General features: G+C 27.0%; 65 protein-coding genes. 35 read left to right on the plus strand and 30 right to left on the minus strand.

What is annotated here, in order from left to right:
• Positions 1-1,412 (plus strand): dihydrolipoyl dehydrogenase (lpdA, locus tag CRV02_RS13180; RefSeq protein ID WP_129090724.1); only part of this gene is annotated, 1,412 nt, incomplete at its 5' end.
• Positions 1,413-1,426: 14 nt separating this feature from the next.
• Complete coding sequence (locus tag CRV02_RS13185) at positions 1,427-2,356, plus strand: D-2-hydroxyacid dehydrogenase (RefSeq protein WP_129090725.1); 930 nt, start codon at positions 1,427-1,429, stop codon at positions 2,354-2,356.
• 134 nt (positions 2,357-2,490) lie between these two features.
• Here the strand turns inward: CRV02_RS13185 and CRV02_RS15065 are convergent, their stop codons facing one another.
• The 6 genes from CRV02_RS15065 to CRV02_RS13215 all read right to left on the minus strand — a co-directional run bounded on the left by CRV02_RS15065 (position 2,491) and on the right by CRV02_RS13215 (position 6,929).
• Positions 2,491-2,613, minus strand: coding sequence for a hypothetical protein (locus CRV02_RS15065; protein ID WP_258239311.1), 123 nt, complete (start codon positions 2,611-2,613; stop codon positions 2,491-2,493).
• Positions 2,614-2,763: 150 nt separating this feature from the next.
• Positions 2,764-3,198 carry a DoxX family protein gene (locus CRV02_RS13190; protein ID WP_129090726.1) on the minus strand — a complete coding sequence of 145 codons (435 nt, stop codon included), beginning with the start codon at positions 3,196-3,198 and terminating at the stop codon, positions 2,764-2,766.
• Between the two features lie 9 nt (positions 3,199-3,207).
• A complete protein-coding gene (locus CRV02_RS13195) occupies positions 3,208-3,867 on the minus strand; it encodes an NAD(P)H-dependent oxidoreductase (RefSeq protein WP_129090727.1) in 660 nt (219 codons plus the stop codon).
• Positions 3,868-4,072: 205 nt separating this feature from the next.
• The gene (locus CRV02_RS13205; protein ID WP_129090728.1) at positions 4,073-5,086 is read right to left on the minus strand and encodes a zinc-binding alcohol dehydrogenase family protein; all 1,014 of its coding nucleotides are present in this window, start codon (positions 5,084-5,086) and stop codon (positions 4,073-4,075) included.
• A gap of 45 nt (positions 5,087-5,131) precedes the next feature.
• Positions 5,132-5,914, minus strand: coding sequence for a glycine betaine ABC transporter substrate-binding protein (locus CRV02_RS13210; RefSeq protein ID WP_129090729.1), 783 nt, complete (start codon positions 5,912-5,914; stop codon positions 5,132-5,134).
• A gap of 10 nt (positions 5,915-5,924) precedes the next feature.
• Positions 5,925-6,929, minus strand: a complete 1,005-nt coding sequence (locus CRV02_RS13215; RefSeq protein ID WP_164969007.1) for an L-dopachrome tautomerase-related protein — start codon at positions 6,927-6,929, stop codon at positions 5,925-5,927.
• 148 nt (positions 6,930-7,077) lie between these two features.
• Between CRV02_RS13215 and CRV02_RS13220 the strand changes: the two genes are divergently transcribed.
• On the plus strand, positions 7,078-7,956 hold the full coding sequence (locus tag CRV02_RS13220) for a GyrI-like domain-containing protein (protein ID WP_129090731.1): 879 nt from the start codon (positions 7,078-7,080) through the stop codon (positions 7,954-7,956).
• A gap of 17 nt (positions 7,957-7,973) precedes the next feature.
• Here the strand turns inward: CRV02_RS13220 and CRV02_RS13225 are convergent, their stop codons facing one another.
• The 4 genes from CRV02_RS13225 to CRV02_RS13235 all read right to left on the minus strand — a co-directional run bounded on the left by CRV02_RS13225 (position 7,974) and on the right by CRV02_RS13235 (position 9,253).
• Positions 7,974-8,240, minus strand: a complete 267-nt coding sequence (locus tag CRV02_RS13225; RefSeq protein WP_129090732.1) for a hypothetical protein — start codon at positions 8,238-8,240, stop codon at positions 7,974-7,976.
• Between the two features lie 93 nt (positions 8,241-8,333).
• Entirely contained in the window at positions 8,334-8,456 is a 123-nt protein-coding gene (locus tag CRV02_RS15070; protein WP_258239312.1) for a hypothetical protein, read from the minus strand.
• Positions 8,457-8,523: 67 nt separating this feature from the next.
• Positions 8,524-8,907, minus strand: a complete 384-nt coding sequence (locus CRV02_RS13230; RefSeq protein WP_129090733.1) for a hypothetical protein — start codon at positions 8,905-8,907, stop codon at positions 8,524-8,526.
• Complete coding sequence (locus tag CRV02_RS13235; RefSeq protein WP_129090734.1) at positions 8,897-9,253, minus strand: hypothetical protein; 357 nt, start codon at positions 9,251-9,253, stop codon at positions 8,897-8,899. Before CRV02_RS13235 ends, CRV02_RS13230 begins: the two co-directional genes overlap by 11 nt.
• Before the next feature lie 176 nt (positions 9,254-9,429).
• On the opposite strand from CRV02_RS13235, the gene CRV02_RS13240 reads away from it, so the two are divergent.
• Positions 9,430-9,885 (plus strand): hypothetical protein, encoded by a 456-nt coding sequence (locus tag CRV02_RS13240; protein ID WP_129090735.1) that lies wholly within the window; start codon positions 9,430-9,432, stop codon positions 9,883-9,885.
• 206 nt (positions 9,886-10,091) lie between these two features.
• Here the strand turns inward: CRV02_RS13240 and CRV02_RS13245 are convergent, their stop codons facing one another.
• Positions 10,092-11,099: an IS1595 family transposase gene (locus tag CRV02_RS13245; protein WP_129090736.1), complete on the minus strand. Its 1,008-nt coding sequence runs from the start codon at positions 11,097-11,099 to the stop codon at positions 10,092-10,094.
• A 172-nt stretch (positions 11,100-11,271) separates the two neighbouring features.
• Here CRV02_RS13245 and CRV02_RS13250 point away from each other — a divergent pair, with 172 nt between their 5' ends.
• Positions 11,272-11,550 (plus strand): XRE family transcriptional regulator, encoded by a 279-nt coding sequence (locus CRV02_RS13250; RefSeq protein WP_129090737.1) that lies wholly within the window; start codon positions 11,272-11,274, stop codon positions 11,548-11,550.
• 78 nt (positions 11,551-11,628) lie between these two features.
• A complete protein-coding gene (locus CRV02_RS13255; protein WP_129090738.1) occupies positions 11,629-12,564 on the plus strand; it encodes a DNA adenine methylase in 936 nt (311 codons plus the stop codon).
• On the opposite strand, the gene CRV02_RS13260 is transcribed toward CRV02_RS13255, so the two are convergent.
• Positions 12,554-14,491 carry an AlwI family type II restriction endonuclease gene (locus tag CRV02_RS13260; protein ID WP_164969008.1) on the minus strand — a complete coding sequence of 646 codons (1,938 nt, stop codon included), beginning with the start codon at positions 14,489-14,491 and terminating at the stop codon, positions 12,554-12,556. The two genes, CRV02_RS13255 and CRV02_RS13260, sit on opposite strands and share 11 nt — an antisense overlap.
• Positions 14,492-14,554: 63 nt before the next feature.
• Here CRV02_RS13260 and CRV02_RS13265 point away from each other — a divergent pair, with 63 nt between their 5' ends.
• The 5 genes from CRV02_RS13265 (at position 14,555) to CRV02_RS13285 (ending at position 16,841) form a co-directional block, all read left to right on the plus strand.
• Positions 14,555-15,733: a DNA adenine methylase gene (locus tag CRV02_RS13265; protein ID WP_258239313.1), complete on the plus strand. Its 1,179-nt coding sequence runs from the start codon at positions 14,555-14,557 to the stop codon at positions 15,731-15,733.
• A complete protein-coding gene (locus CRV02_RS13270; RefSeq protein ID WP_164969009.1) occupies positions 15,711-15,983 on the plus strand; it encodes a hypothetical protein in 273 nt (90 codons plus the stop codon). Before CRV02_RS13265 ends, CRV02_RS13270 begins: the two co-directional genes overlap by 23 nt.
• Positions 15,984-16,050: 67 nt before the next feature.
• Positions 16,051-16,317: a hypothetical protein gene (locus CRV02_RS13275; protein WP_129090741.1), complete on the plus strand. Its 267-nt coding sequence runs from the start codon at positions 16,051-16,053 to the stop codon at positions 16,315-16,317.
• 9 nt (positions 16,318-16,326) lie between these two features.
• The gene (locus CRV02_RS13280; RefSeq protein ID WP_129090742.1) at positions 16,327-16,518 is read left to right on the plus strand and encodes a hypothetical protein; all 192 of its coding nucleotides are present in this window, start codon (positions 16,327-16,329) and stop codon (positions 16,516-16,518) included.
• An 11-nt stretch (positions 16,519-16,529) separates the two neighbouring features.
• The gene (locus CRV02_RS13285) at positions 16,530-16,841 is read left to right on the plus strand and encodes a hypothetical protein (RefSeq protein ID WP_129090743.1); all 312 of its coding nucleotides are present in this window, start codon (positions 16,530-16,532) and stop codon (positions 16,839-16,841) included.
• Between the two features lie 35 nt (positions 16,842-16,876).
• On the opposite strand, the gene CRV02_RS13290 is transcribed toward CRV02_RS13285, so the two are convergent.
• Both CRV02_RS13290 and CRV02_RS14880 read right to left on the minus strand, forming a co-directional pair.
• Positions 16,877-17,107, minus strand: coding sequence for a hypothetical protein (locus tag CRV02_RS13290; RefSeq protein ID WP_129090744.1), 231 nt, complete (start codon positions 17,105-17,107; stop codon positions 16,877-16,879).
• Positions 17,094-17,234 carry a hypothetical protein gene (locus CRV02_RS14880; RefSeq protein ID WP_164969010.1) on the minus strand — a complete coding sequence of 47 codons (141 nt, stop codon included), beginning with the start codon at positions 17,232-17,234 and terminating at the stop codon, positions 17,094-17,096. The genes CRV02_RS13290 and CRV02_RS14880 overlap by 14 nt, the downstream gene beginning before the upstream one ends.
• A gap of 134 nt (positions 17,235-17,368) precedes the next feature.
• On the opposite strand from CRV02_RS14880, the gene CRV02_RS13295 reads away from it, so the two are divergent.
• The 4 genes from CRV02_RS13295 to CRV02_RS13310 all read left to right on the plus strand — a co-directional run bounded on the left by CRV02_RS13295 (position 17,369) and on the right by CRV02_RS13310 (position 20,117).
• Complete coding sequence (locus tag CRV02_RS13295; protein ID WP_129090745.1) at positions 17,369-17,587, plus strand: hypothetical protein; 219 nt, start codon at positions 17,369-17,371, stop codon at positions 17,585-17,587.
• Positions 17,588-17,838: 251 nt separating this feature from the next.
• The gene (locus CRV02_RS13300; RefSeq protein ID WP_129090746.1) at positions 17,839-18,222 is read left to right on the plus strand and encodes a DNA cytosine methyltransferase; all 384 of its coding nucleotides are present in this window, start codon (positions 17,839-17,841) and stop codon (positions 18,220-18,222) included.
• Between the two features lie 161 nt (positions 18,223-18,383).
• Positions 18,384-19,094, plus strand: coding sequence for a hypothetical protein (locus CRV02_RS13305; protein WP_129090747.1), 711 nt, complete (start codon positions 18,384-18,386; stop codon positions 19,092-19,094).
• 303 nt (positions 19,095-19,397) lie between these two features.
• Positions 19,398-20,117 carry a hypothetical protein gene (locus CRV02_RS13310; RefSeq protein WP_129090748.1) on the plus strand — a complete coding sequence of 240 codons (720 nt, stop codon included), beginning with the start codon at positions 19,398-19,400 and terminating at the stop codon, positions 20,115-20,117.
• Positions 20,118-20,190: 73 nt separating this feature from the next.
• Here CRV02_RS13310 and CRV02_RS13315 read toward each other — a convergent pair whose 3' ends face one another.
• The 5 genes from CRV02_RS13315 to CRV02_RS13335 all read right to left on the minus strand — a co-directional run bounded on the left by CRV02_RS13315 (position 20,191) and on the right by CRV02_RS13335 (position 25,712).
• Positions 20,191-20,493 (minus strand): hypothetical protein, encoded by a 303-nt coding sequence (locus CRV02_RS13315; RefSeq protein WP_129090749.1) that lies wholly within the window; start codon positions 20,491-20,493, stop codon positions 20,191-20,193.
• Positions 20,474-21,046: a hypothetical protein gene (locus CRV02_RS13320; RefSeq protein ID WP_129090750.1), complete on the minus strand. Its 573-nt coding sequence runs from the start codon at positions 21,044-21,046 to the stop codon at positions 20,474-20,476. Before CRV02_RS13320 ends, CRV02_RS13315 begins: the two co-directional genes overlap by 20 nt.
• 37 nt (positions 21,047-21,083) lie before the next feature.
• A complete protein-coding gene (locus tag CRV02_RS13325; protein WP_129090751.1) occupies positions 21,084-21,533 on the minus strand; it encodes a hypothetical protein in 450 nt (149 codons plus the stop codon).
• Entirely contained in the window at positions 21,526-21,849 is a 324-nt protein-coding gene (locus CRV02_RS13330; RefSeq protein WP_129090752.1) for a hypothetical protein, read from the minus strand. The genes CRV02_RS13325 and CRV02_RS13330 overlap by 8 nt, the downstream gene beginning before the upstream one ends.
• A 599-nt stretch (positions 21,850-22,448) precedes the next feature.
• Positions 22,449-25,712, minus strand: a complete 3,264-nt coding sequence (locus tag CRV02_RS13335) for a hypothetical protein (RefSeq protein WP_129090753.1) — start codon at positions 25,710-25,712, stop codon at positions 22,449-22,451.
• A gap of 99 nt (positions 25,713-25,811) precedes the next feature.
• Here CRV02_RS13335 and CRV02_RS13340 point away from each other — a divergent pair, with 99 nt between their 5' ends.
• The 4 genes from CRV02_RS13340 to CRV02_RS13350 all read left to right on the plus strand — a co-directional run bounded on the left by CRV02_RS13340 (position 25,812) and on the right by CRV02_RS13350 (position 29,579).
• Complete coding sequence (locus CRV02_RS13340) at positions 25,812-26,963, plus strand: PIN domain-containing protein (RefSeq protein ID WP_129090754.1); 1,152 nt, start codon at positions 25,812-25,814, stop codon at positions 26,961-26,963.
• 440 nt (positions 26,964-27,403) lie between these two features.
• Positions 27,404-27,661, plus strand: a complete 258-nt coding sequence (locus CRV02_RS13345) for a hypothetical protein (protein ID WP_129090755.1) — start codon at positions 27,404-27,406, stop codon at positions 27,659-27,661.
• A 726-nt stretch (positions 27,662-28,387) separates the two neighbouring features.
• Entirely contained in the window at positions 28,388-28,555 is a 168-nt protein-coding gene (locus tag CRV02_RS14885) for a hypothetical protein (RefSeq protein ID WP_164969011.1), read from the plus strand.
• Positions 28,556-28,559: 4 nt separating this feature from the next.
• Positions 28,560-29,579, plus strand: coding sequence for a tetratricopeptide repeat protein (locus CRV02_RS13350; protein ID WP_129090756.1), 1,020 nt, complete (start codon positions 28,560-28,562; stop codon positions 29,577-29,579).
• A 107-nt stretch (positions 29,580-29,686) separates the two neighbouring features.
• On the opposite strand, the gene CRV02_RS13355 is transcribed toward CRV02_RS13350, so the two are convergent.
• The 4 genes from CRV02_RS13355 to CRV02_RS13370 all read right to left on the minus strand — a co-directional run bounded on the left by CRV02_RS13355 (position 29,687) and on the right by CRV02_RS13370 (position 32,429).
• Positions 29,687-30,232, minus strand: a complete 546-nt coding sequence (locus CRV02_RS13355) for a C39 family peptidase (protein WP_129090757.1) — start codon at positions 30,230-30,232, stop codon at positions 29,687-29,689.
• On the minus strand, positions 30,217-31,038 hold the full coding sequence (locus CRV02_RS13360) for a hypothetical protein (RefSeq protein ID WP_129084209.1): 822 nt from the start codon (positions 31,036-31,038) through the stop codon (positions 30,217-30,219). Before CRV02_RS13360 ends, CRV02_RS13355 begins: the two co-directional genes overlap by 16 nt.
• Before the next feature lie 34 nt (positions 31,039-31,072).
• Positions 31,073-31,993 (minus strand): hypothetical protein, encoded by a 921-nt coding sequence (locus CRV02_RS13365; protein WP_129090758.1) that lies wholly within the window; start codon positions 31,991-31,993, stop codon positions 31,073-31,075.
• 85 nt (positions 31,994-32,078) lie between these two features.
• Complete coding sequence (locus tag CRV02_RS13370) at positions 32,079-32,429, minus strand: hypothetical protein (RefSeq protein WP_129084207.1); 351 nt, start codon at positions 32,427-32,429, stop codon at positions 32,079-32,081.
• Between the two features lie 558 nt (positions 32,430-32,987).
• Between CRV02_RS13370 and CRV02_RS13375 the strand changes: the two genes are divergently transcribed.
• The 3 genes from CRV02_RS13375 (at position 32,988) to CRV02_RS13385 (ending at position 35,782) form a co-directional block, all read left to right on the plus strand.
• Positions 32,988-34,052, plus strand: a complete 1,065-nt coding sequence (locus tag CRV02_RS13375) for a DUF6765 family protein (RefSeq protein ID WP_129090759.1) — start codon at positions 32,988-32,990, stop codon at positions 34,050-34,052.
• 63 nt (positions 34,053-34,115) lie between these two features.
• Complete coding sequence (locus tag CRV02_RS15150; protein WP_129090760.1) at positions 34,116-34,517, plus strand: EamA family transporter; 402 nt, start codon at positions 34,116-34,118, stop codon at positions 34,515-34,517.
• Positions 34,463-35,782: a DMT family transporter gene (locus CRV02_RS13385; RefSeq protein WP_129090761.1), complete on the plus strand. Its 1,320-nt coding sequence runs from the start codon at positions 34,463-34,465 to the stop codon at positions 35,780-35,782. Before CRV02_RS15150 ends, CRV02_RS13385 begins: the two co-directional genes overlap by 55 nt.
• Here CRV02_RS13385 and CRV02_RS13390 read toward each other — a convergent pair.
• Positions 35,769-36,491 (minus strand): class I SAM-dependent methyltransferase, encoded by a 723-nt coding sequence (locus CRV02_RS13390; protein WP_129090762.1) that lies wholly within the window; start codon positions 36,489-36,491, stop codon positions 35,769-35,771. The two genes, CRV02_RS13385 and CRV02_RS13390, sit on opposite strands and share 14 nt — an antisense overlap.
• Positions 36,492-36,790: 299 nt before the next feature.
• Between CRV02_RS13390 and CRV02_RS13395 the strand changes: the two genes are divergently transcribed.
• From CRV02_RS13395 to CRV02_RS13405, 3 genes are all read left to right on the plus strand, one after another.
• The gene (locus CRV02_RS13395; RefSeq protein ID WP_129090763.1) at positions 36,791-37,279 is read left to right on the plus strand and encodes a DUF1566 domain-containing protein; all 489 of its coding nucleotides are present in this window, start codon (positions 36,791-36,793) and stop codon (positions 37,277-37,279) included.
• Positions 37,266-37,730 carry a hypothetical protein gene (locus tag CRV02_RS13400; protein WP_129090764.1) on the plus strand — a complete coding sequence of 155 codons (465 nt, stop codon included), beginning with the start codon at positions 37,266-37,268 and terminating at the stop codon, positions 37,728-37,730. The genes CRV02_RS13395 and CRV02_RS13400 overlap by 14 nt, the downstream gene beginning before the upstream one ends.
• An 84-nt stretch (positions 37,731-37,814) precedes the next feature.
• Positions 37,815-38,570, plus strand: a complete 756-nt coding sequence (locus tag CRV02_RS13405; protein ID WP_129090765.1) for a hypothetical protein — start codon at positions 37,815-37,817, stop codon at positions 38,568-38,570.
• Here the strand turns inward: CRV02_RS13405 and CRV02_RS13410 are convergent.
• The 3 genes from CRV02_RS13410 to CRV02_RS15080 all read right to left on the minus strand — a co-directional run bounded on the left by CRV02_RS13410 (position 38,497) and on the right by CRV02_RS15080 (position 41,091).
• The gene (locus CRV02_RS13410; RefSeq protein WP_129090766.1) at positions 38,497-39,036 is read right to left on the minus strand and encodes a tyrosine-type recombinase/integrase; all 540 of its coding nucleotides are present in this window, start codon (positions 39,034-39,036) and stop codon (positions 38,497-38,499) included. The two genes, CRV02_RS13405 and CRV02_RS13410, sit on opposite strands and share 74 nt — an antisense overlap.
• 1,167 nt (positions 39,037-40,203) lie before the next feature.
• Positions 40,204-40,473 carry a hypothetical protein gene (locus CRV02_RS15155; protein WP_375137088.1) on the minus strand — a complete coding sequence of 90 codons (270 nt, stop codon included), beginning with the start codon at positions 40,471-40,473 and terminating at the stop codon, positions 40,204-40,206.
• Positions 40,474-40,644: 171 nt separating this feature from the next.
• Positions 40,645-41,091 (minus strand): EamA family transporter, encoded by a 447-nt coding sequence (locus CRV02_RS15080; RefSeq protein ID WP_258239315.1) that lies wholly within the window; start codon positions 41,089-41,091, stop codon positions 40,645-40,647.
• Positions 41,092-41,198: 107 nt separating this feature from the next.
• Between CRV02_RS15080 and CRV02_RS13420 the strand changes: the two genes are divergently transcribed.
• The 9 genes from CRV02_RS13420 (at position 41,199) to CRV02_RS13460 (ending at position 50,320) form a co-directional block, all read left to right on the plus strand.
• Positions 41,199-41,840: a GntR family transcriptional regulator gene (locus CRV02_RS13420; protein WP_129090767.1), complete on the plus strand. Its 642-nt coding sequence runs from the start codon at positions 41,199-41,201 to the stop codon at positions 41,838-41,840.
• 193 nt (positions 41,841-42,033) lie between these two features.
• A complete protein-coding gene (dctP, locus tag CRV02_RS13425) occupies positions 42,034-43,086 on the plus strand; it encodes a TRAP transporter substrate-binding protein DctP (protein ID WP_129090768.1) in 1,053 nt (350 codons plus the stop codon).
• Positions 43,087-43,119: 33 nt separating this feature from the next.
• The gene (locus CRV02_RS13430; RefSeq protein ID WP_129090769.1) at positions 43,120-43,887 is read left to right on the plus strand and encodes a hypothetical protein; all 768 of its coding nucleotides are present in this window, start codon (positions 43,120-43,122) and stop codon (positions 43,885-43,887) included.
• A gap of 1 nt (position 43,888) precedes the next feature.
• Positions 43,889-44,434 carry a TRAP transporter small permease gene (locus CRV02_RS13435; RefSeq protein WP_129090770.1) on the plus strand — a complete coding sequence of 182 codons (546 nt, stop codon included), beginning with the start codon at positions 43,889-43,891 and terminating at the stop codon, positions 44,432-44,434.
• Positions 44,428-45,765, plus strand: coding sequence for a TRAP transporter large permease (locus tag CRV02_RS13440; protein ID WP_129090771.1), 1,338 nt, complete (start codon positions 44,428-44,430; stop codon positions 45,763-45,765). The genes CRV02_RS13435 and CRV02_RS13440 overlap by 7 nt, the downstream gene beginning before the upstream one ends.
• 32 nt (positions 45,766-45,797) lie before the next feature.
• The gene (locus CRV02_RS13445) at positions 45,798-47,009 is read left to right on the plus strand and encodes a diaminopropionate ammonia-lyase (protein ID WP_129090772.1); all 1,212 of its coding nucleotides are present in this window, start codon (positions 45,798-45,800) and stop codon (positions 47,007-47,009) included.
• A gap of 11 nt (positions 47,010-47,020) precedes the next feature.
• Positions 47,021-48,250 (plus strand): YgeY family selenium metabolism-linked hydrolase, encoded by a 1,230-nt coding sequence (locus CRV02_RS13450; protein ID WP_258239316.1) that lies wholly within the window; start codon positions 47,021-47,023, stop codon positions 48,248-48,250.
• 1 nt (position 48,251) lies between these two features.
• Positions 48,252-49,421: a Xaa-Pro peptidase family protein gene (locus CRV02_RS13455; RefSeq protein WP_129090773.1), complete on the plus strand. Its 1,170-nt coding sequence runs from the start codon at positions 48,252-48,254 to the stop codon at positions 49,419-49,421.
• Positions 49,422-50,053: 632 nt separating this feature from the next.
• Positions 50,054-50,320, plus strand: coding sequence for a hypothetical protein (locus CRV02_RS13460; RefSeq protein ID WP_129090774.1), 267 nt, complete (start codon positions 50,054-50,056; stop codon positions 50,318-50,320).
• 372 nt (positions 50,321-50,692) lie between these two features.
• On the opposite strand, the gene CRV02_RS13470 is transcribed toward CRV02_RS13460, so the two are convergent.
• On the minus strand, positions 50,693-51,262 hold the full coding sequence (locus CRV02_RS13470; RefSeq protein ID WP_129090776.1) for a recombinase family protein: 570 nt from the start codon (positions 51,260-51,262) through the stop codon (positions 50,693-50,695).
• Positions 51,263-51,688: 426 nt separating this feature from the next.
• Here CRV02_RS13470 and CRV02_RS13475 point away from each other — a divergent pair, with 426 nt between their 5' ends.
• Positions 51,689-52,147: a hypothetical protein gene (locus tag CRV02_RS13475; RefSeq protein ID WP_129090777.1), complete on the plus strand. Its 459-nt coding sequence runs from the start codon at positions 51,689-51,691 to the stop codon at positions 52,145-52,147.
• Positions 52,148-52,252: 105 nt separating this feature from the next.
• Here the strand turns inward: CRV02_RS13475 and CRV02_RS13480 are convergent, their stop codons facing one another.
• Together CRV02_RS13480 and CRV02_RS13485 are read right to left on the minus strand one after the other, a co-directional pair.
• Positions 52,253-53,146: a DMT family transporter gene (locus CRV02_RS13480; RefSeq protein WP_129090778.1), complete on the minus strand. Its 894-nt coding sequence runs from the start codon at positions 53,144-53,146 to the stop codon at positions 52,253-52,255.
• Positions 53,147-53,185: 39 nt separating this feature from the next.
• Positions 53,186-53,613: AraC family transcriptional regulator (locus CRV02_RS13485; protein ID WP_164969012.1), on the minus strand; the 428-nt coding region annotated here is incomplete at its 5' end.

Below are 53,613 nucleotides of genomic sequence, written 5' to 3' on the forward strand. Positions count from 1 at the left end.
TTCTTGTAATTGGAGCAGGTCCTGGTGGATATTCTGCTGCATTTAGATGTGCTGACTTAGGTTTAGATACTGTTTTAGTAGAAAGACACCCAACTTTAGGTGGAGTTTGTTTAAATGTTGGTTGTATTCCTTCAAAAGCATTACTTCATGTTGCTAAAGTTATTGATGAAGCAGCACATATTGAGCATGCTGGTATCAAATTCCCTAAACCAGAAATTGATTTACCAGGTGTAGCAGCTTATAAATCAGGAGTTGTTAAAAAACTTACTGATGGTCTATCTGCAATGGCTAAAATGAGAAAAGTAACTGTTGTTCAAGGTGTTGCTAAATTTGTAGATGAGCATACTGTAATTGTTGATCATACAGATAAAGAGGGTGAACAAACTAAAGTTTCTTTTGATAATTGTATTATCGCTGCAGGTTCTCAGTCTTCTAAAATGGGATTCATTCCTCATGAAGATCCAAGAATTTGGGATTCTACAAATGCACTTGAAGTAAAAGAAGTTCCAAAAAGACTACTTGTAATGGGTGGTGGAATTATTGGTCTTGAAATGGCTACAGTATATCAAAGATTAGGTTCTGAGATTGATGTAGTTGTTAGAGGTCCTCAAGTTATGACAGGAACTGACAAAGATATCGTTAAGGTATATACAAAAGCAAATGAGAAGAAGTTTAACTTTATGTTTAAAACTCAAACTCAAGCTATTATTCCTAAGCAAGAGGGTATCTATGTAGAGTTTAAAGGTGAAAATGCACCTGCTGAGCCTCAAACTTATGATGCAGTATTAGTTGCTATGGGTAGAACTCCAAATGGATTAAACATAGGATTAGAAAATACTGGTGTTGAAGTTGATGATAAAGGGTTTATCTCTGTAGATAATCAAATGAGAACAAAAGTTCCTCATATCTTTGCTATTGGTGATATTATTGGTCAACCAATGCTTGCTCATAAAGCAGTACATGAAGGTCATGTTGCAGCAGAAGTTATCGCAGGTCACAAAGTATTCTTTGAACCTAAACAAATTCCTGGTATTGCATATACATTCCCAGAAATTGCAACTGCTGGTATGAGTGAAATTGAAGCAAAAGAAGCTGGAATCAACTATGAAGTTGCATCATTCCCTTGGTCTGCTTCTGGTAGAGCATTAGCTTCAGATGTATCTGAAACTGGTATGACAAAACTAATTTTTGATAAAGATACTCACCAATTAATAGGTGGTTCTTTAGTTGGTGAAAACGCAGGTGAATTACTTGGTGAAATTTCATTAGCTCTTGAAATGGATTGTGATGCTGAAGATATTGGATTAACAATTCATGCTCACCCAACTTTACATGAATCTGTTGGTATGTGTGCAGAAATCTTCCATGGAAGTATTACTGACTTACCAAACAAAAAAGCTGTAAAGAAATAGATAAAGGATTAAAAATGGAAATTGTATTTTTAGATAGAAAAACATTAGGGAATGATATTTCACTTGAAAAATTTAATGAATTGGGAAATGTAACAATTTATGAAACAACAAGTGAAGATGAAACTTTAGAAAGAATAAAAAATTGTGATGTTGTAATTACAAATAAGGTTGTGATTACGAAAGAGATAATGAATAATTCAGATATAAAACTAATTTGTGTTACTGCAACAGGGACAAATAATGTTGATATTGAATATGCAAAGAAGAATGGAATCGAAGTTAAAAATGTTGTAGGTTATGCAAAAGCAACTGTCGCTCAACTTACTATCACTTTAGCATTACACTTCATTCAAAAACTTGATTATTATAAAAACTATGTTGAAAATGGTGGTTGGGGAAAATCAGATATTTTTACCCATTTAGATGAACCTTTTTATGAACTTGAAAATAGAAACTGGGGAATAATTGGTTTAGGAAATATTGGGCAAAGAGTTGCAAATATTGCAAAAGCTTTTGAATGTAATGTAAACTATTATTCAACTTCTGGGAAAAACTCTAATTCTAAATTTAATCAAATGAGCATAGAGAAACTTTTAAAAACTTCAGATATTATCTCGATTCATTCACCATTAAATGATGCTACAGCTAATCTGATAAATAAATCAAATCTATCATTATTAAAAGATGGTGCAATCTTAATTAATGTTGGACGTGGTGGAATTATAAATGAAGAGGATTTAGCAAAACGACTTGATGAAGAAAAAATATTATATTGTGGTCTTGATGTCGTAGAATATGAGCCAATAAAAGAAAATAATCCTTTAAATAAAATTGAGAAGAAGAATAGATTAGTTATTACTCCTCATATTGCATGGGCTTCTATTGAAGCTAGAAATAAAATCATCAATACAACATTTGAAAATATTAAAAGTTTTATAGATTAATATTTTTAATATAGTACCTTTCATTTTCTTTTTGTAAATCAATATTTACTTCAAAAACTTTATAAAGGTTTTCTGAAGTAAATACTTTTTCTTTTGAAAATTTACTAAGAAGATTAATAAACAAACTTTGAGATTTAATTACTATCTGCTTTTACAGCAATAGTTGAGTCTTTTCCAGAAGAATACATTTTATTTGTATATACATTTTTACTTCCAATTGCACTTATTTCAACTAACTTAGTAGTTGGGTTAATCAAAGGATGAATTGATACAAATACTCTACCATCACTTGATACAGTTAAATTTGTGGGCCTTTCATCAAAAGTTGCAACTATTTTTTACAACTTCAGCACTATTTACAAATAGTGCTGAAGCAATTATAAGAGTTGATACAAAAATCTTTTTCATTAATTATTCTCCTCGCAATCACATTTTCCTCTTAATTTATCAATTGAAACTTTATTCAATTCAATAAAATATGAAAGCATAAAAAAGAAAATTGCATAAATCATTTGGAAAGATGCCCATTCCCAATTTTCTTTTAGACAAGCTCCAAATAATAGAACCACAATAAGTAAAGCCCCAACTAATAATGCTTGTCTTGTAAATAAACCTAAAATAAGTAAAGCCCCAACAATTAATTCAACAAATGGAATTGTATATGCCAATAGACTTACTAAAAAATCAGGTAAAAAAGTATCTTGAAAATATCCTACCATCCATGTATTAAATCCTTCAAGTTTTGGTAGTCTTACCATACCATGAACAAACATATTTACACCCATTGCTAATCTTAACAATGCATATGCTAAATCTTTACTATTTTGTTTTGTACTGCACATAAATTATCCTTAGTTATACCATTTTGCTATATCATTAATATCTTGTCTAGCTTTTCCTCTTGAATCCTCTTTTCTATATCCAAAAGCAAGCATACAAGATACACCAAACTCTTTAGTATCAATATTTAAGTCCTCTTCTAAGAAATCTGTCATTTTTTCCATCTCAAAACCTTCAATAGGACATGAATCAATACCAATATAAGCAGCTGCTGTCATCATATTTCCTAAAGCAATATATGTTTGCTTTGTAGCCCAATCAAACATAGCTCTATCATCATTTATTAAATTAAAATCATTTTTTTGAAAGTTTTCATAAAACCCACCTTTTAACTCTATTATCTTTTGTGGTAATTTCTGAACATCTTTCATCATATGTGAAATATAATTACTGTTATAAACCATAGAGTCTTTTTTTCTTGATAGAATAATGACATAATGACTACAAGTAGGAAGTTGACCTTGTCCACCCCAAGTAAACACTTTTAGTTTTGTTCTCAAATTTTTATTTTGAACTACTAAAAATTGCCATGGTTCAAAACCAAATGAACTTGGACTTAATCTTCCTATTTCTAATAAATAATTAAAATCTTCATCTGAGATTTTTTTATTCTTATCAAAAACTTTGCAAGCATGTCTAAACTGCATTGCTTCTAAAAACTTTTCTTTCATTTTTTTACTTTCTAATATTTACTCTTTATAAACTGTGTAGGATTCTCATTATTTTAATGTAAATCATAGTTAACACATCCTTTTTCTGCTCTTGTAATATTAATTATATTCAAAAGCTCTAATTTAACTAGTTCTACTTTGTCTGCTTTTGCAATAATAATTGCAACGATCGTTAATTTAGTCTTTTGTTTTTCCTATGATTACTTTATTTTGTATAGTCAATAGCTATTTTACCTATTGAAGTACCTGTTTCTATTTTTTTATGAGCTTCTTTTAAAGTTTTGACACTAAAACCATTTAACGTTTGAATTAATGTTGTTTTAATTCTTCCACAATCAACTAAATTTGCTATATCAGTTAAAATATGATGTTGTTGTTCAATATCTTCTGTATTAAACATAGATCTAGTAAACATTAACTCCCATACAAAACCAGCTGCTTTATCTTGTAATTTACTCAAATCAACACCACCTTCAAATTCTACAATTGAACAAATTGTACCTTGAGGAGCTATTAACTCTACCATTGAATCCCAATGGCCTTTTGTATCTGCAACGTTAAAAATATAATCAACAGTATCAAACCCAATTTCTTTAACAGAATTTACTAAATCTCTATGATTTACAACATAATCTGCACCCATCTCTCTACACCAAGATGAAGTCTCTTCTCTTGAAGCTGTAGCAATTACCGTTAAATTTGTTAGCTCTTTTGCTATTTGTGTTGTGATAGAACCAACACCTCCTGCTCCACCTATTATAAGTATAGTTTTTTTCTTAGTTGGATTAATTTTTAACCTATCAAATAAAGCTTCATACCCAGTAAGTGCTGTCAAGGGAAGAACTGCAGCTTGTGTGTCATCTAAACTAGATGGGGCAAGAGCAACAATACGTGAGTCAACTGCTTGAAATTGTGCATTTGAACCATTTCTTGTAACATCACCTGAATAATAAACCCTATCTCCTGTTTTAAAATTAGTTACCTTCTCACCAACTTCTTCTACAATTCCAACTGCATCATAACCCAATATTCTAGGACTTTCAAGCTCTTTATCTAGAGCAGTTCTTATTCTAACTTTTGCATCAGCTGGATTTACTGATACAGCATTAACCTTTACTACTATATCAAAACCTATTGCTTTTGGTTTTATTGTTTCAAACTCAATTAAACTTTCTTCATGGTCAATCTCATGCGATGTTTTAAATCCTATTGCTTTCATTTTTTTCCTTTTATTTTATTTCCAATTATTTTATTTCCAATTATTTTATTTCCAATTATTTTTTAACCACTCTTTTGTAGCAACATCAATATCTTTATTTTCTCTACAAACTCTATAATCAAGCTCCGCTATTATTTCATTTGAAAAACGTAATCTATCTAAAGCTTCTAATTCATCTTTTGAAAAAAGTGATTTTCTATCATCTCTTAATAGCATTACTGCTCTATCTACAATTCCTAGAAGTCCTTTAGGCTCTTCTATCTCTCTTATATTATATTTGTAATGTAAAAATTGTGGCTTCCATAATGGAACAACAATCCACTCTTTGTTTTTAACTGCTTCTTCAAATCTTGTAAAACAATTTTCCTCCGTCCCTGTATGAAATTTATAACCAGCATTACTTAATTTATACTCTTCTAACATTTTAATAGAAAATCTAGTGATTCCAGCTCCTGGAGTAATACCTTGAATATCTTTTGTCATATTTTTAAAAACATCAGGTTTTAATAAATCACTTACTGTAGATACTTTTTCTTCAGGAATATAATCAGGAACTCCCCAAAGTGCATATGGCTCATAGTGTAAACCTAATTCAGTTAAAGACATCTCTTCTTCTGTATCTTTTTTATAGATTCCATGACTTGAAGGTAACCAAGCAGAAGTTAATAGATCAACTTCTCCTGATTTTAATTTTTTAAAATTTTCTTGATGAGAAGAGTAAACTCTTTCTAGCTCAAATCCTAAATCTTTAAGTACATTTGTTACTAAAGATGCTGTTACATGATGAAAAGATAAATCTGTTACACCTATTATTAACTTTCTTGACATAAAATATACTTTATTTTACTAATGGTGTTTTTACAATCAAAAATGATCCTTTTGTATCATCTTTACCATTGTTTAGTGCAGGAATTCTATTTAACTGGTTAACAACTGCATATACATATTCATTTTTTATTTCTAAACCATCTGGCCAACTTTGGCCTTTTGGAAGTCTTGCAATAATTTTATAGCCATTTTTATTTGATACACCTATTGCTTGATTTTCAATATCTGTAATATAAACATTTTGATTTTCATCAACTTTAATCCCATCACTAAATGATTTGGGTGCATAAAACTCTATATTTTTGGCAACGGTTTTGACGTCATCAAATTTTGATGCTTTAACTCTATAAACTTTTTTACCATTTAATGCCCCAAAATAAACCCATTCAAAAGAAGGATCAATTGCAATCGGATTTAACGCAAATCCACCTTCAAAATCTGGCATCATTGATGAATGAGATTCCGCAACTCTAGTAGCCTTTCCTGTGTTTATATCAACTACAACAAAAGCTGGAGTTGGTGTACTTTTTAAATCAGCTTGTGTCATATCAGCAATAATTGCTCTTCCTCTTTTTTCATCAAGAACAAAATCTTGTAAAAATGATGTAGATGTCAAGACTTCACTAGGAATTTTAATAATTTTATTTAACTTATTTGTTTTTAAATCCCAAAGAACAAACTGTTTTGCTCCCATATCTAAAACCCAAAGATTATCTTTACTATCAACCCTAATCCCAATAGTAGCTTTAATGATAGAATCATTTACTGAAGAATCAGAATACTTTACATTTGGATAAATATTTTTACTCCCAACTGCACTTATTTCAACGACTTTTTTAGTTGATCCAACAATTGGATGTCCAGTAACAAACATTCTGCCTTTATTTGAAATTGCTATATTTGCAGGTCGTATGTTATCAAACGTTACAACTGTTTCCGTTTGTAAAGCACTACTTGCAGAAGCGAAAGTCGCAACTGCCAATAGTAAACTAGTTAATATGTTTTTTAACTTCACTATTATCTCCTTTTTTGTATAATTTACATAAATGATTGTTACAATAATAAATGTAAGTATTGGAATTATACTTATTTCAAAAAGAAAAAAATAGCATTTTTTTGTTAAAATCATCAATCAATCTTGTTATTTTTTATTGGGAGTATTTATGGCAAAAAAATTAGGAACTAATAAAACTCATTTTGAACAAATAAATTTAACTTTAGTTTATATAGATCAAAACTACAGTACTGATATCACCGTTAAAGAGTTAGCAACAATAAGTGGATATTCACTTTTTCATTTCCATAAAATATTCAAAGAAATAGTTGGAGAAAATGTAAATAGTTATATAAGAAATACGAGATTAGAGAAAGCCTCAAATTTATTATTATACAATCAACATAAAACGATAAAAAATATAGCAATTGACACTGGGTTTACTACTTCAACAGGGTTTACTGCTTCATTCAAAAAAAAGTTTGGACTTACACCTAAAGAATGGAGAAAAAGCGGTTATGAAAATAAATCTTTTTCTGAAGCTTCTATCATTGAAATTAAAGAAAATATAAATGTAGGAACACCTGAAATAGTTAAAGAAGCTAAAATTCCTATATTGTATATGAGAGTATATGGATACGAAAAAGATGTAAGTAAAACTTGGAAAAAAATGGTTGCATGGGCAGATGAATTTGATATGTTAGAGAAACCGCATAGATATATAGGTTTATTTCATAACCATCCTTCATTCACTCCGTATAGTAATGCAAGATATTTAGCTTGTATTCAAAACTTATCTAATGCATTTAGAAGTGGACGTGTGGGAAAATGTACTATAAGTAGTGGACGTTTTGCAAAATTTCAATTTAAATGTAAACATGATAAACTTTATAAAATGATGCACGCAACTTACATAAAATGGTTACAAAATTCTGATTATGAAGTTAGAAATTTTCCTGCATATGTAGAATATAAGAATCCGAAGGAACTAGTGAAAAATGGAGTTTTAGATATTGATTTTTATATGCCTATACAATTGAAAAGTTAAATATTCAGATTTAAACCTCATTTCTTATTATCAATATGATTAAACAATCGATACTTCTGCTCAATTGAAGTACATATATCATTTACAAATTGGCTCATATTTTTTTGTTCATCTTTAATAGAACTGACTACATCTTTAAGCACATTAATATTATTCAGTTCAGTAGACATTGAGAACTGTTTAAATTCATCTGGAAGTTTGATATTATGATCTGCATAATGATCTACAACTTCTCTCTTCATATGTATAATTTGCTTGAGTGTCCACTTTGATATTAAAAACATTAAATACCTTCAATACTATTTTCTTTTTATAAGTTTCTTCATCAGAGTACTTGCTTAGTTCTGATAAATATTTTTCTTTATTTCCCATTGCATTTACATACTCTTTTGAATCATCAGTTTTTCTTGAGGCATCGCAATACCAATTTCTTTAAATGCTTTTTCTAGTTTTTCCAAGGACTCTTTGCTATCTAGTCTAATACCTATGTATAATGACATCATTCTCCTTCAAATTTTCTATTTTTAATCTTATTAATATAAGATTTTACATAAAACACTCTATATTTTATACAAAATTATTAATACTACCATCATACAAGATTTCAAATTCTGTGTTATATTCATATGTTACTTTTATTGTTTGTGCATCTAAATCAATGAAATAGATATATCCCTTGTCTTTATTTACTTCATATAAATCATTATCTACCTCATCAAACTGAATACTATCTCTCTTAATATCTTTTTTGTACTCCAGTTGAAACCTAGAAATATCTGCAGCAATAACTCTATTTACTAATGAACCTTTTTCAGTATTATTAACTGTAGCTTCAATTAGCTCTTTCATTGAATAAACTTTTGCATCATGTAAAATTGATAATTCAATCTTTCTCTCATTTCCTAAACAATCTGTATCTTTAAAAATTATTGTTCCTGTATTAACTTGCATCTTTTACCCCTTCATTAAATTTATTTTCTTCTTTTCTTAATTCATCAGCTCTCAATAATTCAATTATCTTAAGCTCATCTTCTTTACTTACCTCAGTATTAAATGTTGAAATGACAGATATCATCAACCTTTCTGATAATCTAATCTTTTCTACCTTCTCATAAATCTTTTTAAATTCATTAATATATTTTTTATCACTCTTATAATCTTCAGTAAATAAAGAGTTTCTATACTCTTCTCTAATAGCTTTTAACTTCTTAATCACTTTTGTTAAAGAAGCTTTTGCTGCACTTTGTTTTCTTCTAATTATCAAATCTTTATCTTTGATAGTTCTATACTCTAACATTGAATGGCAAATCGAATAACAATTCTCTCCTACTCTTTTAAGAATATAACTTCCTGAATAGCAACAAGAAGGTCCTTTCTTTCTAAGTACCCGATATTATGTAGCAAATGCACAAGACTTTTAGGATGATTTTCGGCTAAAATTTCAGTAATTTATCTTAATTATTGGAGTAAAAAATGGCTGACACTCATGTTATATCTGCACTATCAAAAAAAGGAGGTGAGCTTCTTGGCTCAATTAGACATTACAAAGAACTAATTTCATCTTTAGATAAAGATTTAGCTACTATAGATGCAACTATAAGAATATTTGAACCTGATTTTAAATTTGGTTCTACAAAAATTGTTAATAAACATAAAAGAAATAGATATTTTGAAACTGGTGAAGCAAGAAGACTTATTTTAGAAGCTCTTAAAGAGAAAAATGAACCTACAAGAACTGATGATTTAAGTGATATTATTATGAATAAGAAATCTCTTAGTTTTGACAATGATTATGAACTTAAAAACTTTAGAAAATCAGTTATTAGTGCATTAAGTACTTTGGAGAAAGATAACCTAGTTGAAAGGGTTAATAAAATAGGTCTTGTGATTATTTGGAAGATTAAGGATTTAAACTCCATGCCCGACTAAAAGGAGCATGAACATCGTGAATCCACACTTGCAAAATCCCGCAAGAATGAGGACAAATCTCTCTGAAACTTATCTCACAATGTCTTATATTGCTTTGCTCTTTTGCGACAATACGCTAAAGCTAGTTCACATCAGCCTTTTATTAAAACTCTTAGTTTAAAAATAAAAGTCGTATATCTTTAAAATTGTAAAGCAGTTTACAATTCTTACTCATTAATGAGCCAAGATATACCTTGCCAGTAACCACAAAACTCATTAGATACTAAAGAAGATAAACACTTTTCTAAAATATCATCAAAAATCTCTTTATTAGATTTTCTTCTTGTATCTTCTCTATATGCAATTTCATTAGCATAGTTAGATAAGTATAAATTTCCAATCTTATGTAAGTTACCATATTGCATTCTTCTAAACCTTGTATTAAATGATTCACTTTGATTATTGTTCTCTCCATATACTCCTGAATACTCTACTTGATGATTAACTCTATTCATATCATAATGAGCAGTTAAATCATCATAAGCATTTGATTCATCAGCATGGATTGAAGAACCTACTTTAATATATTTGTGAGCTATCTCTTTTATCTCATTAGAGTTCTCAGATTTTAAGATGAAAGTTTTAGTTTTTATTGCTCCTACGGTTTCATCACTAAGCTCTGCTCTTTGTCTTAAAGAGATAACAACTCTCTTATTAGGCTTATGAACTTTTCTTCTATCAACTCTTTTGTCTATTTGATTTTTTGGTCTTATATAATGACCTACATAAACACCATCCATTTCACAAGTTCCTTCAAACTTTTCATCTTCATTATAATCCATTAATGATTCTCTAATCTTATGGGATAATACCCAAGCAGTTTTATATTGAACATCTAAGTCCCTACTTAATTGTAAAGCTGAAATTGATTTAACTGCATTAGTAAATAAAGCAATTGCTAAAAGATATATTTTTAAAGGTTTTTTATGACTAGCAAAAATAGTTCCACTAGTAACAGAAAATGTATGAAAACACTCTTTACATCTAAACTGCATTCTTGTTTTTAAAAAGTAATGTTTTTTAACTGAACCACAACAAGGACAAACTGGTTCACCATTTGTAGCATTCCATCTAACATTTTTAAATAATTCAAAAGCTTCCATGTCAGACATCATCAGAATTTTTATCATTGATAACTCTCTTGCTTTACTTGATAGTAGAAAATGTTGTGCCATTTTTTGTTCCTTGTGTTTTATTTATACTTAATTATAACACATAATTTTATGTGTTGTCAATAAAAATTGTCAAATATTTTGATTTATTAGATAAATAATTTTATGTGATAAACACATATTGATTAATATAGATTTAAGGCTTTTTTATATATTATAAAGAATAAGGATGCTTATGGATTACGATGAATTAATTAGAAATATTAGAAAATCAGGATTAAGTGTTAAAGAATTTGGGCATCTTATAAAGACAAATCCAAATTCAATAACCAACCTAAGAAGTAAAGGTAAGATTCCAAAAAACTTAGCTATTATTGCAGTTTTGCTTGGAGAATTAGTAGATAAAGATATTCCTTATGAACATTTATTTGAGAAACTTGGATTGGAAGAACAAAAACGGAAATTGAGTGAAGAAACGAAAAAAAATCTTTTTAAAAAGAAAGATGAAAAATAAAAATATTTCAAATTGTAATATAATTACAAATTTTAAAAAGTTTTCATTATAATAAAAGCATAAAAAAAGGGCAACACAATGAATATTTCAGTAGATACATTCTCATATTTAGATTTACTACAAAAAGAATTTATAAAATCACCTCTTAATTATACTGGTGGAAAATTTAAATTATTAAATCAAATTGTTCCTTTCTTCCCAAAAAAGATTGATACTTTTGTAGATTTATTCTCAGGTGGTTGTAATGTAGCAATAAACAGTAATGCCAATAAAATCGTTGCAAATGATATAAACAAAGAAGTAATTGAGCTTTATGAATATTTTAAAAACAATTCTATCAAAAAAATAAAAACTGAAATTAGTAACCTTATTAAAAGATATAATTTAAGTGAATCTTCAAAATTTGGATATGAAAAATATAATACTAATTCAAGAGAAGGGCTTGCTTCTTATAATAAAGAGAATTATTTAAGACTAAGAGAAGATTATAACTCAAATCCTAATCCAATTATGTTCTATACTTTAGTAATCTTCGCATTTAATAATCAAATTAGATTCAATAAAAATGGAAAATTCAACTTACCAGTTAACAAGAGAGATTTTACTTCAAATATGCAGAAAAATTTAGAGCTATTTGTAAATAGATTAAAAAATCTTGACATAGAATTCAAATCAACCGATTTTAGAAAAGTATCAATTCCTGATGATTCTTTTGTATATCTTGACCCACCATACTTGGCTACAACTGCAAGTTATAATGAAAATGGTGGGTGGAATGAAAAATTAGAAGAAGAACTTTTAGACTATCTTGATTCATTAACTAGTAGAGGTATTAAATTTGCTTTATCAAATGTACTTGAAAGTAAAGGTAATAAAAATCAATTACTAATAGACTGGTGCAAAAGCAAAAACTATAAAGTGAACTATTTAAATCACTCATATAGTAATTGCAATTACCAAACTAAAAATAGAGATAAAAACTCAACAATTGAAGTTTTAATTACTAATTACTAAGCCTATTTATTAGAGGTTTTACGGTATTTGTGTACCATTGAGAACCTCTAGTTTCTCTATCGTTTATAACCATGATAAATTTTTCTCTTAAATTGGTATATATCTCATTAGAAGATAAAATTTCAATAATATCATCTGTATTAAGTGGTAGAATATTCATCCCGTTTATATAGTCACCTCTTGAGTTCTCCCAAGGGATTACTCTTCTACTTCTAAAATCATTTAATACATTTCTGTCTAAATACGAAGCAATAAAAATACCGTAGCTTTCTTTTCTTTTATCTCCATCAGGAAGTTTTAAAAGCATATTCCCAAGATGTCTTGATACCGATTCCATTTCAGCTCTTCTTTGATTTGTACCATCTGTTAGTGTAACTTCAATCATTAATTTATGGCTACCATAATCATATTCAAAATCAGAACTTCCTCCTACAGCATGAGATTTAGGCAACATGTTATTATCTAATGATAATCCTGCATTTAATATGAAGTCAATATTTTTATTATCAATATAATACCAAGCTAATGCAATAACATATTCATATATGGTAGGAACAGTTGCACTATCAGTCACTAGATTTTTTATTTTTTTGTCTTGTCTAGTATTGAATAATGGTAATATTTCATTTGCAATTTTTTCTTTTGAAAAATTTTCTTGTATTAATTTTTCAAGCTTTAATTTACTTTGCTTGTATTTATAATCTTTTAATTCATTAGTATTATTACTTAGTCCATATTGAGAAAGTAGTTCAATTATTCGTGGATTATCAAATAAAAAGTTAAGAGAATTTTCATTAATGCTTAAGAATCTTTTGAAATACATATTAATTCTACGCATATAAAATGTTTTTAATATCATAGACATTGTTTCAATAATAGAAGCACCATCAGCATTAAACTCAAATATACCAGTTAAAGATAAATATCTTTTATTTAAATCGGCATAGTCTTTTAGATTATTTTTACATCTACTTATTTCAATAAATTCAAAAAAACATTCAAGAAAAGTCATTTCATCAGATTGATTAAAATAATTTAAAATTGGTTCTAAACTTTCTTCATTTTTATATCTAAGATTGTTAGGAAGTATATATTTCATATATTGAGTTTTTATTTTGTTATCAGTGCTATTTATTCTATTTTTAAATAGTTTTTCTATATCTAAAAGAGTATGAGTTCCTGTTTTTAATCTATGCAGAATATTTAATAACTCAAAAGCTACAATACCTGAATTACCACCATTTGATGATTTTAACAAGCTTACACATTCATCAAAATTGCGATGAGAATAATTATGTATAAATTGAGTTCTTTTTGTATTGAAAAGAAGGTCAGAGTTTATAATTTGTTTTATAAAATCATGATAATTTAAATCTCCATTAGAAAATTCTCTTTTTAAAGTTAATGTAAATTTTTTATAAAGTGGAAGCAGTAAAAATTGTTTAGTAGTCAAACTTCCACCATTACTAATAAAATATAATAGATAATGTGTAAAATCATTAAATCTAATATTATTGTCTGACTTTGAATAAGAAAAAAAAGCTTTTAAAAAAAATAAAGAAACTAAATCAATTTGCAAAAAGTTATTAAATTTTAAATAATCTTTGTTCCTTAGCATTGATAATAGTTCTCTTCCTAAAGGAGTAATTACTTTTTGATTCCTTTTTATTAAGTTCATATTTTCTAATGGAGAAGATTTAGCTCTAGCATCTTTTGTTCCAAGTTTAATACTTGTTTTTGTCTTCAATAAACCACTATCAATTAGCATATAGTAATATTTCTCTTGAAGAATTGTATTTGAACCACTCCATTCTTCACCTTCATGTGCTTCATAAAATAGTTTTTCAAATAAAAATAATTGTTCTTCAATATTATATAATAATGTTTTGGGTCTTAATGTTGTATTTCCAAAATAAGAATAGTTCATATATTTTCTCCTTTTATGCAACATAAAATGAACTAATTAAGTTGCACTTTGATATAATTCATCATGAAAAATGAACTTAAAATCACAATTGATGATTTGTATTTAAAACATTTAGATACAAATATGCAAAAAAATAATTTTGCATCTTATAGTAAAACAGTTGAAAAGCTAATACACGATAGTACTGATGAATTAAAAAAAACTCCATTTGATAAGTTTTCTATTCATAATAGAAGATATATGGGGTCAAAAACAAAACTTTTAGAATTTATTTCTAAAACGATTGATAATGAGATTGGAGAGTACTCTAGTTTTGTTGATATATTTTCAGGGACTGGTGTTGTAGGTAACTATTTTAATAAAAGTAATGTAAAAACCATAACAAATGATTTATTATATTCTAATTATATATCTAACTATGCTTTTCTATCTGATGAAAGTTTTGATTTTAATAAAATAGATTCAATTATTAGTGAATTCAATAGTATTAAAGGAAGAGAAAACTATTTTTCAAAATGTTTTGGAGATAAATTTTTTTCAAATTCAACGGCAAAAAAGATAGGGACAATTAGAGAGTCAATTGAAAAATCTTATAAAAAAGATGAAATAAATTTCAGGGAAAGAGCTATATTAATTACTTCTTTAATTTATGCTTCTGATAAAATTGCAAATACTTGTGGTCACTATGACGCATACAGAGAAAATGCCGAATTTAAAGATGAATTTTTCTTAAAGCATTTAGATATTTTTCATGATAAAAACAAAGCTAATGAGATTTATAATACTGACAGTAATATATTATTTGATAATGAAATAGAGCATTCTGTAGATATAGTTTATGCAGACCCTCCATACAATTCAAGACAATACTCTTCTCTTTATCACTTAGTTGAAAACTTAGCTAGATGGGAAAAACCTGAGGTTGAGGGCAAAGCTTCAAAAATGAAAAATAGAAAAGAAAAAAACTCTAAATATTGTAGTAAAAATGCCATTGATACATTTGATGAATTATTATCCAATGTAAAAGCAAAATATTTTATTTTATCTTATTTTAATATGGGGGATAAAGGAAATGATAGGTCTAATGCAAGAATGAAAGAAGAAGATATAATTAGAGTTATGAACAATAAAGGCAATTTAACTATAAGAGAAATGGAACATCAACCTTTCTCTACTGGTAAGTCTAAAATAGATAACCATAAAGAACTTTTATTTATTTGTGAGCTTAAAAACAATGCCTAACACCCAAACCTTAGAATATAATAAAGGCAAAGGCACTATAAGCCTTTGTACTTATACAGAAGATGGTTTCTTAGATAGCGAAATAAATATCACTGATGAAGCTGTAAATCTTGTATTAGATAAGCTATACGATGATTATAATTTAGATGAAGGAGATGAACTTTTAATTGTAAAAGATAAAAGTAGTTCTAAAACTTCTAAAGACTCCATAAAAAGACTTATATGTAATAATAATCCTAGGAAAAACTAAATAACTTTTACTTACTTATTATATAAATATATATTATTTTTTGTTAAAATAAATCAAAAGGATTTTTTTGAAAACAAAACTACTTTTATTAAATATACTTTTATTGTCTTCTATAAACCTAAATGCTAATCTTGAAGTAAAATCTGCTGATGTAATTCAAAATAAAATTCTTGAAGATGATTTAATTAATACTGCAATTAATCTAGGGAAGTTAGCTAAAAGAAGTATTAAAACAAATGATAAAGCTATTATCAAAAAAGAGTGCATAAAGCTTTCTTCTATGTTAAACAATGAAACCTATAAAAAGCAGTTCTTAGATGAATGCACTAAATAAAGGAATCAAATGGAAAATAAAAAGAGTATAGCCTATAATTTTAAAATAGGTAGTAGAATTTACTTTAATGATGAAGAGCTAGGTAGTATGCCATGTGAAGTACTTGAAGTTAAAGAAGATATTTTAGTTTTAGATAATGGCTATGATAAACCTTTTGAAGCTAAAGTAAGTGATTGTGAACCACAAGATGATTCAAGATAGGTTATACTAATATGGTTACTTACTATATTACTGGGCATACTTTTTATTTAAAAGAAGAGATTAAAGCTATAAAACCTACTAGAAAAGATTTTAAGAACTGGTGGAAGTATAACTATGATTTTAAATGTTGGGAACTTGAAGTTCCTAATAGTACTGATTCAAAAAGATTTAGAAATAAATTACAATCATATTGTGATAAGAATAATCTAAAACTAGAAGTGTATGAGCTTACTAAACCTTTAACTAAGTCTATGAATGACTTTGAAACTATTGAAGCATTTTTTGATTATATGCACAAAATCAACCAAAGACCAAAACTTTAATTTTTAAAATACTATATTTTTATACAAAAAGCATTTCAAAAGCCCTTAAAATAGCTTTGTGCATTTGCTACATAATATCGTAAGTACCTAGCAAGTCTTCTTACTGCTCTTAATCTAAACGTAGAATCTCTTTTCCCAAAACTATAATTCACATAGATATTTTCATTATGTTTATTAAATGCAGAACCTTTATTAAACTTCTCAATCTTTACCCCAATAAACTCAAAATGAAATTCATTTTCATCTTTTCTTTTATAATCTTTCACTTGCTTTTACAGTTCTTAATGCTTTAGTAGTATCTTTTTGTAAATACCATTTAGAAGCAAGTACTTCATAATTTAAGTGTTCTCCATGTGGATGTTTAGTAATAAATACTCTTGAAACTCTTGTCATTACTTACCTTTTAGTAAAAACATATCGAAATTATATATCACTTTTCATAATTTATCAATCTTAATAAATATTATTATTGACAAACATATTATAATTGATATATTAAGCTTACAATTTTTAAAGGATTATATACCATGTGCAAGAACTTAACTTTTTATAAACCATCTAACGCAACAAAAAAATTAAAACTACAAAACTGTTCAAGTGGAAGAAAACTTGTAGTATCAACTAATTGGTTGCCTCTTTTTGGATTTGAAGCAGACTCAAGAGTTAAAGAAGAATTAATATCAAAAGGTAAAGGTATTAGAATTTCTTTAGTAGATAAAGAAGAAGGTATATACAAGACAGTATAAGAGTAGAAAAAACAACCCTATAGAAACTCTTTTAGATATAAGAAGTCAAAGACTAATAAATGATGCATTTCCTGAAGATACTGAAAATGTACATATTCTATTCTCATATGGTGAAATAGTAATTACTCCTATTAGCAATAGAAAAAATAAAGCTACAAAACAATTTAAATCTTCAAAAAACAAATTTAATACTTTTCTTGCTTGTAGTTCTGGAGTAGATGCAGTAAGTTTAGTAAGAAAAGGTTTTTCAATTGAGACTTGTCTTGAATATAGACCTCAAGAAAAAAGATAATACTAATTTAACTGAAACTGGTGCTTTAAATGTACTTGCTAATGTTGAGGTTAACTATCTTATTAATGAAGATATTATGAGTATTGATATTAATAAAATTGCAGCTTTTACAAAGAATTCAATACATACTGTTGCACACTTTTCTCTACAGTGTGAAGAATTTTCAAATGCTAAAGCAAATAGTTTAAAAGAAATGGCCATTGAAGATGGAAGTACATCTATTGATATGGTATATGATGCATTAAGAATTATAGATCAGTTTAATTTCCCTGCAGTATTAATTGAAAATGTTCCTAACTTCTTTACAGGTGATGCAGGAAAAATATTAATTTGTCAATATTGAATCTAAATAATTTAGAATTATTTAAAATTAGATTTTATACCATAAACTTAATAATTATTAAAATTAATTCATATTTTATTACAATACTATATAAACTCAAGGATAGTACTATGCCAATAACTCGAACTGAAATTCATATTGAAACATTTTCAAGAAGGTCTATGCAAGGACCAAAAGGTGATTTAATGTGGAATCGTAAAAAATCTAGTAGTAACTGCTGGGAAGCTATGAAAAGGTATGATGATTTAGTGTCTGAATATAATGCGTTGTTGGAAGAGAGTGCATTAAGAGAAGCTATGCTTTATGGAATTTTAGAAACAAGCCCTATACATAAAAATAAAAAATGCTTAAGAGGTATTAATATAATACTCTATTTTTCTAACGGAAACCATAGAAAGGTAATAATAGATACATTTGATAAAATCTTTAAAGAACTAAATTTATATGTTGATTTAGACATTGAAAAAAGAGGTTCTATATTTAAACGCATAATGGCAGTAACCAAAGATTTAGTTACCCATAAAGAAGTAAAAGATAAAGTAAAAAAAATAGAGAGACATATAGAAAATAAAACAGTTAATAAATCTCAAGTAGAATTAGATGTAAATTTAGCTTCTGCAATTTCACAATTATTAGAATCTACGAAAGAGGAAGAAAGTATTATACAATTTGGCTCTTTTATTATCGTAAGAAAATTTGGAGAAGATGGCAAATTAAAAAATATGATTAGAACCCTTACTACAACTGAAGAGTTAATACTAACAAATAATCAAGAATTATATAAACACCCTAAAGATTTCTTTGACAAATTAGGAGAGGAGGTAAGGAAACACAATGAAGAAGTTCACATAATAATTAAAGAGAATCAATAAACTCAAAACATTTAAAAAGTTAAAAACTAACAATTTCAACTAATATTTAAATACTTCACTAAACTTCTTTTTAATTTTAAAATATAGTGTTCACAGGGGCGAACACTAGAAGCCCAACATTCCGACACTCCTTAGAAAACAATTCCAAAAGTACGATAAATCGTAGCTTTTTAACCATTTTAAATACTATTTAGAGAAAGATAAAGTGTTTTCATTATCAACTTGTATTTTCTTTTAAAATTTAAAGTTAATTAAGCTTTGGTTAATACTTAACACATAAGATATTATAAAAAAAGGAATAGTATGACCTCATCAAAAAATATATATTACAACACAAAAAACCATATCAAGTTTAGCAAAAGCTATAAGGACCCTAAAATAGATCAAAAACATAAAAAACTAATGGATGCCCTAGAGGAAGGTTCAAAACAAAATCATCAGTTTAATCTTTATTCAAGTATTAGTGAAAAATATGCTTCTGAATTAATATTTGATGGAAGAGTAGCAGTAGTTGCTATAAATATTGAGGAACAACATAGAAGTGATACAGAAAAAAAACTTCTCAATAAAATCCAGAAAGGAAAAATGACAGACAAAAATTTTTATGCCAATATGAACAACTATTTAGATTTTAAAACAAGTGTTAAATATTCAAAAGTCCTTGAAGCAAAGTTAAAAGATACAAATATGAATGATAAACAAAAAGAATATCTAAATAATGAGCTTAAAAGAGCTCTTGCAAAAATTGAAATAGTTGCAAAAAAATTTTATTTTCATACTAGCAAACCAGAGGAAACTTTATATTTTTCAAACTCAAAGGAATTTATTGACTTCATTGACTCACAAGAGGGAACTGCACACTCTAAATCATACAGGTTTGATATTTATGACGCAGAAGAACTAAAAGACATCTATAATACTAAACCAAGTAAACTTTTTGAATTAGCAGCAAATACAAGAGACAAGATAGATAGTGTTTCACTTAATAATCTTGATAAAAAAATTTCTTCTATATTAAGATAAAAGAGATAATAAGTCTTTTTTATCTCTCAACTTAACTTTATAAAACATATATTTTAATTTAAAAAAATATAAATTATTTATTATATTTTAAAACTTCTTCTAATAAATTTTTATCCAAATAACTTTCATCAAAATACTTACAATTCCAGTTCTTTAAAAATTCTTTTAATGTATATGCTCTCCTACTACCCTTTAATCCTGCAGTATCATGTCTGAATAGAAATTGATTATATATGACAAGTAATTTTTTAGTTGGAAATCTAACATAAAAGAATTCTTCATTTATTTTTTCAATTTTTCCAATACCATAACCTTTTATTGTTGAATCTGTATTATTTACATCTACTAAAATATCATCAACTTTTAAAAAACTCATATGCATTTACATTAACATACTCCTGTAAAAAAACATATTCTTCTTTTTTTGTATATTTAACTATATTCTCTCTAAACCAATTATCAATATTTTGATTATATTCATTCCAGATATGATTAGAAGAAGCATATCCCTCTAAAATTCCACAAATTGCATATCTTGCACCTATATTATCATTTGGATGCATTTCTATCAATTTTTTAAATAAACTAAGTGCTTCATTCTTTTTATCTAAAATCCATAATATATCTGCATAATTATAAAATACTCTAAATATACTTCTATTATATAGTTCTTGATAATTAAGAGTTAAAGGTAAAACATTATTAAATTCATCATTTAAAATCTTCTTATATGCTTTTTCAATAATTATTGAACCTTCTTTAAAATTTTCTTCTTGAAAATATATATTCATTAATTCTAAATAAATATCATAAATATTTGTATTTAATGATAATAGAAACTTTAGATATAATATCTTTGACTCATTTGAATAATCTTCATTTTCATCTTTATACTTATCATACATTTCTAAAACTTTTTTTCTTTCCATAGAAAACCTTTGTGCAATTTTTAAATAAAGATTGAATTTATTTTGTTGTATAAAATAATACCTCTACAGCTGCTTTATAAACTCTTGTTAATGAGAACCACAACAAAAATAAACAAACTATAAACATTACACTTAAATCATATGTTTGAAAATACTTAAAATAGGTTATATTAAATACATTTTGTAAATACAGTCCTTTTAAAAGAGATAAAGCTGTAGAACCAACTGCTCCATATGTAGTGAAATTTAATGCTGCATCTATTATTGGTATATCTGCATTTAAAACTTTAAAATCAAAAGAGTCATTATTCTTTACAAATAATGCATGTAAAAGAAACACAATTCCTATCAAACTGTTATATGTAAAAATTAAATAAGGACTTTCTAATAAGACCTTTATATAGTCTTTTACTTCATCTTCATAATTAACATAATAAATGATTAGACTTATTAGAACTAATGCTGCAAAAACTACTTTCTTATTCATTTATTGTACTTTCATTAAATCTTTGTACAGCTTGTTTGTCTTTAGCATCACTATTATTTCCTAATAGTCCTCCTATAAGCCCTCCTGCTATAACTCCTACAACTCCTCCAAATAATCCGATTGCTCCTCCTATTACCATAGATGGTGCTGTTGTTTCTGAATTTATTTCTGCTTTAACATCTTCTATACTAAATAAATGATCATGTATTTTTATCTCTTTTGAATCATAAATTTTTATTAAATCTTTTTTTGTATTTGCAACAGTATTTAAATACTCTTTTTTATTTGTTATAGGGTTTACTACATATAATTTCAATTTAATCCTTCTCAAAAAATTATAACATATGTTATTCTAAGGACATCTTAGTAGTAATCTTAGTTTTTTCTGAATTTAAAAGAAAAAGAAATGCTTATTTTTTTTATTTTATAAAATACTTAAATTCAAGTTGTTGGACATAAACTCTATACTAGTAAAACTATAAGAATATATGAAAAATAAATGTTAGCTTAAACTCAAGTTGTCAGACATTAAGCCTAATAGAGCATTGTTAAATTTCATGCTTATAACTTAAATTAACTTTAAAGTATAGTTGTCAGACACTAAGTCTAAAGAGATTACTTATTGAACTCTTTTTTAAAAGTTTATAATTCATATTAGTTTCTTTTGATTCATGTAAAATAAAAGTTAACTTAAACTCAAGTTGTCAGACATTAAGCCTTATATATTAAGTTTTTTTTACTTGTTTAAAATTTATTGATTTTTTTGTTATCTCTTATAAATTACTTAAAAAAGAGTTGTCGGTCATAATGTCTAATATATAAAGAGTTTTTCTTTTTTTCTAAATAAATTAGAACTTAAATATCAGTTGTTAGACATTTAGTCTATAAGGATATTACTTAGTTCTTGTAGGTTAATTAATTAACTCTACAAAAACAAGTTACACCTTTACCTTTAAATTTAATGTCAAAATGTTCTTCTAAATAAGATTTAGATTCATTTCCACCTAAAAATTTTAAATTAGTTTGAGATTCTAACCAATCAACAATAGTTACATTCTCAGCTAAATAAGTACTCTTATATCTTCTAATTTTACGACCACCTGTATCAAATACATCATTTCTCATTTTACTTAAAGTAGAGTACTCTAAAACAGAATCATGAGGATTAGAATTTGACCACTCAATAAGAACATCCCTCATTTCATAAGCTGCATCTGGAAGTTTAGAGTATTGTTCATTATTTTCATTGTTTGCAAATGACCATCTACTAATTTTAGCACCAATAAGCATTTTTTCTAAGGTATTGATAATCTTCTGACAATCACCTGCTAGATTTCTTTTTACAGAAGTTCTAATATAAATATCACATTTAGGAGCATTTTTTGTAATAGGGTCATTTGTTCTCAAATTAGCTCTTAATAAAGCTTGATAAACCTCATCTAAAAGTAAAGATACTCTAAACTTATACACTTCTCTTAAATCTTCAACTTTATTATGCTTATAAGCTTTAGAATAATAGAAATGATTAGGTTTGTAGGGTAGGGTAAGGCAAAATACTTTATTGCACTTCTTTAAGTCATTACGACCTGTTAAATTACCCCAATGCTCACAATAAAAAGTTCTATCTAAAATAAGATGAGTTCTGAAGTACTCATCTAAAGATTTATTTGCAATAATTAATATTTTATCTTCTTTAGTAGTTTTACTTAATATCTCTTCTTGAATGAACTTTTTAAAGTTCTCTATTTCATTTACTTTGTCTTTGTCAATCTTTGCTTTAGAGTTTTTTGCAGTGTCTGGTTTAATCATATATCCTGGAACATCAACTTTTCCAACACCTTCATTTTCTTCAGATGCATATATAGTTACTTCATCATATCTCTTTGCATCCAGGTGAACTCTTAATCTTTGTGCTTTTTGTTTATTAATGTAATGCATATATTCATGATTAATAGCAGCTGATGCATCTAATACTACAAATCCTTTTGAAGAAGGAATTCTATCAACATTAGAACTAATTACAATTCCTTCTCCTCCTGAATCTATATGGAAGAAATTAGACCTTACTAAAATTGATAGGTCCACAAAGTAGCTTTCTAAATTAACATTAGTAATTTGAGCATTTTCACATATTACATCAATGAATTCTCTATCAAAACATATATCAAGATCAGTTCCTTCACCAAATACATTTTGAGAGTTGTGAATCTTTGTTTTATTTTGTTCTTCAGTAGCTCTTTCGCAAAAGTCTGTAAATTTAGTGATTACAGCAATTAATTTTGAAAGTTTTTCTTTCATTTCATTTTGTTTATAGAATGTTTTTAAACTTTGCAATGCACCAATAACAAGATATGATTGAGCTTGTTTAATAAGTGCTTTTTCTTCAAAGTCAATAGCTTCATCCACTGCAAATAAATCTCTATTTTCAGCTAATAAACTTTCTTGAGAGTTATGAGTCATTAAGTGTTCAGTTTGTCCAGAGATAACTGCTTTTCTTAATCTAGCATGAGTAATGATTAAGATTTCTGCTTGATTACAAGTTTTATGATTTACATCACTTGTATACTCTATTTTATTACCTTCTTCATCTTCTAAAACTTCTTTATCCTTTGCAAACATAATTTTAGGTCTAGGAAGTAAATTATCCTTATCATCCTTGTCAATAAGTTCATTTAGAAAGTTTTTAAAATCAATACCATTTTGAATAGTGTTAACTACTACTAAAGAAGTGAATTTTCCTTTTGTCTTAACTAACATAGTTTTTATATAGTGAGCTAATGATGTTGTTTTTGCTGCACCTGCTGATACACTAATAATATGCATTGTGTTAAAGTTTGGTTTTGATGCTTCAATATAAGATTGGAACATAGTTTCCCAGTTCTCATACATTTTTTCAGAGTAACCATATTCAAAAAGACCATTCCATACATCTTTCAAGAAACTTTGAGCTATTTCTTTTGCTTCTTTGCTAATAGGTAACTTAATATCTAAATCAGCAGGAATTATTTCAAATGTTTTACCACCATGTAAAAAAGAGTGAACAGTCTTAGTACCATTGAAACTAATATTAACAACAGCATTAGCTTCATCTGGTTCAACAGGGTCAAGAATATATTGTCCATCATGCTCAATAGTTAAATCTCTTGCAAGTATAGATTCACCATTTGGAAAATATATTAAATCATCTTCATAGATTACTCCAGAACTTCCTGTTTTTGCTTCAATGATTTTTTTAGCTATTTCATAAGAAATATTAGTAGATTTAGATAATTCTTTTGCGTGTTTTTGAACATAAAGCTCTTTTAGTTTTAAAGAAGTAGATTTAGCCTCATGTTTAGCTTCAGCTTCAATTCTAAGACCTTCACCAATGTTAGATTCCATATCATCAACATTTAAGTATGTGCCTTTAGGATTAAAGACTTTGATATCTCTAGGTAAGATAGCAAGATTATTACCTTCAATATTAGGAATTGCTTCAAATACTAATCTTTCTGGAGATAAAACTGCAGCATCGAAAATAGTTCGTAATAATATACTTCCATCAGCTGCATATTTAACAGCTCCATGTCCTTTTACCCAACAACTTCGCCAAAGTAGTTCTTTAAATCTTTCAACACTACCTTTTATAATTAAGTAACAGTGATATCCACCTTTTTTATAAAGTGTTTCTTTTGTTTGTTTATTTACTACTAGTGATGAGGTTGATTTTGATATCATCATTTGAGTATTTTTTAATGAGGGTTCAATCTCTTCAAGTACTGTTTTATACTCTTGAGCGGTATTTATTTCAGTAATACCTTCAAAGTAATCATAATCAAGCATAACAAGGTTAAATTCATCATTCCATTTGAAGTTTTCTTTACTTCTTGCAAGTTCTTTACTTCTTGATTTTGGTGTGATTTCACCTTTTAATTTATCTTTATGTACACCTAATCCAATTGCTTCATATTTTGTTAATTTAAGTAAACTCTTTTTTAATTCTAGGAGGTTTTTAATTTTTATAGTAGAGAAATTTCCATTTGAAAAATATGCATTAGAATACTTTTTACCATCTTCAGTAATGGTTTTATTTAATGCAGATTTACTTTTAAACTTTGTAAATTTTACTTCAAACTTTTTACTTTTTGTTCTTTCTTCATCAAGCTTTGTATCTAATTCAAATAAATCAGTTTGGGGCATAAACCTTCCTCTATGTTAATTAATGTATTTTATCCAAAAGTTTAAAAAATTCATATAAATAAAGATAAAATAGATTTTATAAAAGGCGAAGGAATAAGAATGAAGCACCATGTAGTATTTGATACTAATATTTTAAGGAGTGAAAACTTTAGCTCACCAAGAATGAAAAGATTAAAAAGACTTATTGATGAAGATATAGTTAAGTTATATGTTCCTGAAATAGTGAAAAATGAGTTTTTAACACAAAAGTATGATACTTATAGATCAAAGCTAAGAACAAAAGATATCATTGATGTAGATAGGTACTTCATGTCAAATCAAGATAACATAAAGAAAAAGCTTCAAGATATAGAGTCAACTCTAAAAGAGATATCATCAAATATTGAAAATACAATTGAAAAAGAGTTTAACTATTGGGTTGAACTCTTTAAAGTAGAAGTATTACCTTTTGATAATAGTAAAATGACAGAGGTTATGAATCATTATTTTACAGGTGGAACAGTATTTAAATCAATTAAGAATAGAACAGATATACCAGATGCAATGATATGTACTACTATTGAAGATTTACATAAAGAAATTAGTACTGTACATATATTAAATAATGATAATGTGTTTAAAGAGTATTTAGAAAAAAAAGATGGGATATTTGTATATAGCTCTATTGATAAATTCTTAAGTAAAGAAGAGATATCTAAAATAGAAGAGGAACTTGATAAGAAACATGATAAGTTTGAAGTTCTATCGAATTATATTTCTTCTGATAAGTTTATTGATTTCTTGAAAGAAGAAATTTTAACTAAAAAAATGAATTACTTTTATCTTGAAATGAATGAAGTTAAGTTTGTAAATTTAAGTTATTTAGCAGAAAATATCTATAGCTGTCATACTGAAATATATGATTTTGATACACTTAAGAACATTAAAATCTTAAAAGAAGACATTACTAATGAAAATCAAATTTTAATAGGTTTTAGTTTTGAGGTTGAATCTAATCTTATTTATATGGTGAGCTTTGATGAGTATATGAAAATTTCTAATAAAAGAAATGTTGATTATATAAAAATGGACAGGCATAATGGAGATTCACTTTTAAAAGAAAAAAGAGCAATTATAGTAAAAGGTGTTTTTACGTTTAATCTAAGAGAAGAGGGGAGTGAAGATAATTTTCATAGAAATGAATTTATTGATTATGGTATGTTTGATACGGAAATTGATGAGGTGGAAATTAAGCCATTAATTAATAAGTAGATAATAGGTACAATGATATGTAACTATAAATAAAGGAATCAACAATCGATAATTTTTTATTAAAACTTAAAGAGTCACAAGAGTGGTTAGCATCATCTGGTAAAACGATTCAAACATATGCTACTCCTTCAGAAGATAGAAATTTTTTATTTGAGTTATTAATAAATGCATATTTTAAAAAAACTGGTTTTGATGTAATCTTTAAAAACAATGCTGATGTAGAGGTAAAAAAAGAAAACTTTACAATATTTGGAGAATGTAAAAAAATAACTTCTGAAAGTAAACTAGAAGAAAATATTGACTATGCAGGAAAGCAATTAAGCAGAAATATAAATAGTGAAACTTCTAATAAGTATGGAGTAATTTTCATTGATATTTCAAATTGCATATTTCAAAAAGAAGAATTATCTAAAAATTTTTACTTAAATGGTAAATTTGGTATGGAAGAATTATCTAAAAATTTTTATGATTTTTTAGAAAAAAAGAAAAATATAATAGAAAAAATGAATAATAAATATGAAGGTATTTCTTTAGGTATCTTTTTTCTTGCATCTATTTCTTTACCTACAATAGACTCTTTCATGAATTATACTACAAATAATGAATTTTTAAGTACAGAAAATATTTCTGATAAAGACTTCACCTTTATTAAAAGAGTATTAGAACCTTTTGAATATGCATTTTTAGATTTATATTAGTACTTGATTAATTATATTGCAATTTGAAATTTTATAGCATTTTGTAATATAATGCAGAATGAAACCAAATCTCCTTGAAATATACCAAATAAAAAAATATGAAGACTATAGTAAACTTCAGTGCGTGAATATTGTTTATGAGCAGACAAATGTAGTAGAAGATAAAGAACTTTCATTACTGAGGGGAAAGTATAAAGGGATATCTTTACTCAAGAAAAGTTTTTCTTAGCCTAATAAATAGAAAAAAGAGAATAATGAATTATGAGTTGTATAATCATTTTAAGCACTATAGAACGTGGAAAGCAATTAGTAGGGGAGAAGAGATGGCTATTTATGATATTTTGAATTTAATAGCAAAATAAGATATGGAGGAAAGCTCCACATCTTAAAGTTTATATTTACCTAAAGAACTTTCTGGATCATATCTTCCTTCTTCTTTTAAATACTGTAGTACTTCTTTTGCATCATAAGTTAAAACGTTTTCTGGTCTTTCTAAATAAGTCTCTATTGCTAAATGAACAACTCTAGGATTACTATGAAATCTGCAAGGGATGGAGGTTCACTTTTAAAAGAAAAAGAGCATTTAGTATAAAATGTGTATATAAATATTAATTTAAGCTTAATATTGTGACATAAGTGTGACAAAAATATGTTATGATTATTCTAAAATAAAAAGTAATTATATTTTTTATAATTTATAAATATATAAAAAAAGTAACAATAAAAATGAATAATAACGAAGTTATAGAGTTAGTGTCTGATAAAGATGATTTCTTATTTAAAATAGAAAATGGAAAAAAAGTATTAGATAGTATAGAAATAAAAGCAAATAATGTAAGTTTAGAAAAAATAGCAAAATATACAGATTATACAAAAGAAGAATCATATTGGTAGTTCAATGGAAGCTTTTGCTCAAAAATATCACTTTACTACATATAAAGAATATGTTGATTTTCTTCAATCAGATATTTCTCAAGAAGATATTGATTTATATTTAAATGAAAGAAATATCTTAATTACTCAATATGATGAACAAATTTCAGAATCAGATAATAAGTTAAGTTCTATAAATAGTGAATTGAACTCTTTAGAAAATCAGCTTAGTAGCGCTGAAAAAATGCTTGAAAACTCAAATAATAGTAAGCATAAAAATGAAATCCAATCGCATATTCAAAATCTTAATATTCAAATAGAACTTTTATCTGAAGATAAACAAGACATAAAAGAAAAAATATCTTCTTTAGAAAATCAAAAAGAACAAGCACTAATAGAGTTTGATAATGAACATTTTCAAGAAATAGATGCAATACATTGGCAAGAAGTATTTGCAAAAGCAGAAGAATTACAATTAGATGAACATCATTACAGTGAGGACTTTAATAAACTAAATAGTGAGATAGCAAAATATAATTATGATGCCTGCACTAGGTTAGCATATATGAATAGAAATGGTGAAGGTATAAAAATTAATAAAAGAAAAGCTGCTGAGCTTTATTCAAAAGTTTGTCAAAGAACAAATAAAAAATGCGATACTTTAGCTTGGATGTATTATAAGGGTGAGGGTGTTAGACAAGACAACCAAAAGTTTATGCAATTTTCTAAACAAGCATGTGATCATAATGACTATACAGGATGTCAATTTATTGGATATGCTTATAGAGATGGTAATATTGTCAAACAAAATAAACTACTAGCAACACAAATTTTTAACACTATGTGTAATATGAAGACTAATAATAAATTTGATAAAGCTATTGCTCAACAGTCTTGCATTGATGTTGGGTTTATGTATTATAACAATGGGGATGCTTCTAAGCCTGATATATACTTAGCAAAAGAATATTTTGGAAGGGGGTGTAATTTGGGGAACAGCAGTGGTTGTAAGAATTATAAAATATTAAATGAGCAAGGTTTTTAATACTAAAGACAATTGTGTTCTCGCCTGCTATTATTGTAATAATGATAAAAACTATATCTTTGTATGTGTAAAGTAACTAATTTAGTTAGTCTTTATATAAAATTCTATTATAAATATTTTTCCTTAAAGCTATTTATTTTTTTTAATTTAATGTTTTTATCTTTTGGTAAAACTAGTAGTATATAATTTGAATCCTTCTCAATCCATAATGAATAAAAATATTCTTTTGAAACTATGAATTTACCTGCATTAGGATCTAAAACAAGTACACTCTTTTTACTAAAGTTTTGAACAACCACAAAATGAGGATATCCCATTTTTCTTATAATTCGTGCAATAACTGGCACTTTTATTTTTTCAAAAACATTTTTATTTATTTTATACCCTTTTGCATGAAAACTATTCTTATATGCAATTTTTTGTAAATCAAGAAAATTTACAACATTAGTAGTCTTTAATTGTTCTAATAAAATCTTTTCACTTAATTGAATACCATAAAGATTGAATAAAGTTGAAAGAGAACTTGCTCCACAACTTTCTTCAAATGTTTGTTTTGTCACATCTTTATATTTTAATTCTATTAATGATTCAACATTAAAATTTGCATATAAATATAAGTTAAAAAAACAAAGTAGTACTAAAATTTGTGCCATAATGAAAGTGATAATCTACTATCTGGAGCATTAGTACTAGTACCAATGCCTGCATTAATTGTAATTGCATTTGCTTCATTTATATTATATGTTATTCCAAAGCCCATAGTGGATAAGATAGTAGAACTATTAACTTTCATCCCATCTTCTTTCATTTCAGTTTGATAGTTTTGTTCAAAATTAAGGTTTAATGATACGTCAGGGTTTAATATTAAGAATAAATCTAATCCAACAGAATATGAATTAGGAAGTTCTAATTCAATATCATTTATATTTCTATCCAAGTTTTGAGTGGTACCTAAATAAAATGTTGAAATTAAGGGGTCAGAAAAGCTTTTTAAACTATACTTTATATTGTAACTTTTTAAGCTATAATTATCTTCTTCATTTTGATATTTGGTTTTTTGAGTTAAAGATGTTTGAAAAGATAAAGATTGTCTAAAGCCTGCTATTTTTTTATCAAAATTATAACTTCCTCCAATCCATAAACTATCAAAATCAAAGTCTGTTTCATTTTTAATTTTATTGGATTCAATTAAATCTAAATTTTCATAACTTAAATTATAAGATAAAAATAAATCAAGAGATGAACTGTAACTATATAAAAGAGTTTGACCAAAAAAGACTTTTTTTGATTCAGTTATAATAGTCCCATCATCGTAACTAAGTAAATTAGGATAAGAAGAAAACCTTCTTGTACCATCTGAATTAATAGTATCAATACTTGTAATTAATCTAAAATCATCTTTTTTTTTAAAAAGACTATCCACTGTTATTGCATCAGATGCAAAAATCTGTATATTCAATATTCCTATAAGTAATAATAGTTTTATTATATTTCTATGCATAAATATCTTCAATTTTTTCTCTCTTTCTCTCAAAATCTTGTTTTAAACTCTCTGTAATTAAGATATTATGTCTTTTCTGTATTTCTTCCCACTGTTTTTTATCTATCTCAATATTGCCGTTTTTATCATATTTTTTTTCTTTTTCTAAAGTGTCAATTAAAAAGTTAATTGCATCATTGAAAAAATTTGACAACTCACCTTTAATCATATTTTCTGGATTTGAATAATATTCTTTTATATTGTTTTTTACTTTTTCCTCAATAGTCCCTTCTCCTTTATATGATTCTTCTAAAGAAATTTTTCCATCGAGATCTTTGTCAATATTTAAAGTATAATTTAATTCATCATCTAAAGAGTTTACTTCTGTTCCTGTTCTATACATAAATGAATCAATGTCTTTTGATTGAACATATGCACTATATACTGATTCATGTGTTGAAATTCCTTTTTTTGAAAAAGTATCAATACCTTCAATTCCAAAATTATTTTTAGTGTTAAGATATTCTTCTTCGGTAAGTTTTCCATCATTATCTGCATCAGAGGATAAGAATTCTCTTTTGTATGCAATATCTGCAAACCAACCAGATACAAAAGCTTCTGCTTCTGCATTAAGTCTTATGTCACCATTTTCTCTTTGAAAAAAATCATCTTCTGAGAAGTTCCTTTTAAGTCTATCGATTGTTGAATTATCTAAAGCAACTTGAACATGATTTCCATTAGTAGGATCTGTAAATACTATATTCGTAGTATTTTCATTTTCATTAGTTGTTTGATAAGTTATATTTTCTGATTCATTTGTTTTTGTTAAAGTCTTATCGAAAGAAAGACTCTCTTCTGAAAGTTCTTCTCTTGTTCTATTTTTTGTATCTACTTCATATGATTTAAATACTGTTCCTGATAAACTTATTTCCATATTATTTCCTATTAAATTATTTTATTTTACAAGAGTGTAACCTTTAGATTATTAGTTTAATAATCTAAAGGTTTAAATCAATAGTCTATCTTCTTCTAAAGCTATTAAACTCTCGTGTACTTATTACCTTATAAGAACTGGTATTATTACTATATAGTCTATCAACCATAGATTTTCCACTAGTTGTAGTTCCTCTTCTTTTATTAGTTAATGCATTATTTACAGTATTTAGCGTTTTATTATGAAAGACCTTACCTACCTGAGGTTGTCTCCATGTATATCCTCCATTTGCTTTTTCCATATCTGATTTATTTAACTCTAAATTTACACCATTTACTTCACCATTTGTAACAGATGATAATAAATCAACTTCTGATGAAGGCACTGCAAATAAAAGACTTGCCCCTAATCCTAATCCTAAAATTATTTTTCTCAATTGTTTCTCCTTTAATAAAATTATAAAAGTATATTATAAGATTATTAATTATGGCATGCTTAAAATAATTTTTTTACTGTTTATTTATAAGATTAACTAGTCCATTCTAATTTCATATTTCACTATTATATAATCACTTATAATTATTATATTCGATAAAATACATTTAAATATGTATTAGATATTCTATTTATTTAAATTAATCATTGTATATGTTGTAAATAGACAAGAAGAACTAAATCAAATAAAATATAAAATTAATAATAGCTTCTAAAACCTATTAAGTTATTTTTAACTTAACAAATGTGAAAATACATAATATATATAGTCAGAGGTTTTAATAGATTACATAAAACTCTCTATTAAAAACCTCATATTATTTATAATTCAATATATATAATTAGTAACTACAAAACTAATAAACACTTTCTTTTTAAACATTTTTAAACATCTCATAATCTAACAATATATATATATATATATATTAAATCACTCTAGTTAATATATATTAAATAAATATACTATTATAATATATTTAAATATATAAAAGGTTATATCATGCAAATAGATGGACATTATGCACTTACTTATGTTTTGTCAAGAATGGTTGGGTTTGAACATGACAAAGCAGAGATTATAGCCTATTCAGCACAATATGTAGATGATGCTACAAATAGTGGAATAATAGAGTTTGATAATGGAGCTATGTTTAGTAGAATTAGTTCTGCACACACTATGGAAGCTTACGACTTGAAATATTACTTAGATGCACATGAGAATCATCTAGTATGGGTCCCTTTCCATTTTTTACCAGGAAATGATAAATTAAATGCAGGGGAAAACCCTGATGGTTCATTTATAAAAAAACTAATCTGTACTCCCTATAGTGATGTTGCAGTAAAAATGCTAGATGCCTGTATTAAAGATAAAGATAAACCACACTTCCTTCATAGAGTTGGAATAACTATGCATGTATTTGCTGATACCTTTGCACATCAAGGTTTTGCTGGTGTTGTTCACGATGTTAACAAAGTAAAAAATTTAGTTTGTCATAACTATAATATGAGTTTTTTTGACTCATTAAAATCTAAAACTTTAAGTAGAAAGTTTCCTATGGGGCATGGTGCTGCTCTTACTTGTCCAGATATGCCTTTTTTAAACTGGAGTTATACTAATGGGCTTGGGGAAGAAATAAAAAGAGATAATCTTGATTTATTTACAAATGCTGCATATGATATATTTGGTCAACTTGGAAGAGTTTTAAGTGAATTAGGACAGGAAGTAAAAGATCCAATTGAAAATGACATGAATCAGATAAAGAAAAATTTTGAAAACTTTAGAAGTGATGATGGTGAAGTTAGGTTAGAACAATGGCTTAAATCAATTAAAGATGGAGATTTTTCTTTTGGTTCAGTAGATTTAAATTATATTCCTAAAGGTATTGGTTCATGGAAATATAATGCAATAAATCAAGATAAAGAGTATGATAAAAAAGATGAAATATTTGAATTTAAAGATGATTTCATAAATAGTAACTGGAGAAATTTTCACGTTGCTTTAAAATCACATAGGTTTGACATTGTAAATAATATATTACCACCGTATGGAATTATTGTATCATAATATTTTATGATTTAAAGATTAAAGTTTTGCTAGAATAGATTTAACAAAGGATAATATTTAATTATGCATGAATTAAAAAAAGGCAAATACTTTAATATAGGTTATCTATTTGGTTTTAGTGCCATATTCATTTGGAGCTTTACTGCTTATATAGTAAAATCTTATGCAGAGCCTAAAGATGGATTGTCTGTAGCTTTCTTTTCTATTCTATTTAGTATTCTTTTTTCAATAGGCTATTTCTTTTTAAAAGAGAAACATCATCTAAAATCAAATATGGAAATATTAAAAAATAATCATAAGTTGAAATTGTATATTTTCATCTCTGCAGTCTTTATTTGCCTTCATTACTTAAGTATATATTATATTTTTTCTACACCGTATGTAGTGCAAGGAAATATTATAAACTATATGTGGCCACTTCTTTTTTTATTTTTAGCAGTTTTATATCAGGAAAAGAAGCATTAAAAAAGACTAAAGTTACAAGTTTAATTTTTATTTTTACATCATTTATAGGTGCTGTATTAATTGCATCAGGAGATGAATTAACTTTAAATTTTATGTCTGATTATAAATATCTTGGAATATCTTTAGTCTCTGCAATAAGTGCAGCAATATACTTTTTTACCTTGAGTAAATTAAAAACAAATCTCTATGGCAATTTAAATCACTTTATATATACATCTTTCTTTTTTATAATTGTTTTATTCATTGTATTTCTTATACACCCACAAATAATCGATACTAAAGTAGAAGTAATTATCTTAAGTTTTTTTCTTGGTCTATTTAGTATTTTCTTAGGTAATGTTTTTTGGACATTATCTTTAAATAAGATAGAAAATAAAGACTTTAGTTCAGTAGCATATTTTGTTCCAGTGATAAGTACCTTTATTCTTTTATTTATGACGGATGAAGAGTTTAACAATTATATATTTGTAGGTTTAATTTTAATAGTAACTTCAAATATCTTAATTCATTTTAATAAAGAGATTCTTCATACAGTTAATATATGTTTCTCTATTATTATAATGTATTCAGGGATATGTTATCTAATTCCACCACTACATTCTTCCACTAATAACTCAATGGTAAATATGACTGCAACTGTATTTACTTTCTATACTGCTTTTTTATTAAATAGGATATGGAATCAAAGAAAAGACGAAGAAGCTATATTATTAAATATATTAGAAACAGTATGTAAGAACTTAGATAAAGCAGAGGTTAGTGAAAAAGAAAAATTTCAAGTTATAAATACCATAAAGGTTAAAATGCTAGATAGAGATAAAAATTTTAATATGATAAGCTATTTGTCTAATGCTTTTTCTCATTATGAAATACAAATAACTAAAAAAATATTTGTACTAAATAAAGAGTTATTTTTACTTAAATCTAAATCAGTAACTTTTCCAGAACTCCTTGTTATATTTATGTTAGGAATTGTCAGTTTAATATATGTAATAACTTATAGAGAGAGTACTTTAATAGGTGATTTAATAGCAATTGCTTTTGCTTCTTCTGTAACATATATAATATATATAGTACATGATTTTAATAAATATGGGCTTATGAATACTAATAAAATACTTAGAGTTTTTAATTATTTAAAGATACAAAAAGATAACCATAGGTACTATTTAACCAAACAATATCTCTTAATAGTTTTATTAGTATTGGTTATATTGGTTATTGCATTCCTATTCTTCAACAAATATTTTACTAATACTGTTTAATACTAAAGATATCATATTCTTCTAGAACTTTTACTTCTTCTTCATCTACAGAGTTATTATTAATCCATTCTTCAATTATCATATCATTGAAGCTCCATAAACAAGACATTTGTTTTGAGGAAATTCCTTTTAAATAAATTTCTTTTGGAATACTAACATGTTGTCCAAATGTAAAATGTTCAACATCATATTTTTTATTTAGATTGTAAAGACCTTCCCTTGCTTTGTATTGAGTCTTCCATAAACTCTTCGCTTCATCAAATAAAGGGAAGCTCTTTAATGATTTTTTGGTTCTTTCAATAATATATATAGTACCATTTTCATTTAATATTTTAAAACATTTATCTAAAAAACTTTTACTCTCAATTTCTAGTAGATGATAAACACTTTTAATAAAGATTGTATCAAATCTCTTTTCTAATGCATCGATTTTAATAGCATTGAATATTTTATAGTCAACATTAATAGGAATAAATGAAGCATTTGCTTTGTCAATTAATGACTCATTACTATCTACTCCAAGGATATGTGAATCATTAAATATTTTTGCAAGTGCTCTAGTTGATAACCCTGTTCCGCAACCTAGATCTAAAATTGTATTAGGCTTTATATCTCTCTTTTTTACTTCATTAAATAATGAAATATTATAATTGTAAAAACTACTATAGAAGTTTTCAAAAATTTCTGGTCTATAAATTAAATTACTCATAATTAAATATTATCCCTTATTCGTATTATCAGTATTTATTTGATATCGTTTTAAAAAGTCATTGATAAGCTGAGTGAAAGAATGCATTAACTTTAGGAAGTAAGGGGATTTTTCTTTTATTATCAATTTATTTTTCATATGACACCAATATAGATGATAGTTGCTTTTGGGTAGCAAACTTTGAGCTTTTTGGTGAAGGTGGAGCAACAAAAAGTTTTTTAAAACCAGAGAGAATATATAAAAGACTTTGTTCTAAAAATCACCAAAAAAGTTGCAAACTTTTAAAACAGTTTTATAAAATGGTTGATATTAAAACTAATCGATTTTATTTGGCAGAAAAAGCAAAGTTTGAAAAACAAAAACAAGCTAAAAATTATGTTATTGATCCAAAAACTAATTTAATGTGGCAAGATGATAGGGATACTAATAGTATTAAACGAAATTTTAAAGGTGCTCAAAAATATTGTGATGAGCTTGAGATGGGTGGATATAATGATTGGCGATTACCAAATGCGGGTGAATTATATAGTTTAGTAGATGAAACAAAAAAAAACAATACTAATTCTATTATCAAATATTCTAGCTTAGGTAGCTATGTAAGTTCTACATTTTTTGATGAAGAAGATCATACTTTATGGTTTATTAATTTTAAAAATCCACACTTTCGAGGTATTAAAGGTGGCATGGAAGCAAAATTTTCTGTGCGATGTGTCAGAGGGAAAGAACTAACTTTAGACAGGAAAGAATTTTATATATATTGGAAAAGGATTATAAATGGCAAAAAGTAAAAATACTAGTGATAACCATAATAATGATGGAGTTGATACTTCTCTTAATTCACCACTATTAATTGTAAATGTATATAATAAACTTGTAGAGTTTCAGAATAAATGGAATGAGTTTGAACAAAATAGAATAAAACATGGTGAACCTGCATTAGGAGCTACTATAAAAGGATCAGGATTAGCTGCTTTTTATATTTCAGTAGGTGAAGCTATAGATAAACTTAATCCTGCAAGTAAAGCTTTTGATATCTTAGAGTTTTTTTCAAATTTTGGTTTGGATATTGATGCTGGTGCTGTATCAGCTATAAAACAGAACATTGATGCTTTTAAACAGGAAAATACAGAATTAATTGGAGAGCTTATTACGCCAGATGTAATTGAGATGACTGGACCTAAGGGTATTTTTATGAATACCGAAAATAAGCAAATTTATATGCCAAAGCAAGGACTTTAGCTTAGTTTTGATTATAGTGAAAATTTAAAAGAGGGTAATCAAGTAACTATTAAAAGTATAAAAGTCATTAATCCTAAAGGATCTATGTCAATTAAAGAGATTGCATATGGTCTGGATGAGTCACTTTTTCATGATTATAATGTTGATGAACTTTTGTTTAATTTTAATTATAAAAATATTAATAATCCAAATGAAATAGTAATTGACTATAATTTATCAATAGAAGTTCCAGAAAATTACACCACTTACACTGATGAAAATGGTATTAAAATAGAAACAGGACTTATTAGTACAGGAAAAATGAAAGTATTAATAACAGACCCTAACACTAATACGGTAACTGAGTATTTACAAGATGTATTTGTGGATAATGAAGTTATTAAAAATACTTACTTAGCAGATGGAACAGTACAAACTGAAACATTAAGCAGCCTTGAACCTAGTATAATATATGACAGTAAAGAAGCTCCAGAAAATGCATATGAGTTAAAGATAATTCAAACTGGAGAGAACTTAACCTTAGAGAAAATATCTACAATAGATACTTCAAATATAGTTACAGGAGATATAAATATAATAGAAAGTGTCCCTTTAACAAAAGGACAAACTATCTCACATATAGCGCAAAAGACTGATTTTAACTCAATAGACCTTTTAGAATATAATAACCTTACCTTAGAAGAAGCAAAGAGTCTACCTGTAGGATATAAAGTCTTAGTTCCAAAAGAAAAACCTATTAGTATTGAAGGTGAATATTTGGGGAGGCTTACACTAACATATGCTGAATATATCGTATATCTACACCTTCTTCTAAAAGTAAAGTTGCAAAACTATGTCTAAACATATGAGGAGTAATATGTTTTTGAACTCCAGATTCTTTTTGATATTTTTTTATCATCAATCTTACTGATTGTTCTAATATTTGATTGCCTAATCTATTTATTAAAAAATATTCATTTTCTTTCAGTTGATTAGCAAATAAATTTATATATTCTTTTAGTGTTTTTTTTACTTCACTATCACATATTTGTATTACCCTTTCTTTGTTCCCTTTTCCTTGTATTATTATAATTCCTGTTTGTAAATTAATATTTTCCCTTTTAATATTGCAAACTTCAGATACTCTAATCCCTGTAGTAAAAAGAATTTCTATTATTCCTATATCTCTTACTAATGCTTTATAGCTATAAATATTTTTATCTTCAAACTGCTCTTTTTGTCTGTATAGATATTTTAAAACCTTTTTTATTTCTCTTAATTGAATTGTATTGGGTAGGTTTTTAGGCTCTTTTATGGCTACTCTCATTTTTCTAAAAGGACTTACTAAAATTATCTCTTCAAATTCTAAATAAGAAAATAAAGCTTTTAATACAGCTATTTTTCTTTTTATTGTTTTTGCTTTAAACTCTTGTATATATAAATTCTGTATGTAGTCTTTTAGTTTATACTTATCAAAATTGTTAATATCAATATTTTTGTAGTCTTTAAAATTTAAAAATTGTTTAAATCTATTTTATAGGCTTGCAAAGTTTTAGTACTTAAGTTCTTTTCATATTCACAATGAAATTTAAAATCTTTTATTATTTCTTTTAGTTTCATAGATAACCTTCTATTTTTTGATAGAAGGTTATTCAATTTTACTTTTGTGACGCTAAATGTGACAGAATGAATCAAAAATTAAATGGTTAAAATTATTTGGATTATTGAGTTTGAAGGAAATTGTTTAAGGTAATTTTATTTTGGTGGAGATGTGGATTAATAATGTTTAAACTTTTTGATATTCTTCATAAATTATTAGAGATAGCATACACAATTATAAGTATTATCAATACTTTATATTCATAATTAAAAGGGGTAATTCCCTCTTAGGATATCTTTATATTATGAACACGATTTTAAGTTTTAGTTAAAAGTTCCAAAAAAACAGGTTGTTGCATTTGTATTTTTATAGTTTATTATTTATCCTATTTTCTGTCAACAGATCAAAAGTTCTAAATGCTTAGTATTTAAAACATAAAAACTTTTTAGATGAAACTACAATTCATCCAGAAACTGGAAGCATATCTTTTACTCATAAAAAACTTGTTTCAGCATACAAAGGTATTAAAAGAAATTTATCTTATCTATTCACGTACAAAAGGGATAAAGGTTCTATTCCTAATACTACAAACTTCATTGACGGAGGAGTTTTCTCTTCACTTAAAATATTAATAAAAATTCATAGAGGATGATCCAAAAGTTTAAAATTAAAAATTGTTGATGATTACTTGATTAGTTATAAAAATAATGAATACTCAGGAGCTAATTTTTTTAATTAACCCACATCCTGACATAAAAGAGGGACGTAAAGGAGCATATTTCCTGAAGCAATACCCTTAGTTTTATAAACCATTTTTTGATGATAAAAGTTTTACACTCTCTTATAAGTTTACTAATATAACTCTTGAAAAATCTAATATTTCATAATAAGTTTTCAATATCTCTTTGTACTAAGAATATAAATAGTTATACAGGTACTTATTAATAGATAAATAGAGTTGATGAGGAGTGTTATTAATATGATAGCTCCTCCAACAAAAGTACTATTTGCAGGTATCTCTTTTAATACAATCCAAACCCATATAGGGGCCATAATAGTTTCTATAATCATAAGTAAACTTACTTCACTTGCTGGTAATTCTTTTGTTCCTATTCCCATTAAAACTCTAGATATTGGAGATACAAACATACCTGCAATTATCAATATAAAAAGCGTATTTAAATCAAATGTAAAGTTTTTAGCTAAGAAAAAAGAAACAACAGCACTTGCAAATCATGCAAAAGCTGTGATTGCAAAACGGTCTGCACTTTTGTATTGAGATAATATTACAAAAGATAAAGCAAATAAATTAACACAAATAAGTGCATAGATATTTCAAATAAAATCACCACTCCCAAGCTGCGATAAGAAGATAATAAATAGACCAATAAATATAAAGAATGATGCGACAAATATATTTTTTTTAGATTTTTGTTTATATAAAAGGTATGTGAATAAAGCTGAAAAAAGTGGAGCAGAAGCAAAAATCATCACAGTATTTGCTACTGTTGTAGTTTTTATAGCATTAATAAAAAAGATATTTGATACCCCAAATAAAAATCCACATAATAGTACAGGTTTAAACCCTTCTTTATAAACAAATACTATTTTTTCTTTTTTTTGTACTAATAAAATAGTATTGATACTTATAAACATAAAAATACCAACATAAAAAGAAAAGGTTAATGCACTAATTGATGTAAGTTTGATTAGTAATGATTCTAAACTCATAAGTAATACACCAAGTGATGTAATGAGTATAGCTTTAAGATGTAGTGACATATTTTCTCCTTTTTTTAAATATATGTAAAATATATCTTAAATATATTTAAAATACAATTTAGATTAACTATACTATAATATATAAAATATATCTTGGGTGGCAGATTATGAAAAATAAACTAAAAAGAGATAAGAATAAAACAATGACTGAACAGGTTTATGAAAAACTTGAAGATTTAATTGTTTTTTGTGAAATAGAACCAGGGACAGTTTTAACAGAAGCAGAAATCTCTGAAATGGTTGGAGCAGGAAGAACTCCTGTAAGAGAAGCTTTACGAATGTTGGCAAATGAATCTTTGGTTAATGTTTCAAGAATTGGAGTATTGATTCCTGAAATGAGTGGTTCAACACAGCTTCAACTTTTAGAAGTTAGACGTGCAATCTTACAGTTGTGTGTTGATAAAGCAATTGATAGATTAACTGAATTAGATAAAAAAGCATTACAAGAGCTTTTAGATATTGTGGATGATCAAGATGATGTTGAGTTTTTATATTGGTTAAAACAAAGACATAAAGTACTTGCTAAATGTTCTAAGAATCAGTTTATATATGAGGAACTTAGAAATGTTCAAGGTTTATCTCATAGGTTTTGGTATTTTTATGCAAAAAAAGAAGACCATTTAGATGGACAAAGGTTACATAAGGCAATTTTAGAAGCAGTATTAAATGAAAATAAAGAAGTTGCAAAAAAAGCTGTTGATGATCTACTAGACTATCTTGAAGAGTTTACTCGAATTCACTCTATATAATAAATAATTAAGCTGGGTCCCTAATATTTTTTATTAGGGATTTTATTAAATCAATATTCTCATACCTTTATAACTACTTTAATTATAGAATAAAAAAACTACATATACTTAAAATATACTTAAAATATATCTTAAGTATATTTTAAGTTAAGAGGGCGTATACTTTCAATATATAAACTATAAAGGAAGAGATATGTTTAGAAATAAAATTTTAAGTACAGCGTGTGCGTTATTATTAGGTGCAGTAAGTTTAAGTGCAGAGACATGGAAGTTTGCAAGTGAAGAATCAAAAAAAGATGTTCAAGATATCTATGCTCAAGAGTTTGCTAAAGTAGTTAAAAAAGAATCTAATGGAAAAATTAAAGTTAGAATCTATTACTATGGGCAACTTGGTGGTGAAAATGATATTGTTGAACTAACTTCAAACGGTTCAATTCAATTTGTATCAGTTGGAACTGGACATTTAGGTTCTTATGTACCTGAAGTTCAAGCAATCTCAATCCCTTATGTATTAACAAATAATGAAAATGCAGCTTATGAAGTTTTAACTACAAGTAAAACTATTTATGAAGATTTAGCGCCTAAATTTGAAAAAGCAAATTTAAAACTACTTTCTATGATAAGTGAAGGTGAAATGGCATGGGGTGCAAATAAACCTATTAGAACTCCAGAAGATTTTGCAGGTCAAAAAATAAGAACATTTACTTCAACAATTCCTGTTGAAACATACAAAACTTTTGGAGCTGTTCCAACACCTTTATCATGGGGAGAGGTTTATTCTTCTTTACAATTAGGAACAATTGATGGAATGGTAAATCCTATGTATTTCATCTATAATGCAAAATGGCACATGGTTCAAAAATATATTATGTTCCCAGGACAACAGCCTTATATAGGAACAATTTCGACAAACGCAAAATGGTATGCAAAACAAACACCTGAAAAACAAGCGATTATTCAAAAAGCAATTAAAGCAGCTAATAAAGCAGCCTTTGAATATCAAAAAAGAATTAACAAAGAAAACACTCAAAAAATGTTAAAAGAAAATCCTGAGTTAAAACTTATAACTTTAACGCAAGAAGAAAGAGCAAGATTTAAAGAGTTAAGTAAATCTCTTCATGGGACTTTCTTAGATGTTGTCGCTAAAGCATATCCAAATGGAAAAAAAGAACAAGCAAAAAAAGAAGCTAAAGAGATTCTAAGTGATTTAATCCAAGAAGTAAAAGAAGCTGAAAAAAGACATTAGTATAAGCCCCTTTGGGGCTATAAAAGGTTAAATATGGAAATTAGAATCTTAGAAAAAGAGTTAGATAATCAAATTTCATATAATGGAAAAGTAGGTTTAATTCTTTTAGCAACAGATCAAATAACTTTATATGAGTTTGAAGCAATTTTTAAAGATACAGGAATACTTTATTTTCCATCTAGAGTTATGTTAGATTCAGTTGAATTAAGTCCAGAAGTTTTAATGCAAGTTAAAAATCAATTATCAAGCGCTACAAACTCTATCGTTCCTGGTATGAAACTTGATGTGGTTGCTTTTTCATGTACATCTGCGTCTATGACAATAGGTGAAGATGAGGTTTCTAAAATCATTAAAAATAGCGATTTAAATAGACAAATAGATGAAGTTACAAATCCTTATAGTGCTATTAAAAGTATTTGTAAATTTTTAGATATAGATGAGTTAGGAGTTATTACTCCTTATAGTTTAGAAGTTACACAAGGAATTGTTGATGGGATGTTACCTGATATTAAAGCTGTAGATGTGGCTACGTTTAATAATCCAAATGATAACTTAGTTCCTATTATAACTCCTGCTTCTGTAAAAAATGCAGTAATTGATATGGCTAAAAATGAAGATGTAAAAACTATATTTGTTTCTTGTACAAATATTAATATTTGCAGATATATAGATGAGTTAGAAAAGATTACTGGAAAAACAATTTTAACAAGTAACCAAGTTATGGCTTGGGATATTCTAAGGTTAGCAAAGTATAAAAAGCCTATTTATGGCTTTGGTTCAATCTTAGAGAAAGAAAGATAAGATGAAAAATATTTTAGCAAAAGTAAATTCTCTTACAGCAAAAATAGAAAAAGTTATTTTAGCTTTATCTATTATGCTTATGATGATAAATACAACAGCAAATGCTTTAGGAAGATATATCTTTAATCAAAGTATATATTTTTCTGAGGAATTAAATCAATTTTTAATGGTGTCAGTAACATTTATTGGTCTAGCTTATGCTGTAAGAAATGGAAGAAATATAAGAATGACAGCAATATATGATTCTTTAAGTCATAAGAAAAAGAAAGCTCTTATGATAATAATTGCTATTTGTACGTCTTTTTTAATGTTTTTATTAGCTTATGAAGCTTTACAGTATGTATTACAACTAAAGGGCATGAATAGGCAAAGTCCTGCACTCCAAATTGAAATGTATTTAGTTTATATGATAGTTCCAATAGGCTTTTTTATGGCTGGGTTACAATTTTTTATCAGATTTGTTCAAAACTTATTATATGAAGAAATATATCTTTCTTATGATGTAATTGAGCAAAAAGATACAGACTTAAAGGATCAAGCATGTTAGAATTTTTTCAAAATGTAATAAATGGTGAGCTTGATGTATATGTAATTACATTTACGCTTTTAAGTGTAATGGTAATTTTATTGTTTTTAAGTTTTCCAATGGTTGTGCCTTTAACAATAGCTACAATGATAGGTTTTTTACATTTTTCTGATTTACCTTTACAAAATATCATACAGCAGATGATTACAGGGATTACACCAAATGCTTTAATCGCAATTCCTATGTTTATTTTTGCAGCTGATATTATGACAAGAGGTCACACAGCAAATAGATTATTGGACTTAATTGAGGTTTTTATAGGACACTATAGAGGTGGTTTACCAATAACAACTTGTTTAGCTTGTACTTTATTTGGTTCTGTTTCAGGTTCAACTCAAGCTACAGTTGTTTCAGTAGGTACTATTATGAGACCAAAACTTTTAAAAGCAGGGTATAAAGATAGTTTTATTTTAGGACTTATTATAAATGCAAGTGACATTGCTTGGTTAATACCACCTAGTATCGGATTAATCTTATTTGGAGTTTTAGCAAATGCAAATATTGCTGAGTTATTTATTGCAGGAATTGGTCCTGGAATTGTATTAGCAGGTTTATTCTCTGTTTATTGTTATATATATTCAATAGTTCACCAAGATAGTATTGCTCTTGCTCCTAAAGTTGATTGGAAAGGAAGATTTAAAGCAGTAAAAAAAGCTATTTTACCTTTAGGTTTCCCTGTATTAATAGTAGGTGGAATTTATAGTGGAGCTTTTACTCCAACAGAAGCAGCAGCATTTTCTGTTTTATATGCAATTATTTTAGAAGTGATTATTTATAAAAAACTTGGAATAAATGATTTAATTGATTCATCATTAAGTACAGGTCTTATTACAGCAGTTGTATTTATTTTAGTTGGTGCAGGACAGGCTTTTTCTTGGTATATCTCTTTTGAAATGATACCTCAAGAGTTACTGGGAGCTCTTGATTTAGAAAATGCAAGTCCTGAGTTTATTTTGTTTGTAATTTCTCTTGCTTTTGTAATTGGATGTATGTTTGTTGATTCAATAGTTGTATTACTTGTTTTAACACCTGTATTTATGCCTATTATTGATAGTTCAGGAATTGACCCAGTTTTAGTAGGAGTTGTAATTACTTTACAAATGGCAATTGGTTCTGCTACACCACCATTTGGATGTGATATTTTTACTGCAATAGCAGTGTTTAAAAAATCATATATGCAAGTAATTAGTGGAATTTTACCATTTTTCTTAATCTTAGTATTAATGTCAGCGATTTTGATTTTCTTCCCTGACACAGCGCTATTTTTAAGAGATTTAGCATTTGATAAATAAAAAATTAAATTTAATAAAAAAGGAAAACAATTATGATAAACAATTTTAAAAAATATTTAGAGCAAACGGAACTTTTTGATAATACAAAAAATTTAAGAGTTGAGGAGTATAAACATCAAGATATTTTAAGCCTTGAAGGTTTTGAAAAAGCTTCAAAAGAGATTACTTCTTGGGATGGTTTTGAGCAAACACCTCTTGTTAGTTTAGATGATTTAGCAAAACAAACAGGAGTTTCAAAATTATATTATAAAAATGAACACTATAGATTTTCACTAAAAAGCTTTAAAGCTCTAGGTGGAGCTTACGCTGTTGCTAATCTTTTAATAAATAAATTAAAAGAGCAAGGAATTGAAGCAAATTCAAAAGATTTATTAAGTGGTAAATACAAAGATATTACTAGTAAGATAACTGTTTCTTGTGCAACTGATGGAAACCATGGTAAATCAGTAGCTTGGGGTGCTTCTATTTTTGGTTGTAATTGTGAGATTTTTATTCATAGTCATGTAAGTGTTACAAGAGAAAAAGAGATTGCTAAATATGGTGCAATTATGCATAGAATTGAGGGTAATTATGATGATTCAGTTCATGAAGCTTCAAGAGTAGCAAATGAAAAAGGATTTTTTACAGTTTCTGATACATCTTATGAAGGATATACAGAAGTTCCAAAAGATGTAATGCAAGGTTACACAATAATGGTAGATGAGGCTTTAAGACAAATGGGTGAGAAACCAACCCACGTATTTTTACAAGGTGGTGTTGGTGGAATGGCAGCAGCAGTTGTGTCATTTATTCACGAAACTTATGGAGAAAACTCACCAATCTTTGTAATGATAGAACCAACAAATGCAGATTGTTTACTACAAAGTGCAAGAAATGGTGAACCAACTGTAGTTCATGGAGATTTAGACACGGTTATGGCAGGTCTTTCTTGTGGAGAAGTATCATTATTGGCTTGGAAAATTTTAGAACATACAACAAAAGCATTTTTCTCTATTCCAGATGAACCAATTGCTGAAACTATGAAATATTTAGCGTCTTTACCTAATCCTGTTGTTGCAGGGGAGTCAGCAGTTGCAGGTCTTGCTGGCTTTATGATTACTCAGTTTGATGAAGAGTATAGAAAAATTTTACAATTAGATGAAAACTCTAAAGTTTTATTTTTAGGAACTGAGGGTGATACTGATGAGCAAATTTATACTGAACTTGTAGGTAAAAGTTCACAAGAAGTCTTAAGTAAGGCATAGAGGAAAATAAAATGGAAAAAATATTTGAAGGTATTCCTTTTGAGCAAATAAAACAAAGAGCCCAATTTTATAAAGAAGATATTTATAGATTCACAAGAGATTTAGTTAGATGTCCAGGTGGTTCAGGAGATGAATCTTTGGCTGCAAAATGTACTATTGATGAAATGAAAAAGCTTGGCTTTAATAAAATAGATATAGACCCAATGGGAAATATTTTAGCTTATATTGGAACGGGAAAACATTTAATAGCAATGGATGGACACTTAGATGTAGTTGGAGCTGGAAACCTTGAGAACTGGGATTATGACCCATATGAAGGTTTTGAAGATGAAAACAGAATCATAGGTCGTGGTACAACTGATATGAAAGGAGCGATTGCTTCTATTGTATATGCAGCGAAGATTATCACTGATTTAGATATTAAAGATGATTTTACTTTACTTGTTTCTGCTTCGGTTGCAGAAGAGGATTGTGATGGATTATCTTGGAAATATATGATTGAAGAGCAAAATATCAGACCTGAGTTTGTACTTCTTGCAGAGCCAAGTGATGGAAAAATCTGTAGAGCTCAAAAAGGAAGAATGGAGATTTCTGTTACAACTTATGGAACATCTGCACATGGTTCAATTCCTCACAAAGGTGATAATGCCATCTATAAAATGTCAGGAATTTTGCAAGAGTTAAGAGCTTTAAATGAGAACTTACTTGTAGATGATTTACTTGGAAAAGGGTGTTTAACAGTATCTGAGATTAGCTCAACTTCACCATCAAGATGTGCAGTTTCTGATTCGTGTACTATTTCTATTGACAGACGTCTAACTTGGGGTGAAAAACCTGAAGATGCACTTCAAGAAATTAGAAACTTACCGGCAGTTAAAATGGCAGATGCTGAGGTTTCTATTTATAACTATGATGAACCATCATATACAGGTTTAGAGTATGGACAAGAGTGTTCATTTAAACCTTGGAAAATGGAAGAAACACACGATGTTACACAAAGTGTAGCAAAGGCTTATAAAAACTTATTTGGTAAAGAAGCAGTAATTGATATTTGGCCATTTTCAACAAATGGTGTATCTATTATGGGTGAGCACAATATTCCAGTTATTGGATATGGTCCAGGTGAATTAAAATTTGCTCATGCTCCAAATGAAGAAGTAAAAAAAGCAGATTTAATTTTATGTGCTGCTTTATATGCAGCAATTCCATCTGTTTATGTGAGAATGCTAAAAGGTAAATAATATGTTAGAAGTACCAAAAAGAGGCTTTGAAAAAGCGGAATATGAAAGAAGACTAGGAAAGATTCAAAAATTAATGTTTGATGAACAAATGGATGCAATTCTTTTAACAACACAAGTAGATATAGAGTATTACACAGGCTTTAAAACTCAGTTTTTTGAAAGTCCTACAAGACCATGGTTTGTGTTAATCCCACTTGATGAAAAACCAAAAGCAATTATTCCTGTAATTGGTGAGAGTGGTATGAGAGATACATGGGTTGAAGATATTCAAACATGGACATCTCCAAATCCTGAAGATGAAGGTATATCTTTATTGACACTAAATATTAAAGCTTTGATGAAGAGATTTAAAACATTAGGAATTCCACAGGGGCATGAGAGTAATCTTAGAATGCCACTTGGGGATTATAATAAACTAATCTCAAATCTTGATGGTATAAATATCAAAGATGCAACAAAAATTTTAAGATATGTAAGATATGTAAAATCTCCTGCAGAAATTGAAAAAATTAAATATATTTGTGATGTAGCTTCTCAAGGATTTGAGGATTTACCAAGCTTACTAAAAGTAGGTGAAAGTGAAAGAGCTAATTGTCAGAGATTTAAAAATCACCTTTTATCTTTAGGTGTTGATGATTTCCCTTATTTGATCTCTGGTTCTGGTCAGGGAGGATATGGTTCTATTATTATGGGTCCAAGTGAGAGGATTTTAGAAAATGGAGATATTTTTATCATTGATACAGGTTGTGTTTTTGATAGTTACTTCTGTGATTTTGACAGAAATTACGCTTTTGGTTACGCAAGTGATGAAGCAAAAAAAGCTTACGAAGTAGTATTTAAAGCTACTGATGCAGGTTTTGATGCTTGTAAAGTAGGAAATACAACATCAGACGTATTTAATGCTATGAATAAAGTTATGCAAGAAGGCGGTGCATTAAGTAACTCTGTTGGAAGATTAGGTCATGGTTTAGGTATGCAACTAACTGAATGGCCATCAAACACAATAAATGATAATACTAAATTAGAAGAAGGGGTTGTAATAACACTAGAACCTGGAATGGAATATTTAGAAGGAAAAGAGATGGTGCATGAAGAGAATGTACTTATCACAAATAATGGTCCAGTTTGGCTATCAAGACGTGCTAGTCCAGAACTACCTATAATTGTGTAAAACAAGTGAAATTCACTTGTTTTACACAAGCATAGAAGTGAGATTAAACTCAATTTTTTTGCTTCAAATAGAAACACTCTTATTCTTTTCTATCAATATTGATTATGCTGAATCTAATAACCTTAGACTACTATCACTAATTATTTTAAATAAAAATTATAAATTTAAAAAAAAGAACTAGTTTTTAGGACACAAAATTTTGGATAATCTTTTCCCAAAAAGACTTGAAATTTGGAACATGCTCCAAAAGTACAGGTTGTTGAACTTGTCTTTATAACTCATCTTTGTAGCAATTTTCTGTCCACATTAATCCTCTTAATATATTTAACATTTGCAGGTTAATTACGATATCACCTTAATATACATACATTATGTATTATTATCATCTAAATATCCACATTAAACATACATTAAAAGCATATCATATACTTAAAATTTATTTAAGAAACATCTCAATCTCTAATGTTTTTTTATAGTAACATCTACAAAAATACCTTATTTAAGGTGTTTGTAGATGTTTTGATATACAACACTTTTTGTACATGTTATTTGTTCATTTTTAGGTTCTTTGATCTATAATATATATTCAATAAATAGTTAGGCACTAAAACCAAAAAATGGAGAATATTCAAATGAAGAAATATAAGGCATTTACAATAAATGATGATGGAACAAGAAATAAAATAGATGCAAATTCTATTGTTATAGAATTAACAGAAAATAAAATTATAGAGTTAGACTTGAATCCACAATCAAATCATTTTGGTAGTTTACCTATAATAACCCTTGCCGATGAAGAACAAAATACATTCCCTGTGTTTAATGTAAAGCCAGCTGCAAGTAATGTTTTGCATATTTATGTTGAACATATCGAACTGAAAAAAAATGAAAAAGAATAAATTATTATTATTTAGCGTTAATCTTTTTACCATAGGGATAATCTTTCTTTATCTTGAAACTAATTTTTATCAATTTGTTGATCACAATAATTTTTTGCAAGAAAGTTGGTTTATGCCACTTGGCCTTTTTAGCTTAATCTTTGGAGCTCTTGGATTATTGTTAGTGTTTGTAAAAACAATTTGGTTGAAAATTAAAAATAATTAGTACAAAGAAAAGCCTAACACAGCCCTCAAGAGGAACGGCAAGAGGCTATGCTGTTTGCCAAACTCAAAATTGAATCAAAACTTATAAATGCTAAATCAGTTTCGGGATAAATCACTTGCCACCCCCCCCCTTAGCTAAACGTTAGATCATAAATAGTTAAAATACTCTTATAACCTCTTCTTTTTAGCTACATCTTGAATCGCTCTATAGATTGTATTACGAGCTACATGAAAAATCTTTGATAAGAATGCAACAGATTTTCCTTTTTCATGCTGTTTGAATATGATATTCTTTTCTTTAGTACTAAGAATAGCTTTTCTACCAAATTGAACACCTTTTTTCTTTGCAGCTTCAATTCCTTCTTTGACACGTTCATTTATTAAATCACGTTCAAATTCTGCAATAGCATCTAACATAGTAAATAATAGTCTACCTGCTGGAGATGTAGTATCAATATTTTGATGTAATACTCTAAGATTTACATCTTTGCTCTCTAAAAACTTTGCAATATTATGAAGGTCTATTACAGACCTTGCTAATCTGTCAAGTTTTGTAATATAAAGTACATCACCTTCTCTTACAAAATCCATCATAATATTAAACTGTTCACGATATGCTTCATTCTTTCCTGATCTTTTTTCTGAGAAGATCTTTTCACAGCCTGAACTCTTGAGTTGATCAATTTGATTCTCAAGATTTTGACTAGAAGTTGAAACTCTTGCATATCCTACATTCATAATAAATCCTTTGTGTTGAATTTACTATTTATCTCATATATTTGAAGGATTGTAAAGTAATGTAGTTTTCCCTAAAAGAACAGATAAAGAGTATAAAAAAATCATTTTAATTGAGTTACTAGCAATAGTATATACAGATAATATAATGCATCCAGCAAAAAACAAATTATTGATACTATTGTAGATACATGGAGCATCAATTCAAGCTTAGTAGTTGTATATGGTGAGTGGTCTAGAAGTTTACTGTCTCTTTATATTCAAGGTAAGGCTTTACTTGATTTGAATTAGTTTAAATTTTAAATAGAAATAAAATAATTATAAAATGAGAAAAACTAAAAAATAAATTATTTCTATCTTTTAAATTAAATAATGTTAAAATTAAACAATTATAAAAATTAGATTAATTTCTAAAAAAAAGAGAAATCAATGAAAATTAATTTTACTAATAATCAAGAAATATATTTATTTAGTAATAAAAATATAGAAAGTAAAGAAATAAATACTGTAGAAAAAAGTACATTAAAAAATCACACTAACGGTAGCTCTAATAATTTGCTTATTATTCCGACTAATAGTATTGAAAATGTTTCAACAGAAAATTTTTTTAAATTAAAAAATGAAATTGATGAAACAGAAGAAAATATAAAAAATGATAAGAAAAGAGTAAAAAAAAGTGAATCTTCTGATGAATTAGGATCTCTTGAAATGTTATATAAAAAACTACAAGAACTACAAAAACAAATAGCTCAGTTTATGTCAAAAATGGCAGAGGCAAGTGAAGAAGAAATAAAAGTACTTATGGAAAAAGTTTCAGGATTAAATGCACAAGTAAGTACTATTAATGAACAAATTCAAAAAGTTTTAGAAAAATCTAGATCTAAATAAAAATTTTTATAGTAGACGTTTGTTTTTTAATCATATACATAAAGAACAATTTTTTTGTTTAAATTAATATTATTTATTATGAACAAACTTTTTTATATATTAATTCTATTTATGTTTTTTTTGAAATTTTATATTATTTAATATTTTTACAGCAATAATTGTTAAAAAAGTTCCTAAAATAATTGAAGGAGTAATTACTTCATTTAAAAATATTCCACTTAGAGTTATTGCTGCAAAAGGAACTAAAAATATAAATGAACTTACTTCACTTGCACCTAATTTTTCAATCCCTAAGAAATAAATGGTATTTGAGAAAGTTGATGCACCTATCGATAAAACTAACATATTAATCCAAAATATTGAATCTAAAGATGAATAGTCTATACTTACCAAATCTACAAAGAAAAATATATTTAGAATACAAATTACCATATACAGATAAAATGTAAATACAATTGGCGAAATATTAGATGCCTTAGAGCTTAATATTGTTACTATAGCCCAAAGAAGTGCTGCTAAAATAAAGTAAAGATTTTGTATTACTAATACTTCTTCAAGATTAAAAGACCAAATATCTAACATGGTCATAACACCTATTGCTCCTAAGGATAAAGCAATCAGATCTTTTTTTGTAATTTTCTTTGTTCCTAAAATAGCTAACATTAAAAAAGTAATTATGGGAATTAGACTTGTTACAAAAGCTCCTCCAAGACTTGCAGTACCATATTTTGTTCCTAAATAAAAATACTTCATATATCCTATTAATGTAATAGATGTAAGGAAAACCCATATAAAACTTTTAAAATCTATTCTGAATGATTTTTTGAGAAATATTATAATTGGAACCATTGTTATTGCAGTTATGAAAAACCTAAAAAACATGGTTTCAAACTCGTTAAGATAATTACTTAATACCTTTATATTTACCCAAGAAGCTCCCCATCCTATCATTGCTAAAAAAAGTAAAAAATAAAATAAGTTTTTGTTTGTTGTAGTCATAAAGCCTCTTTTTAATTAATAAAAGAAGTTTATCTAATGTTAGTAATTATTGTATAGAATAAAGTTGCGGTTTTTGTTTATCCATGTAGGAGAAAAATCAAAGATTCGTTTGAAGTTTCTATTAAAGTGAGATTGGTCATTAAATCCAGACTCAATTGATGCCTCAATTATACTATAACCTTTCTCAATTAGCTTTCTTGCATTTTCAACTTTTTTATTTATTATATATTGATGAGGAGTTAATCCAATTTCTTCTTTAAATATCCGTATAAAATGATATTTACTCAATCCTATATTAGTTGATAGTTCATCTAAACTTGGGGAGTTGTATAAAGTATCGTTTATCAATTCTATACTTTTAGAAATAACTATATTATTGTTGAAGTGACTATCTAACTGTTTTCCAACTACTGTATAATTTTTAATTAAATAAGACAAGGCATCGATACAGTATGTTTCTAATTCAA

It is taken from the genome of Arcobacter sp. CECT 8989, assembly GCF_004116715.1.
In the GTDB taxonomy this organism is placed as follows: Bacteria; Campylobacterota; Campylobacteria; order Campylobacterales; family Arcobacteraceae; genus Halarcobacter.

Excerpts from the sequence above, each read along its gene's own strand:
- CRV02_RS13185 (WP_129090725.1), top strand. The coding sequence starts at position 1,427 with ATGGAAATTGTATTTTTAGATAGAAAAACATTAGGGAATGATATTTCA.
- CRV02_RS13190 (WP_129090726.1), bottom strand. The coding sequence starts at position 3,198 with ATGTGCAGTACAAAACAAAATAGTAAAGATTTAGCATATGCATTGTTA.
- CRV02_RS13195 (WP_129090727.1), bottom strand. The coding sequence starts at position 3,867 with ATGAAAGAAAAGTTTTTAGAAGCAATGCAGTTTAGACATGCTTGCAAA.
- CRV02_RS13205 (WP_129090728.1), bottom strand. The coding sequence starts at position 5,086 with ATGAAAGCAATAGGATTTAAAACATCGCATGAGATTGACCATGAAGAA.
- CRV02_RS13210 (WP_129090729.1), bottom strand. The coding sequence starts at position 5,914 with ATGTCAAGAAAGTTAATAATAGGTGTAACAGATTTATCTTTTCATCAT.
- CRV02_RS13220 (WP_129090731.1), top strand. The coding sequence starts at position 7,078 with ATGGCAAAAAAATTAGGAACTAATAAAACTCATTTTGAACAAATAAAT.
- CRV02_RS13225 (WP_129090732.1), bottom strand. The coding sequence starts at position 8,240 with ATGTTTTTAATATCAAAGTGGACACTCAAGCAAATTATACATATGAAG.
- CRV02_RS15070 (WP_258239312.1), bottom strand. The coding sequence starts at position 8,456 with ATGTCATTATACATAGGTATTAGACTAGATAGCAAAGAGTCCTTGGAA.
- CRV02_RS13230 (WP_129090733.1), bottom strand. The coding sequence starts at position 8,907 with ATGCAAGTTAATACAGGAACAATAATTTTTAAAGATACAGATTGTTTA.
- CRV02_RS13235 (WP_129090734.1), bottom strand. The coding sequence starts at position 9,253 with ATGTTAGAGTATAGAACTATCAAAGATAAAGATTTGATAATTAGAAGA.
- CRV02_RS13240 (WP_129090735.1), top strand. The coding sequence starts at position 9,430 with ATGGCTGACACTCATGTTATATCTGCACTATCAAAAAAAGGAGGTGAG.
- CRV02_RS13245 (WP_129090736.1), bottom strand. The coding sequence starts at position 11,099 with ATGGCACAACATTTTCTACTATCAAGTAAAGCAAGAGAGTTATCAATG.
- CRV02_RS13250 (WP_129090737.1), top strand. The coding sequence starts at position 11,272 with ATGGATTACGATGAATTAATTAGAAATATTAGAAAATCAGGATTAAGT.
- CRV02_RS13255 (WP_129090738.1), top strand. The coding sequence starts at position 11,629 with ATGAATATTTCAGTAGATACATTCTCATATTTAGATTTACTACAAAAA.
- CRV02_RS13260 (WP_164969008.1), bottom strand. The coding sequence starts at position 14,491 with ATGAACTATTCTTATTTTGGAAATACAACATTAAGACCCAAAACATTA.
- CRV02_RS13265 (WP_258239313.1), top strand. The coding sequence starts at position 14,555 with ATGAAAAATGAACTTAAAATCACAATTGATGATTTGTATTTAAAACAT.
- CRV02_RS13280 (WP_129090742.1), top strand. The coding sequence starts at position 16,327 with ATGGAAAATAAAAAGAGTATAGCCTATAATTTTAAAATAGGTAGTAGA.
- CRV02_RS13285 (WP_129090743.1), top strand. The coding sequence starts at position 16,530 with ATGGTTACTTACTATATTACTGGGCATACTTTTTATTTAAAAGAAGAG.
- CRV02_RS14880 (WP_164969010.1), bottom strand. The coding sequence starts at position 17,234 with ATGACAAGAGTTTCAAGAGTATTTATTACTAAACATCCACATGGAGAA.
- CRV02_RS13295 (WP_129090745.1), top strand. The coding sequence starts at position 17,369 with ATGTGCAAGAACTTAACTTTTTATAAACCATCTAACGCAACAAAAAAA.
- CRV02_RS13305 (WP_129090747.1), top strand. The coding sequence starts at position 18,384 with ATGCAAGGACCAAAAGGTGATTTAATGTGGAATCGTAAAAAATCTAGT.
- CRV02_RS13310 (WP_129090748.1), top strand. The coding sequence starts at position 19,398 with ATGACCTCATCAAAAAATATATATTACAACACAAAAAACCATATCAAG.
- CRV02_RS13315 (WP_129090749.1), bottom strand. The coding sequence starts at position 20,493 with ATGAGTTTTTTAAAAGTTGATGATATTTTAGTAGATGTAAATAATACA.
- CRV02_RS13320 (WP_129090750.1), bottom strand. The coding sequence starts at position 21,046 with ATGGAAAGAAAAAAAGTTTTAGAAATGTATGATAAGTATAAAGATGAA.
- CRV02_RS13325 (WP_129090751.1), bottom strand. The coding sequence starts at position 21,533 with ATGAATAAGAAAGTAGTTTTTGCAGCATTAGTTCTAATAAGTCTAATC.
- CRV02_RS13335 (WP_129090753.1), bottom strand. The coding sequence starts at position 25,712 with ATGCCCCAAACTGATTTATTTGAATTAGATACAAAGCTTGATGAAGAA.
- CRV02_RS13340 (WP_129090754.1), top strand. The coding sequence starts at position 25,812 with ATGAAGCACCATGTAGTATTTGATACTAATATTTTAAGGAGTGAAAAC.
- CRV02_RS13345 (WP_129090755.1), top strand. The coding sequence starts at position 27,404 with ATGGAAGAATTATCTAAAAATTTTTATGATTTTTTAGAAAAAAAGAAA.
- CRV02_RS14885 (WP_164969011.1), top strand. The coding sequence starts at position 28,388 with ATGAATAATAACGAAGTTATAGAGTTAGTGTCTGATAAAGATGATTTC.
- CRV02_RS13350 (WP_129090756.1), top strand. The coding sequence starts at position 28,560 with ATGGAAGCTTTTGCTCAAAAATATCACTTTACTACATATAAAGAATAT.
- CRV02_RS13355 (WP_129090757.1), bottom strand. The coding sequence starts at position 30,232 with ATGGCACAAATTTTAGTACTACTTTGTTTTTTTAACTTATATTTATAT.
- CRV02_RS13365 (WP_129090758.1), bottom strand. The coding sequence starts at position 31,993 with ATGGAAATAAGTTTATCAGGAACAGTATTTAAATCATATGAAGTAGAT.
- CRV02_RS13375 (WP_129090759.1), top strand. The coding sequence starts at position 32,988 with ATGCAAATAGATGGACATTATGCACTTACTTATGTTTTGTCAAGAATG.
- CRV02_RS15150 (WP_129090760.1), top strand. The coding sequence starts at position 34,116 with ATGCATGAATTAAAAAAAGGCAAATACTTTAATATAGGTTATCTATTT.
- CRV02_RS13390 (WP_129090762.1), bottom strand. The coding sequence starts at position 36,491 with ATGAGTAATTTAATTTATAGACCAGAAATTTTTGAAAACTTCTATAGT.
- CRV02_RS13395 (WP_129090763.1), top strand. The coding sequence starts at position 36,791 with ATGGTTGATATTAAAACTAATCGATTTTATTTGGCAGAAAAAGCAAAG.
- CRV02_RS13400 (WP_129090764.1), top strand. The coding sequence starts at position 37,266 with ATGGCAAAAAGTAAAAATACTAGTGATAACCATAATAATGATGGAGTT.
- CRV02_RS13405 (WP_129090765.1), top strand. The coding sequence starts at position 37,815 with ATGTCAATTAAAGAGATTGCATATGGTCTGGATGAGTCACTTTTTCAT.
- CRV02_RS13410 (WP_129090766.1), bottom strand. The coding sequence starts at position 39,036 with ATGAGAGTAGCCATAAAAGAGCCTAAAAACCTACCCAATACAATTCAA.
- CRV02_RS15080 (WP_258239315.1), bottom strand. The coding sequence starts at position 41,091 with ATGTCACTACATCTTAAAGCTATACTCATTACATCACTTGGTGTATTA.
- CRV02_RS13420 (WP_129090767.1), top strand. The coding sequence starts at position 41,199 with ATGAAAAATAAACTAAAAAGAGATAAGAATAAAACAATGACTGAACAG.
- dctP (WP_129090768.1), top strand. The coding sequence starts at position 42,034 with ATGTTTAGAAATAAAATTTTAAGTACAGCGTGTGCGTTATTATTAGGT.
- CRV02_RS13430 (WP_129090769.1), top strand. The coding sequence starts at position 43,120 with ATGGAAATTAGAATCTTAGAAAAAGAGTTAGATAATCAAATTTCATAT.
- CRV02_RS13435 (WP_129090770.1), top strand. The coding sequence starts at position 43,889 with ATGAAAAATATTTTAGCAAAAGTAAATTCTCTTACAGCAAAAATAGAA.
- CRV02_RS13440 (WP_129090771.1), top strand. The coding sequence starts at position 44,428 with ATGTTAGAATTTTTTCAAAATGTAATAAATGGTGAGCTTGATGTATAT.
- CRV02_RS13445 (WP_129090772.1), top strand. The coding sequence starts at position 45,798 with ATGATAAACAATTTTAAAAAATATTTAGAGCAAACGGAACTTTTTGAT.
- CRV02_RS13450 (WP_258239316.1), top strand. The coding sequence starts at position 47,021 with ATGGAAAAAATATTTGAAGGTATTCCTTTTGAGCAAATAAAACAAAGA.
- CRV02_RS13455 (WP_129090773.1), top strand. The coding sequence starts at position 48,252 with ATGTTAGAAGTACCAAAAAGAGGCTTTGAAAAAGCGGAATATGAAAGA.
- CRV02_RS13460 (WP_129090774.1), top strand. The coding sequence starts at position 50,054 with ATGAAGAAATATAAGGCATTTACAATAAATGATGATGGAACAAGAAAT.
- CRV02_RS13470 (WP_129090776.1), bottom strand. The coding sequence starts at position 51,262 with ATGAATGTAGGATATGCAAGAGTTTCAACTTCTAGTCAAAATCTTGAG.
- CRV02_RS13475 (WP_129090777.1), top strand. The coding sequence starts at position 51,689 with ATGAAAATTAATTTTACTAATAATCAAGAAATATATTTATTTAGTAAT.
- CRV02_RS13480 (WP_129090778.1), bottom strand. The coding sequence starts at position 53,146 with ATGACTACAACAAACAAAAACTTATTTTATTTTTTACTTTTTTTAGCA.